39 protein-coding genes (1 of these 39 running past the window's edge) are annotated in these 57,671 nt (G+C 36.2%); 20 read left to right on the plus strand and 19 right to left on the minus strand.

Going from position 1 to position 57,671, the window contains the following annotated elements; translation table 11 throughout:
* The 6 genes from ABN217_RS07620 to ABN217_RS07645 form a co-directional block, all read right to left on the minus strand.
* Window positions 1-489: contractile injection system protein, VgrG/Pvc8 family (locus tag ABN217_RS07620; protein ID WP_349459284.1), on the minus strand; the 489-nt coding region annotated here is incomplete at its 3' end.
* A 637-nt stretch (window positions 490-1,126) separates the two neighbouring features.
* Window positions 1,127-1,519, minus strand: coding sequence for a DoxX family protein (locus tag ABN217_RS07625; RefSeq protein ID WP_072071050.1), 393 nt, complete (start codon window positions 1,517-1,519; stop codon window positions 1,127-1,129).
* A 184-nt stretch (window positions 1,520-1,703) separates the two neighbouring features.
* Window positions 1,704-2,009, minus strand: a complete 306-nt coding sequence (locus ABN217_RS07630; RefSeq protein WP_231619333.1) for a YqjK-like family protein — start codon at window positions 2,007-2,009, stop codon at window positions 1,704-1,706.
* On the minus strand, window positions 1,990-2,400 hold the full coding sequence (locus tag ABN217_RS07635) for a phage holin family protein (RefSeq protein WP_196554774.1): 411 nt from the start codon (window positions 2,398-2,400) through the stop codon (window positions 1,990-1,992). Before ABN217_RS07635 ends, ABN217_RS07630 begins: the two co-directional genes overlap by 20 nt.
* Before the next feature lie 6 nt (window positions 2,401-2,406).
* Window positions 2,407-2,712 carry an ElaB/YgaM/YqjD family protein gene (locus tag ABN217_RS07640; protein WP_072071048.1) on the minus strand — a complete coding sequence of 102 codons (306 nt, stop codon included), beginning with the start codon at window positions 2,710-2,712 and terminating at the stop codon, window positions 2,407-2,409.
* Between the two features lie 244 nt (window positions 2,713-2,956).
* Window positions 2,957-3,613: a DedA family protein gene (locus ABN217_RS07645; protein WP_196554772.1), complete on the minus strand. Its 657-nt coding sequence runs from the start codon at window positions 3,611-3,613 to the stop codon at window positions 2,957-2,959.
* Window positions 3,614-4,348: 735 nt separating this feature from the next.
* Between ABN217_RS07645 and sstT the strand changes: the two genes are divergently transcribed.
* A complete protein-coding gene (gene sstT / locus ABN217_RS07650) occupies window positions 4,349-5,602 on the plus strand; it encodes a serine/threonine transporter SstT (protein WP_072071046.1) in 1,254 nt (417 codons plus the stop codon).
* Between the two features lie 112 nt (window positions 5,603-5,714).
* Here sstT and ABN217_RS07655 read toward each other — a convergent pair whose 3' ends face one another.
* Window positions 5,715-7,733 (minus strand): oxidoreductase, encoded by a 2,019-nt coding sequence (locus ABN217_RS07655; RefSeq protein ID WP_349459285.1) that lies wholly within the window; start codon window positions 7,731-7,733, stop codon window positions 5,715-5,717.
* Between the two features lie 269 nt (window positions 7,734-8,002).
* On the opposite strand from ABN217_RS07655, the gene ABN217_RS07660 reads away from it, so the two are divergent.
* A complete protein-coding gene (locus tag ABN217_RS07660) occupies window positions 8,003-8,419 on the plus strand; it encodes a DoxX family protein (protein ID WP_349459286.1) in 417 nt (138 codons plus the stop codon).
* A 146-nt stretch (window positions 8,420-8,565) separates the two neighbouring features.
* On the opposite strand, the gene ABN217_RS07665 is transcribed toward ABN217_RS07660, so the two are convergent.
* The 5 genes from ABN217_RS07665 to ABN217_RS07685 all read right to left on the minus strand — a co-directional run bounded on the left by ABN217_RS07665 (window position 8,566) and on the right by ABN217_RS07685 (window position 17,559).
* Window positions 8,566-11,364 (minus strand): M16 family metallopeptidase, encoded by a 2,799-nt coding sequence (locus tag ABN217_RS07665; protein ID WP_196554770.1) that lies wholly within the window; start codon window positions 11,362-11,364, stop codon window positions 8,566-8,568.
* Complete coding sequence (locus tag ABN217_RS07670) at window positions 11,354-13,063, minus strand: ABC transporter ATP-binding protein/permease (RefSeq protein ID WP_196554769.1); 1,710 nt, start codon at window positions 13,061-13,063, stop codon at window positions 11,354-11,356. The genes ABN217_RS07665 and ABN217_RS07670 overlap by 11 nt, the downstream gene beginning before the upstream one ends.
* Before the next feature lie 63 nt (window positions 13,064-13,126).
* Window positions 13,127-15,889, minus strand: a complete 2,763-nt coding sequence (locus tag ABN217_RS07675) for a secretin and TonB N-terminal domain-containing protein (RefSeq protein WP_349459287.1) — start codon at window positions 15,887-15,889, stop codon at window positions 13,127-13,129.
* A 103-nt stretch (window positions 15,890-15,992) separates the two neighbouring features.
* Window positions 15,993-17,021, minus strand: a complete 1,029-nt coding sequence (locus ABN217_RS07680; protein WP_349459288.1) for a FecR family protein — start codon at window positions 17,019-17,021, stop codon at window positions 15,993-15,995.
* A complete protein-coding gene (locus tag ABN217_RS07685; RefSeq protein ID WP_072071041.1) occupies window positions 17,011-17,559 on the minus strand; it encodes an RNA polymerase sigma factor in 549 nt (182 codons plus the stop codon). Before ABN217_RS07685 ends, ABN217_RS07680 begins: the two co-directional genes overlap by 11 nt.
* A gap of 171 nt (window positions 17,560-17,730) precedes the next feature.
* Here ABN217_RS07685 and ABN217_RS07690 point away from each other — a divergent pair, with 171 nt between their 5' ends.
* Entirely contained in the window at window positions 17,731-18,528 is a 798-nt protein-coding gene (locus ABN217_RS07690; RefSeq protein ID WP_196554767.1) for an energy transducer TonB, read from the plus strand.
* Between the two features lie 115 nt (window positions 18,529-18,643).
* On the opposite strand, the gene ettA is transcribed toward ABN217_RS07690, so the two are convergent.
* Window positions 18,644-20,311: an energy-dependent translational throttle protein EttA gene (gene ettA, locus ABN217_RS07695; protein WP_072071039.1), complete on the minus strand. Its 1,668-nt coding sequence runs from the start codon at window positions 20,309-20,311 to the stop codon at window positions 18,644-18,646.
* A 342-nt stretch (window positions 20,312-20,653) separates the two neighbouring features.
* On the opposite strand from ettA, the gene sltY reads away from it, so the two are divergent.
* A complete protein-coding gene (sltY, locus tag ABN217_RS07700) occupies window positions 20,654-22,573 on the plus strand; it encodes a murein transglycosylase (RefSeq protein ID WP_349459289.1) in 1,920 nt (639 codons plus the stop codon).
* Window positions 22,574-22,673: 100 nt separating this feature from the next.
* Window positions 22,674-22,985 (plus strand): trp operon repressor, encoded by a 312-nt coding sequence (gene trpR, locus ABN217_RS07705; RefSeq protein ID WP_072063739.1) that lies wholly within the window; start codon window positions 22,674-22,676, stop codon window positions 22,983-22,985.
* A 105-nt stretch (window positions 22,986-23,090) separates the two neighbouring features.
* Here the strand turns inward: trpR and yjjX are convergent, their stop codons facing one another.
* Entirely contained in the window at window positions 23,091-23,627 is a 537-nt protein-coding gene (gene yjjX, locus ABN217_RS07710; protein ID WP_109408072.1) for an inosine/xanthosine triphosphatase, read from the minus strand.
* Between the two features lie 51 nt (window positions 23,628-23,678).
* On the opposite strand from yjjX, the gene gpmB reads away from it, so the two are divergent.
* A complete protein-coding gene (gpmB, locus tag ABN217_RS07715; RefSeq protein WP_196554765.1) occupies window positions 23,679-24,326 on the plus strand; it encodes a 2,3-diphosphoglycerate-dependent phosphoglycerate mutase GpmB in 648 nt (215 codons plus the stop codon).
* A gap of 44 nt (window positions 24,327-24,370) precedes the next feature.
* Here gpmB and robA read toward each other — a convergent pair whose 3' ends face one another.
* Complete coding sequence (gene robA, locus ABN217_RS07720; protein WP_196554764.1) at window positions 24,371-25,279, minus strand: MDR efflux pump AcrAB transcriptional activator RobA; 909 nt, start codon at window positions 25,277-25,279, stop codon at window positions 24,371-24,373.
* A 221-nt stretch (window positions 25,280-25,500) separates the two neighbouring features.
* Between robA and creA the strand changes: the two genes are divergently transcribed.
* The gene (gene creA / locus ABN217_RS07725; RefSeq protein WP_176694743.1) at window positions 25,501-25,959 is read left to right on the plus strand and encodes a protein CreA; all 459 of its coding nucleotides are present in this window, start codon (window positions 25,501-25,503) and stop codon (window positions 25,957-25,959) included.
* 210 nt (window positions 25,960-26,169) lie between these two features.
* On the opposite strand, the gene arcA is transcribed toward creA, so the two are convergent.
* Window positions 26,170-26,886 carry a two-component system response regulator ArcA gene (gene arcA, locus ABN217_RS07730; RefSeq protein WP_006535263.1) on the minus strand — a complete coding sequence of 239 codons (717 nt, stop codon included), beginning with the start codon at window positions 26,884-26,886 and terminating at the stop codon, window positions 26,170-26,172.
* A gap of 810 nt (window positions 26,887-27,696) precedes the next feature.
* Between arcA and thrA the strand changes: the two genes are divergently transcribed.
* The 4 genes from thrA (at window position 27,697) to ABN217_RS07750 (ending at window position 42,331) form a co-directional block, all read left to right on the plus strand.
* Entirely contained in the window at window positions 27,697-30,156 is a 2,460-nt protein-coding gene (gene thrA, locus ABN217_RS07735) for a bifunctional aspartate kinase/homoserine dehydrogenase I (protein ID WP_196554763.1), read from the plus strand.
* Window positions 30,157-30,158: 2 nt separating this feature from the next.
* Window positions 30,159-31,088, plus strand: a complete 930-nt coding sequence (gene thrB / locus ABN217_RS07740) for a homoserine kinase (RefSeq protein ID WP_502929687.1) — start codon at window positions 30,159-30,161, stop codon at window positions 31,086-31,088.
* A gap of 3 nt (window positions 31,089-31,091) precedes the next feature.
* Window positions 31,092-32,384 (plus strand): threonine synthase, encoded by a 1,293-nt coding sequence (thrC, locus tag ABN217_RS07745; protein WP_196554761.1) that lies wholly within the window; start codon window positions 31,092-31,094, stop codon window positions 32,382-32,384.
* A gap of 233 nt (window positions 32,385-32,617) precedes the next feature.
* Window positions 32,618-42,331 (plus strand): Mcf1 protease effector domain-containing protein, encoded by a 9,714-nt coding sequence (locus tag ABN217_RS07750; protein ID WP_349459290.1) that lies wholly within the window; start codon window positions 32,618-32,620, stop codon window positions 42,329-42,331.
* A 67-nt stretch (window positions 42,332-42,398) separates the two neighbouring features.
* Here the strand turns inward: ABN217_RS07750 and yaaA are convergent, their stop codons facing one another.
* Window positions 42,399-43,178, minus strand: coding sequence for a peroxide stress protein YaaA (gene yaaA / locus ABN217_RS07755; protein ID WP_072069473.1), 780 nt, complete (start codon window positions 43,176-43,178; stop codon window positions 42,399-42,401).
* Window positions 43,179-43,482: 304 nt separating this feature from the next.
* Between yaaA and tal the strand changes: the two genes are divergently transcribed.
* From tal to dnaJ, 5 genes are all read left to right on the plus strand, one after another.
* On the plus strand, window positions 43,483-44,436 hold the full coding sequence (tal, locus tag ABN217_RS07760; RefSeq protein WP_072069472.1) for a transaldolase: 954 nt from the start codon (window positions 43,483-43,485) through the stop codon (window positions 44,434-44,436).
* A gap of 183 nt (window positions 44,437-44,619) precedes the next feature.
* On the plus strand, window positions 44,620-45,603 hold the full coding sequence (locus ABN217_RS07765; RefSeq protein ID WP_072069471.1) for an SEL1-like repeat protein: 984 nt from the start codon (window positions 44,620-44,622) through the stop codon (window positions 45,601-45,603).
* Between the two features lie 221 nt (window positions 45,604-45,824).
* A complete protein-coding gene (gene mog, locus ABN217_RS07770; RefSeq protein ID WP_072069470.1) occupies window positions 45,825-46,412 on the plus strand; it encodes a molybdopterin adenylyltransferase in 588 nt (195 codons plus the stop codon).
* A gap of 483 nt (window positions 46,413-46,895) precedes the next feature.
* On the plus strand, window positions 46,896-48,821 hold the full coding sequence (gene dnaK, locus ABN217_RS07775) for a molecular chaperone DnaK (RefSeq protein ID WP_196553498.1): 1,926 nt from the start codon (window positions 46,896-46,898) through the stop codon (window positions 48,819-48,821).
* Window positions 48,822-48,926: 105 nt separating this feature from the next.
* Complete coding sequence (dnaJ, locus tag ABN217_RS07780; protein ID WP_164525931.1) at window positions 48,927-50,066, plus strand: molecular chaperone DnaJ; 1,140 nt, start codon at window positions 48,927-48,929, stop codon at window positions 50,064-50,066.
* Between the two features lie 75 nt (window positions 50,067-50,141).
* On the opposite strand, the gene ABN217_RS07785 is transcribed toward dnaJ, so the two are convergent.
* Window positions 50,142-50,987: a DMT family transporter gene (locus ABN217_RS07785; RefSeq protein ID WP_196553499.1), complete on the minus strand. Its 846-nt coding sequence runs from the start codon at window positions 50,985-50,987 to the stop codon at window positions 50,142-50,144.
* Window positions 50,988-51,435: 448 nt separating this feature from the next.
* On the opposite strand from ABN217_RS07785, the gene nhaA reads away from it, so the two are divergent.
* On the plus strand, window positions 51,436-52,614 hold the full coding sequence (gene nhaA, locus ABN217_RS07790; RefSeq protein ID WP_196553500.1) for a Na+/H+ antiporter NhaA: 1,179 nt from the start codon (window positions 51,436-51,438) through the stop codon (window positions 52,612-52,614).
* Window positions 52,615-52,804: 190 nt separating this feature from the next.
* Window positions 52,805-53,725, plus strand: coding sequence for a transcriptional activator NhaR (nhaR, locus tag ABN217_RS07795; protein WP_196553501.1), 921 nt, complete (start codon window positions 52,805-52,807; stop codon window positions 53,723-53,725).
* Between the two features lie 72 nt (window positions 53,726-53,797).
* Here the strand turns inward: nhaR and rpsT are convergent, their stop codons facing one another.
* Window positions 53,798-54,058, minus strand: coding sequence for a 30S ribosomal protein S20 (gene rpsT / locus ABN217_RS07800; protein ID WP_004248964.1), 261 nt, complete (start codon window positions 54,056-54,058; stop codon window positions 53,798-53,800).
* A gap of 430 nt (window positions 54,059-54,488) precedes the next feature.
* On the opposite strand from rpsT, the gene ribF reads away from it, so the two are divergent.
* Both ribF and ileS read left to right on the plus strand, forming a co-directional pair.
* Complete coding sequence (gene ribF, locus ABN217_RS07805; protein ID WP_115350507.1) at window positions 54,489-55,418, plus strand: bifunctional riboflavin kinase/FAD synthetase; 930 nt, start codon at window positions 54,489-54,491, stop codon at window positions 55,416-55,418.
* A 41-nt stretch (window positions 55,419-55,459) separates the two neighbouring features.
* On the plus strand, window positions 55,460-57,671 hold the 5' portion of the coding sequence (gene ileS, locus ABN217_RS07810; protein WP_349459291.1) for an isoleucine--tRNA ligase. The gene runs 599 nt beyond the window's last position; 2,212 of the gene's 2,811 nt are visible here — the first part of the coding sequence; it begins with the start codon at window positions 55,460-55,462; the stop codon falls past the right edge of the window.

Raw genomic sequence — 57,671 nt, forward strand, 5'->3', positions numbered from 1 at the left:
CTGGAAAATACGGCTATCTTGGTTCAGCGTCATCACCCACATTTCTGGGCGAATAACAAATTGATACCACGTTTTAATGCCGTCTGTGTTGCCTTGTTCAGCACTCGCCAGTAAGCCTTGAACTGTGCGAATTGTTTTACCGTCACGACTGACGGTTAATGATGAAGCCACACCTAATTGATTGGAAAAATCGATGTCGTTTTGCTCGCTCACCGCGTGTATCGACAGAGTGAAAAGCTCTGATAACCCTTCGTTTAAATCGAATTGGGTGACTTGAAAGGTGCTTGCGGGTAAGCCGCCAATTTGGCAAGTAAACACTAACCCCGTGTGCAGTAATCCTTTACCTAACGTTTCGAGTAATTCGCTGTATTTTTTAATGCGAGCTTGTTGTTCTGAGAATGTCATCCCCATTTTAAAGGAGGGTGATGATGTAGGATCATCTAATACCAAACGGGGTTTAGGGGTATTGTTAGCGTCATTCGTTGACATAAAAGCTCCCATTTAACTGTGACAAACACACAATAAAAAAGACAAAAAAATAAGCCTAAAAAAGTATCTATTGAATAATAGGCTCATAACAGAGCCTTTAATTGATTAGAATAGCTTAAGTACTTTTAATAAGAAGTAAAGGAAGAGGCGGGGAGAACAAGCATTATATCCTCGTAGGATAAGTGACTTAGCGTAAAATAATTGTTCACACGTTATTTACTGCTTTCGTTTCTTAAAATAAGTGTATTTATTTACATGATCAACTTTCGCAAATGTCCGAAATCTCGCTAAAGCCAGTCAGTTCTAATGTACATGGATTTTTAATATGTAACAAAGTGTGTATTTTGTTTCAATTTGTAACAATGTTGATTTATAAGGAGAAAACAACCCTATTTTCAAAATAATAAGTAAACTACGATTTTTATTCTCACAGTACAAAAAATCCGCACCTAAAATTTAGTGTATCGCAGAAGATCCCTTTAAATAGAGACAGAAATATCACTCACAGGGTGATTTTTCAGATGGAGGCTATTTGATTAGGGATTTCATCTATTAATAAAAGCTAATAGAGTAATTAAAAAATTTTTATCAACAAAAAAGATCCCCTAGAGGATCTTTTTTATTTCTAAACTTGTTATTACCAGTTTTTATTGAAAATACGATCTAAGCTCCATTTACCCGGGCCTGTCACAACCAGTAATAAATATCCGCCTGCAATTGTCATGTTTTTCATAAACATTAATTGGTTCATGCCTTCAGCAAAATTACTGTGGAACAGTAATGCGGTTAAGAGAGTAAAGACCGCGGTAAAGATTGCAGTGGTGCGAGTTAAGAAACCAAATAAGATTGCTAATCCACCACCTAATTCTAATAAAATAGTCAGTGGTAATAAGAAACCGGGAACGCCCATTGCTTGCATATATTGCTGTGTACCTTCATATGCGCCAATTTTTCCGTAGCCTGCGCTGATAAATAAAATCGGCATTAAAATACGGGCAATTAATAACGCAATGTCTTCAAATTTTTTCATAATATTTATTCCTAATAAAACTCTATTATCTGCAATGTATATCTGTTTATATTTGTATTTTCGTCGGTTATTTTTCTACTTTTAGATTTAATAACCACGGCTACGGTGTGAGATAGATAATAATGGGAAATTGAAAAAGAGAATATTAAGAAGAATTAACATTCTTAGACAAAAAAATTGATGTTCAATCTGAGGTTTTTTTGAAGGACTTCTGTATTGCTCGAATTAAGCCAATTGCACCGATAGCGCGTTGTCCTAACCGTATGATTTTTTTAGGGTGTTTAATACTGTAAAGAGAGATAAAACTAGCACCTACTAAAAAAGCAGGTTTTAAAGAGACTAAAATCCGCCACGCTTTGTCATAAGGCTCTGTCACATCAAGCCAAGTTTGTGTACCTTGGCCCAAATCAGAGCGCTGTTGCTGAATTTTATTCAACAACAGCTTTTTACGTCTTGAGAGAACACTCTGCTTATTTTGTTTGTTCATCATGATATTGCTCCAAAAGACGTTTATCTAATTCCAGTTGTTGGCGAGTATCGCCTAATAAGGTGGAATTTCGTGCTTTCTTTAATGTCATGATGGCGCCAATAAGGGCGCAAAAAAGCAAAATCGCTGTTGTAACCGCTAAAGTATAAATTCGGTATTCTGGGGGTATAACCCAAAATAACAATATAAGCAGGCTCATTAGACCGAATGCGGTAAGTAACAAGGTGACTCCAGCCATTAAAATAAGCTGGATCAAGGTGGTTTTTTCTTCTTCCAGTTCAATAGCTATTAATTGTAGGCGAGTTTCAACCATGCCTATAACGATAGCACCAATTCTACTGAGAGAATTCAGAACCCCAGATGCGGGGCCCTGTGGTCTTTGAGTATCACTCATTATAAATTAGCGTTTTGCAAGTAGAACGCCAAGAACAACACCAACAGCAGCACCGATACCAACACCTGTCCATGGATTTTCACGAACATAGTTATCTGCTTTTCCTGCCATTTCTTTCGTGTTATCGACAATTTCTCGACCTGCATCACTGAGTTTTGCACGAGAACCTTTTATTGCCGATTCTGCTTTTGCACGCAGACTTTGGATTTCTTCTTTGGATTTATCTGCAGAGGAGTTCAGTACTTCTTCTAGAGTATCAGCAAGAGATTTCAATTCACTACGCAGATCTTCATTTGAACGTTGTTGAGACATAATTAACTCCTTTAATAGAGATAGAATGTAGTACTTATAACAATAGACTAATTTTACAGCTTAATGAAATTAAATAACGACTTAAAAGTGAAAAAAAGAGATAAATCTTAATTAAATGGGAGGATTAAAGGAGCTTAGAAGTGTGTATTCTGAAAAAAAGACCTGTTCAATATGATGAAACAGGTCTCTATTATTTTTTGCTGTGTAATTCCTATCGGAATATCTTGATAGTATTTAATTCGTATTAAGCTTTTCTTTTCTTTTTAATAACCACCCAGATGCTACCAATTAAACCGATCACTAATAGGCAAACAGGTAATAGCATAAGAATATTCATTAAATAGTGTTCGTATTGGCGAAATAGCGGACTGTTACCGAGTAAATAGCCTAGCGTTGTTAAAATACCTACCCATAAAAAACCGCTTAGCCAATTGAAAATTTGAAAGCGGGTATTATTCAATCCAGCAAGGCCTGCAATGGTTGGTAACAATGTTCTAACGAACGCTAAAAAACGACCAATAAGTAATGCGGCTAAGCCATGGCGATGAAAAAGCCCATGTGCGCGCTGGTGATAATGTTCTGGTAGATGTGACAGCCAACTACGTACTAGCTTTGTATTACCAAGCCATCGTCCTTGAAGATAGCCCAGCCAGCACCCTAGGCTCGCACCTGCGGTTAAAATAAGTAAGGTCAATGGAAAGTCCATTGTATCTTTAGCAATTAACACACCCACTAAAATTAATAAGCTATCTCCTGGTAAGAAAGCTGCGGGCAATACTCCGTTTTCTAGGAATAGTATGGTGAATAATAAAATGTAGATAATCCATATTAATGAGGGATTAGCTAAGGTTTCGTAATCTTGATGCCATAGCGCCAAGAAGAGCTCTCTTACGATTTCCATATAAAAGGCTTCCTAAAACTGAGTCATTTGAGGGTAAATGTAAATTCAATAAGTGTTGTAATCCATTTACCCGTTTTCCACTTCATAGGGTCTATTTTTCATTGTTTAAAACAGCAACACTCTAACAAAATCAGGAAAAACTAGACAGAAAATTTTTCAACTCTATAACGAGATAACTTACCCATAGATATGGGATCTTGAAAAATAGACATCTAATCTCTTTTCGAATTCAGAGTAGGGGATTTTTTAAAAGAAAACCTTAAGAGCTAGAATGCTAAGAAGAGAAATATCACATTTTGTTTTAATCAAAAAAAGATAAATTTTTAATATTATTTGAAAGAAAATAAAAAAGTTATCTTATTTATATTACACATTTTTCTGTCTATTATTTATACAGTTACGAATAGGTAGCGTGATTAATTGTTAGTTATTATGTTAATAAAAAAACTGATTAATTGATTAAAAGAATAAAAAATAGCAGAGTGAAAATAAAAAATAAGTAATATGACCAAGCATAACTTACTGATAATAATAATTTCTTTCATTTCCGATTGGTATACTAAAAAGAACAAAATCCTATTATGATCACAGTTATGTTATTTTTTTGTTAACAATAACGGTTAATGCTGTATATTTTGCATAATCAGCTTTTCAGCGCGATTCAATTCCTTATACTGGCATTGCAAACACTCAAAAATGCTTTTTTTAAATATTATTTTAAGTAATGGAATAGCTATGGATAAACAACAATCCAGAGTCTTCAGCCTGTTCTTTAAGGGAAGCCTCGTCAAACAAATACTCGTTGGTTTAGTTGCAGGGATCTTACTCGCTTGGTTAGCACCAGAAGTTGCCAAGATGATGAGTTTGTTAGGTACTCTGTTTATTAATGCTCTAAAAGCTGTTGCGCCAGTCTTGGTATGGGTGCTGGTAATGGCTTCGATTGCTAATCACCGTCAAGGGCAAAAATCAAATATTCGCCCCGTGTTAGTTTTATATCTGCTAGCAACGTTCTTTGCTGCATTAACTGCTGTTGTTGCAAGCTTTATGTTCCCATCAGTTTTAACGCTAGTTGTTAATGAATCACAACTGTCACCACCTGAAAATATCGCTGAAGTGCTTAAAGGGGTATTAATTAATGTGGTCGCAAACCCTGTTGATGCGCTTATCAACGGCAACTACATGGGGATCTTAGCATGGTCTATTGGGTTAGGTTTAGCATTACGCCATGCAAGTGATACCACTAAAGCTTTAACACAAGATTTAGCGGATGCAGTGACAAACTTGGTACGTGTTGTTATTCGTTTAGCCCCTATCGGTATTTTTGGTTTAGTGTCGTCAACTATCGCAACAACTGGCTTTGAAGTTTTAGCGGGTTATTTACAGGTCCTGATTGTGCTGATTGGCTGTATGCTGTTTGTTGCTTTAGTCGTGAATCCACTGATTGTATTTTGGAAAATCCGCAGTAACCCATACCCATTAGTATGGGCATGTTTGCGTGAAAGTGGTGTAACCGCCTTCTTTACACGTAGTTCAGCAGCAAACATCCCTGTGAATATGGCAATGTGTCGTCGTATGAATTTAGATGAAGACACTTATTCTGTCTCAATTCCATTAGGTGCGACCATCAATATGGGTGGTGCGGCAATTACTATCACTATTTTGACATTAGCGGCAGTCAATACATTAGGTATGCCAGTTGATGTGCCAACTGCACTATTATTAAGCCTTGTTGCTGCAGTTTGTGCATGTGGTGCATCTGGTGTTGCTGGGGGATCTTTACTGTTAATTCCACTAGCTTGTAGCATGTTTGGTATTAGCAATGATATTGCTATGCAAGTGGTTGCCGTGGGTGTGATGATTGGTGTATTACAAGATTCAGCTGAAACTGCACTGAATTCATCAACAGATGTTCTCTTTACTGCAACAGTCTGTATCGCAGAAGATAATCGTATTTCAGATAATCCATTAACTGAAAAAAATAATGGGTAAAAAGGGTAAGTAGTAAGACAGGAAGAGCTGTAAAAATAATAATCAATAATAAAAAAATAGAACCCCACATTTTTATGTGGGGTTTCTTTTTTACTCAAGCACTGAAAAAGGATTAAATATTGAGAGCTAATTCTGTTCCTTGCCTAATAGCGCGTTTTGCATCTAATGCGCTAGCATCTTTAGCGCCACCGATAAGATGGACTTTTGTATGGACATTTTCTAAAGAAGTAAGCAAAGGATGATAAGCGCGTTGCCCTGTACATAATATAATATTATCTGCCATAAGAAGTTGCTGTTTTCCATCTTGTTCAATAACAAGACCTTCTGGTGTAATTTGTTGATAATGGCAATGCGTTAAGAATTTAACGCCTTTTTTCTCTAGCGTTAAACGATGTATCCAACCCGTTGTTTTACCTAAATTCAATCCTATCTTTCCGGCTTTACGTTGAGTCATAACAATCTGTTTATTATCACCTTTTAAGTGATTTTCTGGTTTTATTCCGCCACGATATGAAAGCGTCGGATCAATGCCCCATTCTTTGTTAAAAGCACAGGGGCTTAGGCTACTGCATTGCCCTTTTTGCGTAAGATAGAGACCGGTATCAAAGCCAATACCTCCGCTACCAATAATCACGACTCTTTTACCCACGGGTTGATGGTGCTTTAAAACATCCAAATAAGTTTTAACAATTGTATTATCTCGGCCTTCTATATCAGGAAGGTGTGGTATTACACCACTGGCTAAAATAATTTCATCAAAGTGTTTAAGATGATGAGGAGTAGCTTCAGTATTATTTTTAACAATCACACCAGTGAGTTGTAACTGTCGTTTAAAGTAACGCAAGGTTTCCTTAAACTCTTCTTTTCCGGGAATTTGGCTAGCAATATTCAACTGCCCACCAATAACATCTTCTTTTTCAAAGAGTGTTACATGGTGACCACGTTTAGCCGCTGTTATAGCAAAAGATAATCCCGCGGGCCCGGCGCCGACAACAGCCAGTTTTTTAGGTTGTTGGGTTGGAATAACCAGAAGTTCGGTTTCTCGACAAGCAAAAGGATTGACTAAACAAGATGCTGTTTGCCCTGAAAATATTTCATCAAGGCACGCTTGATTGCAAGCAATGCAGGTATTGATTTCATCTTCACGCCCTAATTGTGCTTTTAGAACGAACTCAGGATCAGCAAGAAAAGGGCGTGCCATTGAAATCATGTCGGCACAGCCTTCTGCTAAAATAGCTTCTGCGGTTTGTGGTGTGTTAATACGGTTTGATGTAATAAGAGGAATATTCACTTGGCCCATTAATTCGCGTGTTACATTCGCAAATTGGCCTCTTGGTACCATCGTGGCTATCGTTGGAATTCGAGCTTCATGCCAGCCAATCCCTGTATTGATCATTGTAGCGCCAGCTTTCTCAACAGCTTTGGCAAGATAAACAACCTCTGATGCATCCGAACCATTTTTAATTAAATCCAGCATAGAAAGACGGTAAATAATAATAAACTGCTCACCAACGGCTTTTTTTATGCCTTCAAGAATACGTAAAGCGAAGCGACAACGATTTTCAATATTGCCACCCCATTGATCGTTACGCTGATTCGTATGGTTAACTAAAAACTGATTAATTAAATAACCTTCCGATCCCATTATCTCAACACCATCATAGCCCGCTTTTTGAGCTAATTGAGCGCAGTGAATGTAGTCATCAATAGTTTGTTCAATTTGTTCATGACTCATTTCTTTTGGCATAAAAGGGGTTATTGGTGATTGAATAGCAGAAGGCGCCACCAAATTAGGTTGGTAACTATAACGACCAGTATGCAATATCTGTAATGCAATTTTTCCACCTTGCTGATGAACGGCATCAGTAACCAATTGATGTGGTGCAAGCTGGGATTCAGACATTAATGTTGCGGCGTGTGGTAATAATACACCTTGCTTATTAGGTGATATCCCTCCTGTAACAATAAGTGCAACGCCTGCGGCGGCTCTTTGTGCATAAAATTGTGCAAGTTTTGGCGCATCTTTAGGGTCTTCTTCAAGACCAGTATGCATAGAGCCCATTAACATTCGGTTTTTCAGTACAGTAAACCCTAAATCAAGGGGAGAAAATAGATGAGAATAATGTGCCATCAGATACCCTTTTTAGACTGGTCAGATGAGATATCTATAGCATAACGAGAAGTGAGTGATTAAGAGTTCATTATGTTAACAAGTTGTGATCTTAATCATGGAAAAGGTGAATAGCACGTTATAAAGCAATAATAATCTAAGTGATTACTTAATGAGAACAAATAGTGATAATAAAAATCACACTCATTCATAATATTTCATCATATAATGTAGTGTACCTATTAATACGTATTAAAAACACACATCACTATTTTGAATTTGGAGACGTTATGATTAATAAATTTAATCAACTTGTTGACTGTTCTGACTTGGGTAAATTGATACTACGTGTTTCTCTTGGAGTTTTAATGTTATTACATGGACTTCATAAAATGGAGCCGGGTGGATTAGCTGGTATTCAGGGTATGTTAGCTAATTTTAATCTACCCGCCTTTATTGCATATGGCACAGTAATAGGGGAGGTTGTCGCACCTATCTTACTGATTATTGGTCTATTTACTCGCGCCTCAGCACTTGTTTTGGCCGGTACAATGTTTGTTGCTGTCTTGATGGTTCACTCAGGTGATCTATTTGCATTAAATCCCAAAACAGGGGGATGGGAACCAGAAAGTGCGGGCTTCTATTTATTTGCGGCAATTGCTGTGATGTTTTTAGGTAGCGGTCGTTTTGCCATTAAAAAAGATTAGCAAATTTAATAGTCAATAAATTTGAACTTAATTGCTATGACTTGATTAGAATTGATGAACAAACGCCCAGATTTCTAAATGTATTTACATTAGAACTGGGCGTTTTCTTTTAGGCAATATTATAACTTATTGATTTTAAATGTGGATTATTTTTTATCCGCAGGTGTTAGCTTAAAGACCTTCTCATTTTCACCTAACCATTGGTGAGCTACTTGATTTATATCGTTAACATTTAATGTTTTTATAATGGCAGGATCAGTGAGTAAACGCTGATACTGTTGGTCATCAGTTGCAACTTGAGCAAGGGCTTCTGTCCAATAACTTGCACTGTCATTTATCTGTGAATTTTCAGTTAGCCAGATATTTTTAGCCTCTTGTAGCTCTTTCTCTGTAATGCCTGACTGTTTAACATCATTCACGACTTTACGAGCAAGGGCTATTAATTCATCTGCACGCTCAGGTGATGCCGTAAAGTTTAAACGGCCGGTATAGTAGCTTGTAGGCACTTTCGTTAACATTTCAGAGAATCCAAGTGAATAAATTCCCCCCGCTCTTTCACGTAGATTGAGTCTTAAACGTTGGCTGATCACGGTATCCAGTAAATTTAACGCAAGTACTTGTTGTTGTGACCATTGAGCTGGTGCTGCATATTGAATACTTACCATACTCTTATCACTGCTTGCGATAGGGTATGTTTTGCTAAATGAAGTTAGCTTTGGATTAATAGCAGGATCTGCCCAGAATAGACGCTGTTCCGAGCGTGTCGGGAGACTTGCAACCCAGCGTTCAATCAGAGGTTTTACCTGATTAATATTGACAGGGCCACTGATAACTAATGTCATATCAGCAGGTTGCCCTAAGATCATTTGGTTTGTTTGCTGTAATTGTTGAGCTGTAAATTGCTTCCAAGTACCTTGAGGTGAAACTACAAGGCGCTCGCCATTTTGATAACTTTCTTTATTGATACTATCTAAGAACGTACGTTCAACAGGGGTTTTTGAAATACCTAATGCCATGGCTTGCTTTTGTTGCTCTAACTTCTCACCATTAAATTGTGGAGAAGTTATTTTTAGATGCATTAAGGTTAGCAAGGTTTCTAATTCATCAATTGGCGCTTCGCCACGGAAACCATGGAATAACAGTTCGCTGTAAGGGCGCAAACTAATTTGATGTTGCTTGGTAAATAGCGCTAATTCACGTGCGTTGTAATGGCTGTATCCACTCACTTCAGGTAATTTCAATGCCCATTGCACCATACCTAAGCTTTGGTTTGTTTCAAGTGATGAGCCACCCGGAATACGCAGTGAAACTTGAATATTATCTTTGAGATAACTGTCATTTTTCACAATCACTTTTACGTTATTGCTCAGAGTCCACTGTTGCGTTTTTTCAATAGGGAGTGATTGCGTTGAAACAATTGAACCTGTGAGTTCAGGTTTAATATCTAATACAACAGCTTGCGTTTTTAGGGTAAATGCTCCTGGATTTGACTGTCTAATTTCTTGCCAACGTTGTGCTGCTTTAGTTGCATTAAATAAATTAGCATCACTATCCGGGCCAATCACAGCAACTCGTGGTGATGCCTGTTTTAGATATTGAGCAAAATAAGCTGACAATGTTTCAGGGGTCACTTTATTGATTAATTGATAGCTTAAATTTAGGGCCTGTTTTTTAGTTTGAATTGGCATTTCCAATTCAATGGCTGTTGTGATTTGGTTGGCTAAATAATCGTGCTCATAACGCTCTTCACCCGCAGCTTGTTGGCTTAGGCGTTTTAGCATTGCATTACGGGCATTATCTAACTCTTCTTGAGTCACTGGAACAGAGGCGAGGCGTTGAACTTCTGTAAATAAGATATCTAATGTACCTTGGTAATCATTACCTTTAGGGTGGGCAATCATCAATTGTTGTGAACGACGAGAGTCTAACATTGCACCTTGAGCATTAGCGCTAATGGAAGCCGTTAAGCCATTATCAACGATAGTGGAGAAACGTTGATTTAAAATTGATAGCCATAATGAATCCATTAAATCTTCATATTGACCTTGTCGACTATTTAAAGGTGCTGGTAAAGTCCGCTGTAAGGTAAATTGTAAAATACGTGAACCTTGCTCTTTGTCGAAAATCGTTTTAACCAGTAGATCTTTATGATCGATAAAATTGTGCCAAGAAGGATCATCAATTCCTTTGTTTTCGCTATTTTTAGCGTTAAACAGTTGCTTAATATCCGCAATAGCATCGCCCTGATTAAAGTTACCAACCAGTACTAATGCCATTCTTTCTGGTTGATACCAAGTATCGTAATAGCGTTTTGCATCTTTCACATCGCCATGTTTAACAATTTTTAAATCGCCAATAGGATCACGCTCCAGATAACGGCTTCCGTAATAACGTAATTCTTCTAACTGGCGGTTAATACGAAAACCGATACCTTGGCGCAAACGCCACTCTTCAACAATAACAGGGCGCTCTTTATCAAACTCAATAGGGTCAAATGTCATTTCAAATGCCCAGTCTGATAAGATTTTTAACCCTGTTTTAATTTGGATCGGGTTTGCATTCGGCAATGACAGTTTATACGTTGTCGCATTTAAACTTGTCGCGGCATTAACGTGACTACCTAATTTCATGCCTAGGCTTTCAAGCTGTTTAAAGCCCGTTGTACCCGGAAAATGGGTTGTACCTTTAAATGCCATATGTTCAGTAAAGTGTGAAAAACCAAGTTGTTTTTCATCTTCTTGAACCGAGCCACTTTTTACTAAAAGACGCATTTCAACACCCGTTTGTGGGCGTTGCAGTAAGTAGACGTCTAAACCATTATCTAGGGTAAAATGGCGAACATCAGGGCGCAGTAATAGCGCGCTTTTGTCATTTTGATTTGGGGTACTTGCCGCACACCCTAAAAGGGAAAGACTGACGGAAACAATCAGTAATTTACGATACATATTCGGTAACTCCAGCAGGTTGAGAGGAGGACACGGTAGGGGCTTTGAGTGAAATCACATTATCTGCAATCACATGTGTAAAGCGCTGGTGGCTCACTAAGGCAATACCTGCAGTTGGCAGATGTTGTTTTAGCAACTGCAACATGTTCAATGCATTTTGTTCATCAAGTGCAGAGGTGGTTTCATCTAATAAAATAAGATCAGGTTTATTGAGTAATAAACGGGCAAAAATAAGACGTTGTTGCTCACCACCTGATAGGCGTGTTGTCCAATCCGTTTCAAGTGAAAGTTGATTTTTTATTTTATCTAAGCCCACCAAATGAAGTACGTCTTCATACTCTTTAGCGGAGAATTGATTAGGCTGACAAGGATAAGCGAGCAAACTGTTTAAACGTGAAAAAGGCAGATACATACGCTGTGGGAGCCAACACACATTTGGTGAACGTTGAATTTCCCCTTTGAAATAAGGCCAGTGCCCACTTAATGCTCTAAGCAGTGTTGATTTGCCTAAACCAGAGCAACCTTCAATAACGGTTAATTCACCCGCTTTTACAGAGAAGTTAATATCTTGGATTAACAGGCTGTCATCTTGCATAAACAGAGAAAGATTGGCTTTTAATTTAATCTGTTTATCATTTAAATCAGTGACTTCTGGCTCATGGTCGTGCTCTAACAGTACCACGAAATTATAAAGACGTGTCACCGTTGCTTGCCATGCCGCAATTTCTTTATACGAGAAAATAAACCAGCTTAATGCCCCTGCAACACTAGAGAATGCTTGTCTCAACTGCATTAATCCCCCCAGCATTAACTCACCAGCAAGAAATTTAGGTAAGGCAAAGATAATCGGTGCCATCGCAGTAGCTTGTTGATAGCCGACAGTGAAGAATGCAAGATTTCTTTCGTAGCGAATAAGGTTATTCCAGTTATGAATAACCCCTAAAAAGCGACTCATTAATTCATTGCGATCACTCATTTCACCACGCTGACCTGCAATCGCATCGCCATGTTGTTTACGGGTGATAAGCGCAGTACGGTAATCAGCTTCTTTGCGTTGCTTATCCATATTAATCTTACGCAATGGTGAACCAATAAACTGCGTAATGGTGATCCCGATAATGGTATAGATAATACAAGCCCAGAACATATAGCCGGGAATTGTCCACTCGCTGCCCCCTAATGTGAAAGAGATAGCGCCAGACAGTGACCAAAGAATGGTGGCAAAAGAAATAAGGGTGAGTAACGAGTGTAAAAATGTCACGGTTAAACGCATTGTTGATTCGATTAGTAAACGAATATCTTCTGCAATACGTTGATCCGGGTTATCAGGCTCTTGAGAAGTCAGCCTTAACATGTAGTGTTTACTGTTTTTTGATAACCAGCGATCGAGCACTTGTTCAGTCATGCCTTCGCGCCAGCGAATAACCATTTTTTGACGTAAGAAATCGCCCATTACCACAACAGTAATTAATCCTGCAATAATAATGACAAATTGTTGAAGAAGCTTGTAGAGTGCTTGCCCATCAAGTTGTTGTAATGCGTTATAGAAACCGCCATTCCATTCATTCATTTTGACGTTAAACCAGACGGATGACAGGGTTAAGGTCAAAGAGACAATCAATAGAAACCAGCAGTAAAGGGCGGCACGCCGCCCCCAAAAAGGTGAAACTAAATAGAAAAATTGTTTTATTGTTTTCATTGCTTATTGGTCATATTTTTATTGTGTATCGACTTGGTTGCTCACATTAACTTCGTCAATTTATTAATAGTCGTAGCTGACTTGTAACCAGAACTGACGACCTGGTTCATAAGATTTGTAATCGTTATTTTTATAAGTGAAGTGATCGGCAACGTTTTTAGTGTTAAGGACGTTATTCACTTCCACAGAGACACCTACACCATAAGCAAACTCAGGCTGCCAACTTAACTTTGTATCCCATGTAAAGCGGCTACTGTAATTTTGTTTTTTATAGGCATAAATATAACCAGCTTCAGGCGTTTGAATTGGGTTACCGTTATTGGTTTTTTCTGCTTGAGAGCGCCAGCTATTCCATTGCAATTGGTTAAACCAAGTCACATTCCATTCATCCCAAACGCTCGTGAGATCTGCTGTGATTTTTAATGGCGAGTTAAAGTTGCCAGAAGGTAAGTCCTTGGCATCGATGATTTTTCCATCATATAGCACTTTGTTCCGGTTAACGTTTTGAGTGTTTGGACTAAAGTCGGCATAACCTGAATCTTTCGGGGTATTGGTTTTGCTTTGTTGCCAACTTATTGAAGCATTGAAAACATGATCAGCTTGCGCCAATTCCCAAGGCTGACTATTTTTCACTGATAAAGTCACTGTATCGTGTGAACTACGGCCATTATTATTAAATGCACGAATATTCATTTTTTCGTAATCAGTGCTATCAGGATATTTTGTATCACTACGCACTTCATCACGACCGTTACGATGAACGTATTGTAAACGCCAAGTGGTTGAGGCAATTTCTTGTTGTAAACCTAGAGTGAATTCATCGTTATAAGGTGTTTTTAACGAATCTAGACCGTCAAAATCGGTACGGTTATTCCAGCTGGCATCAGATGATTCACAATCAAAGTAACAGTGTTGCAAACCTGCATTTTGTGCTCCATATAATGCGTAAGTTAACATGGAGCGACCGTAGTAACGGTTTACACCACCAATTAAGAGGGTATTGCCTGTACCCCAAATATCATAAGTACCACTTAAACGAGGTGAAATATTGTTTCTTTGAACAAAATCATCTCTATCTAAACGAATACCAGGACGCAGTGTTAAGCGTTTATATTGAATATTGTCATCAAGATAGATTGCATAATTTGTATAGGTTGCACTATGGCTTCCTGATTGGAAGCGCGTTGTATTTGAGCGTCCGCCACTCCACTCGTTTGTATCGGGATCCGTTATTCCCGTATAGAAGTAACTATAAAAATCTTTATCTCTGATATAAGAGCCTTTGGTTCTAGCAACTTCAAAGCCTGTTGTAGGTTGGTGTATAGTTGAACCTAAGTCATAAGAGTTAAAACGCATTATCGCTTTAGTACTTACGGTTTCTTGATTGCTCTTTAGGTCACCCTGACCACCACTGTTATAACTTGTTGGTGTTGACCAACCGGTAATCGCATCATCTAAACGAATAAAGTAATTTTGATCATTCGTTCGTTTATCTTCTAACTTTTGATAACCTGTTGTTAATTCTAAGGTACCAAGATCTAATCGATGTTTATAAAGCGCAGTAAAACTTAAACCATTATGCTCATTGTCATAGCCTGAATTATAGACTGAACCTGAGAATAGATAGCTTTTATAACGCGCGATATTACTTGATAAATCAAGAGATTGAGTATCTGAAATATCCCAAGAGTATTTAATAAAATAGTTATCTGAAGTTCGAGTTTGATCGCGATAACCTGCGTTTTGTTCAACTTGTTCTAATTCATAGTCAGGTGTATGGATAAAGCCACCTGCGCTACTCATCATCATAGGAATGGTTGATTCACGGCGAGATGCAGAGAATATTAAACCTGTATGTTCAGTTAACCCTGTTTCAAACCAACCACCAAAGTTTTGTTTATCATATTTTTTCTGGAAACGAGCGGGATTACTAAAATCATTGTTTGCTGTATCAAAATTTAGTTTTGGATCAGTGAAAATATTGTTCCAGCTTGAGCGCGTTGTGCGGTAATAGGCATTGGCATGTGTTTCACCAGACCAGCGACGGCTTTGTACATCAACGGTTCCGCCTGTAAATCCGCCAAATTCTACAGGAATGTTGTTATCGTAAACCGTGACACTATCAATTAAGCGACTATCAAGATACATCCCTTGCTCATCACTAGTAACACGAGTATTGGTTTCACCATTACCAGAATTAGCCGGATCAAAGTCATTGTTAAAACTGACACCATCAAGTTTATAAGAGTTTTGATAACTACTAGAACCATGAATAGAAATACGTGAAGGTTTAATTTCACCCTGATTCATTGATGTGCTGTCATTATTAGAGAATTGAACCGCGGGGTTACTTTTTAGTAAGTCAGTGATGTTACCATCACCCGTATTACGCTGTTTGATCTCTTCTGCGGTGATGTATTGCGGAGCGGAAACAACATCGGTAGCAGGATGATAAGCACTACCTACACCCGTGACTTTAACTTCAGGAATAACAATCGCATTAGTCGTTGCGAGAGGGCGAATAACAAATCCACTTCCTTGTGGAATAATCTCTAACCCACTACCAATTAAGACTTTTTGTAATGCAGTTTGGGTTTCAAATTGACCTGAAAGTGCTGGAGCACGTAGGTTTTTGACCGAATTAGCATCAAATAAAATTTGGACTTGCCCTTGTTTTGCAATGGCACTTAATGAATCAGCTAAAGATTGTTCTGGTAAAGCCACTGAAATTGCAGATGCATAAGCGCAAGGTGCGGCAATAGTGGTACTTATTAGCAATGCTAGCAGAGACCTCTTGAGGATCCCTTTTTTGTTATTCATTCTCATTTCACCAATCCCATTCACTAACTTAATAATTGTTGTTATTAGGGAAGAGGGTGAAATGAGAATTATCCTCACCTGTAAAAAAGAATATTTTTCATATTTCTTTTTACTTATTGATAATTAACGCATTATTTTTATCAGTGAAAACCACATTAACCGGCAATATAAGTGGAATTGCGGTAATAAAGCCTTTTGCATCGCTAATATTGGCAACGCCAGAGACTTTCATTTTGGCAATATCAGGGGAGGAAAATTGAATATTGATATCTAGGTAAGGTTTCAGTTTCGTTATCACTTCATTCAATGGTTGTTCAAAGAAATGCAGTTGACCAAAACGCCAACTTCCTACGGAATCAATATTAACCGAAGAGATAACAAAACTATCACTGGCTAATTTGCTGGTGGCCTGAGAGCCTGCGTACAAATAGGCTGGAGAGGATTTAGGTGTTGCTTTAACCTCAACGATACCTTCATGAACAGCAACGTTAATTTGGTTGTCATCATATCGGCTGACTTCAAATTCAGTACCGACAACTTTAATTAATCGTGTATCTGCATGCACATAAAATGGGCGGTAATGGTTTGGTTTTACTTTGAAATAAGCTTGGCCTTTATCTAACCATAATCGCCTTTCTTCTTGTACATAAGCGACTCTGACTTGCGTGTTTCTGTTTAAATAGACTTTAGAGCCATCAGCTAAGGTCATCTCTTTTGGTAAGTCACTGGTTGCAAGCGTCATATTATCCATTAGTAACGCAGGTAAATGACTATAAGGGAGATATAAAACAGTGAGTAGGCAAAAAGTTGCGGTAGTGTGGATAGCGGGACGCCAAAGAGAACGTTTTTTCTTTTTAATGGTGGTTATTGTTGGTCGTGATAATGCATCACATTGACGCCAAATACCCGCAATATCTTGATATGCTTGCCGATTTACATCATTTTTTATCCATTCTTTAAATTCTTGGCGTTGTTTGGAGGTCATTCTTTGGCTGTGTTGTCGGGTGAACCAAAGAGCGGCTTGCTCATCAATAGTATCATTGAGTAATTCATCATCAGTTTCTAAAAAAAGAGGATCTGCGCCCTCATCTGTGTGAGGTTTAGTTTCCGGTATGTTTTTTTCCGGCTTACTCATCATTCGTGCATTTCTCCTGTCCTGCATCGACGTATCTTTTGCAATGTAATAGAGCAGCCGCAATATGTTTTTCCACCATACTAATTGAGATCTCCATTTGTTCTGCAATTTCGCTTTGTGATAAACCATCAAAACGATAAAGAACAAACGCTTCTCGGCGGCGTGGGGGCAAAGTTGCAATTGCTTCACTAAGTAGATCTAAACGTTGTTGATGCTCAAGGACGTATCCCGGATCAAGCTCAGTAGTATAATTTTGAGCTGCATCATCTAATTCATAATCATCCTGATAGATATTTTTCTGCTTTTGATTTTTTCTCCAATGGTCAATCAAAACGTGGTTCGCTATTTTAAACAAAAAAGCACGCTGTTCTTGTACAGGTGTTTGTTCTTTTCTGTTTAACCATAGTGTAAACACATCTTGAGACAAATCATCTGCATCATGGTAATTACCCGTACGTTTGTGGAAAAAACGCACAAGTTGTCCATAGGTTGATTGATAGGCACAACTAATTTTTTGTGCCAATGATTTATCGCTAGCCATAATCTCTGGTGTCTAAAAAAGAGTGAAATAATAAGCTCTTACTGCTTCTCATACGAACAAGTTATGATAATTATCAAGCTAATTTTTTATTGTATTATTAATAATAAGCAATATCATTTGTGTTTATATTATGCCTATAATTCATCAGAAAGAAAATCAGAGGCAAGAATTATGAGTAGTATGTCGGCGACTTTTTCACGCCGTGGGTCATTTTCTATTGGTGGATTAACTGCCAGTATTTTATTTCATACAACGCTAGTCGTTGTCGCCATTGGCTGGATAACCTCTAAAGATGAACGCCATGGTGTTTTACCACCCGCAATGACAATGGATCTTGGTATCTATCAATTAGCTAAGGCAGAAACAAAAGATGTCCCTGTTGGGCCTGAAAAAGTGATGTCTGTTCCTGAACCCGCAGAAACAGAACCAGAGCCTGTGAAAGAAGTATTGGATTTACCTAAAATGCCAGTAGTAGCACAAGGTACTTATGAACGTATCCCAGAAAAACCGAAAGTAAAACCTGTGGTGAAGCCAAAACCCGTTGCGGTGAAAGTGCCTGATGATCTTCCTGTCTCAGAAGCCCCATCAGATGTAACAAGCGCACCTATTTCTGGTTCTAATACAAGCAGTAGTGCTCAATTTAATAGTTTCTCTTCTTCTTCGGCAAGTGGACAAATGGGATGGGAAAGTTTAATACATAACCATATTGAGATGTATAAACGTTACCCAAGAACCGCAATACGTTTTAAAGCGACAGGCGTGACACAAGTTTCTATTGTGTTAAATGCAAAAGGTGAGTTATTAGATGCGAAAGTGGAAACATCATCAGGTAATCGAATTCTTGATAGAGAGGCGTTAAATACCATTAAGCGAGCTTCACCATTTCCTGCACCGGAGAGTAATCGTTTAGTTAATGGGAATATTTCATTTACGGCACCTTTAAGTTTTGATTACAGGCAAGAGAGTTAATTAATACGGTTCTACAATTATTTATTAAATTTCAAACTCATATAGTTATATAACTATAAAAAAGCAGAGAATAATCTCTGCTTTTTTTGCTATAAAATAGAGTAAATAAATTCGATTATTTGCTCATTCGTTTGTACTTCATGCGACGAGGCTCAAGAGCATCTTTGCCTAATGTCCGTTTTTTGTATTCTTCATATTCAGTAAAGTTACCTTCGAAGAATTCCACTTTACCTTCATCTTGGTAATCGATGATATGTGTGGCAATACGGTCAAGGAACCAACGGTCATGGGAAATAACCATGGCACAACCTGGGAACTCTAACAGGGCATTTTCTAATGCACGTAAAGTTTCAACGTCGAGGTCGTTGGTGGGTTCATCGAGCAGTAACATATTGCCGCCAACTTGTAGCAATTTAGCGAGGTGTAAACGACCACGTTCACCACCAGAAAGTTCGCCAACACGTTTACCTTGGTCAACGCCTTTAAAGTTAAAGCGACCAACATAGGCACGGCTTGGAATTTCGAAGTTGCCAATACGCATAATATCTTGGCCACCTGAGACTTCTTCCCAAACCGTTTTACTGTCATCCATGCTGTCGCGGAACTGATCAACAGATGCTAACTTAACAGTATCACCTAGTACTAAAGTACCTGAGTCTGGTTGTTCTTGACCGGAGATCATACGAAATAGCGTTGATTTACCCGCACCGTTAGGGCCGATAATACCCACAATAGCCCCTTTAGGAATAGAGAAGCTTAAATCATCAATCAGAACGCGATCACCATAAGATTTTGTTAGATTATTAATTTCTAACACTTTATCCCCTAAACGCGGTCCAGGTGGAATAAAGAGTTCACTGGTTTCATTACGTTTTTGATAATCAACGCTATTAAGTTCTTCAAAGCGAGCCAGACGAGCCTTACCTTTTGCTTGACGGCCTTTAGGATTTTGGCGTATCCACTCAAGTTCTTTTTGGATTGATTTATGGCGGGCTGCTTCAGTTGCTGCTTCTTGTTCAAGACGCGCGTCTTTTTGCTCTAACCATGAAGAGTAGTTACCTTCCCATGGAATACCTTCACCACGGTCAAGTTCTAAGATCCATCCCGCTACGTTATCAAGGAAGTAACGGTCATGCGTGATTGCAACAACAGTTCCTTCATAATCGTGTAAGAAACGTTCTAACCAAGCCACAGATTCTGCGTCTAAGTGGTTAGTTGGTTCATCTAATAACAGCATATCTGGTTTTTCTAACAGAAGACGACAGATAGCAACACGGCGGCGTTCACCCCCTGAAAGTTTCTCAATTTTAGCGTCCCACTCAGGTAAGCGCAGTGCTTCTGCTGCACGCTCTAATTGATTTTCAAGGTTATGACCATCATGAGATTGAATAATCGCTTCTAATTGGCCTTGTTCTTTAGCTAATTTATCAAAATCAGCATCAGGATCGGCATAAGCTGCGTAAACTTCATCAAGGCGGTTTAATGCGTTTTTTAGTTCGCTAACGGCTTCTTCAACGGCTTCACGTACGGTATGTTCAGGATTTAATTTTGGTTCTTGTGGTAAATAACCAATTTTAAGACCTGGTTGTGGACGTGCTTCACCTTCAATATCGGTATCGATACCCGCCATAATGCGAAGTAATGTTGATTTACCGGCACCATTTAGACCAAGCACACCAATTTTCGCGCCCGGAAAGAAGCTGAGTGAAATGTTTTTAAGGATATGTCGTTTGGGTGGGACAATTTTCCCGACACGCAACATACTATAAACGTATTGAGCCACTATAATTACCCTTTGATTATAAAAGAGATTTTCTCTGAGGTGCCGTTTTTCGCAATAAAAACAAATTTTTTGTAATTAAGCCGCATTTTTAGGGCACCTAAATGAACAATAGCAAAGTCAATGTCAGTAATTTGCCAAAGACCCGAAAATGATGAAAGTCGCCAGTATACCCGATTTATAAAAGAAAACCTTAGTCAAAAGCGAGGTTTTTATCTACCTTTCGTGCTTCCTCTGAAAGTAATGAAAATTTCTCTTAAAGAGGGGAACTTACATTGTTAATGATTATCATATTAGCTAATGTATTCAGTATTTGGTGGTTCTATTTGAGGTGGGAGGCATTACGTGGTTAAGCAAAAGTGGTCATTAGCAGTCGCAATAGGGGCTTTGTGTTTTTCAGCATGGGCACAAGCGGATTCATTAAGTGAACAACGTGTTCGCTATCAAGAGATTAAAGCGGCATGGGATCTTAAAAAAATAGATGAAGTTGAAAAATTACTCCCAACATTAGAAAACTATCCACTTTATCCCTATCTGGAATATCGCCAAATCACCGATAATCTTGATGTTATTGCGCCTGCCGCAGTGAGTGAGTTTGTTGCGAAATATCCGACATTACCGCCAGCAAAAGCACTTCCTTCGTTATTTGTAAATGAATTGGCTAAGCGTCAAGAATGGCAAAATTTACTGACTTTTAGCCCTAATCCACCTAACCCCAAAGCAGCTAGATGTAACTATTATTATGCCAAGTGGGCAACCGGTGATATTCAAACGGCATGGATGGGAGCTAAAGAAGCATGGCTAAATGGCACATCAATGCCATCAAGTTGTGATCCCCTTTTTGATGAATGGCAAAAAGCTAATCAATTAACACCAGAGTTAGTATTAGAACGAATTAACTTAGCAATTAAAAATGGAAATACAGGACTTGCGGCTTACTTAGCAAGACGCCTTCCAGAAAACTATCAAACGATTAGTGATGCTTTAGTTGAATTACAAGACTATCCAAACTTAGTTGGGCGCTATGCAACTGCGCTTTCACCAACCGATTTTACTCGTTCTATCATACAATCGGCATTTTCACGTTGGGCAAGAAAAGATGCAGATGCGGCTAGAGCGCAACTGGATAATATCGCACATGCCCAAAAAATGACGGCGAGTGAACGCCAATTAATGCGTGATACTGTAGCGTGGCAATATATGCCTTATGCCACAACAGAGCAGGTAAAATGGCGTGATAACGTTATTCAAGATACCGCATCAGATACACTGCGTGAACGTCGTGTACGCTTAGCATTAAGCCAAAACCAACCAGCGGAATTGGCGTTGTGGTTAGAAAGACTCTCTCCTGAAAGTAAAAATAAGGAAGAGTGGCGTTATTGGCGTGCAATGGTATTGCAATCTCAAGGTAAAAATAGCGAAGCACAAGCTATTTTAGAAGCGCTGACGCAAAATCGTGGTTTTTATCCAATGGTTGCCGCAACCAAATTAGGTAAGCCTTATGTGATGGTGATAGATAAAGCACCGAGTGTTTCATCAAGCATCCCTAATCAGCCAGAAGTACAACGTGTTCGCGAATTAATGTATTGGCAAATGGACAACTTAGCGCGCTCAGAGTGGGCAAACTATGTTGCTTCGCAACCCGCACAAATGCAGTCTGAATTAGCACGCTATGCATTTGAACAAAAATGGGCTGATTTAGCAGTGCAAGCCACTATTACAGGAAAAATGTGGGATCACTTAGAAGAACGTTTTCCTCTTGCCTGGAAAAACGAGTTTGAACAATACACGCAAGATAAATCGATAGATCGTAATTATGCAATGGCCATCGCTCGCCAAGAAAGCGCGTGGAACCCACAAGCACGCTCTTCAGCTGGTGCAACCGGTTTAATGCAGGTAATGCCAAAAACGGCTGAATTTACGGTAAAACAAGCAGGTATTACGGGTTATGTCAGTAGTGCGCAATTAACTAATCCGGTAAAAAACATTGAGATTGGTACTGCTTATCTTGATTCTGTTTATCAACGATTTAACCAAAACCGTATTTTGGCAAGTGCTGCATATAATGCAGGGCCTGCGCGTGTTGATCGTTGGTTATCTGATGCAAATGGTCAATTAGATGCTATTGCGTTTGTAGAAAGTATTCCTTTTGCAGAAACGCGTGGTTATGTCAAAAATGTACTCTCTTTTGCTGTTTTTTATAGCTATTTTGCGGGTGAACAACAACCGGTGTTAACTGAGAATGAATGGAATAGTCGTTATTAAGGGATAAAAAGGCGATTTATCGTGGGAGCCTCTTTGTACATTAGCAAAGTATGATATAGTTTGTACTAGTTAATGAGTGTGGCAAAAAGAGGCTTTCACGATGCAAGATCCTGCATTATCACCTGAAGAGAATGAACACTGGCTAAGATTCGTTGAGTTATTACAACATGCATTTGAGCAAGATGTGCATTTTCCTATTTTACAGCTTTTAATGACACCTGATGAACGCAGTGCTTTGGCGACACGAGTACGCATTGTGCAAGAGCTAATGCGGGGAGATTTAAGTCAGCGTGAGCTAAAAGAAGAGCTAGGTGTTGGTATTGCGACTATTACTAGAGGCTCTAATAGCTTAAAAACAGCACCACATGAAGTGAAGTTATGGCTAGAAAAAGAGCTAATGACAAAAAAATAGTTGTATTATAATAATGTGGGCTAGAAAGATAAAAAGCCATTTAATTATTTGATTAAATGGCTTTTTGCTTTCTTTTTACCTAAAAAACACATATCAGATTAATTATTAATCTTCTTTTTGATTGAGTTCTTTATAGATATCATGAGTCACTGGTACTAATGCCAGAACTAATGCTTGCTGGTAAACAGAAGTACGACTGAGTAGGCCATCGGTAAAATAACCAATTGCACCACCACGTTGTTTAATATTGTCAATTTTGGTTAAAAAAGCCATTTCATCACCAAGCTCTCTGCCTTCACGGATCCCTTTTAAGATCTGCTCTGGTAGCATAAGACTTGCAGAACGTGATTCTCCACGAATTTTTCCATGTTCGACAACAATCCAAGCGAAAGTCATATCATCTTCAATACCGGCTTCAACACCTACCCAAAAATCTGCTTCGGGGCGAACTTGACGAGCCGCCATTACACGCTGACGTGCGCCAGTTCTCGTTTCTGTATTTCCGATAGGTTGTTGTGGAACACGGCTATCGACATTAATATCTTCAATATCAAAGGTATCTTTACCGAACACTTGCTCAAAAGCGAGTTTTATCGCGTTGATTTTTGCTGGATTCGTAGTGGCTGCAATGACATGATACATAATGAATTAATCATCCTTTGAAAAATTAGAGCAGTATAACGGAAAAAATGTATGTTACAGGTCTATCTTGTTCGCCACGGTGAAACTGAATGGAACGTGGCGAGACGTATTCAAGGGCAATCTGATAGCCCACTAACAGCAAATGGTGTGCGTCAAGCACAGCAAGTTGCTGAAAAAGTAAAATCAGCGGGTATTACCCACATTATCTCAAGCGATCTTGGCCGTACTCGTCAAACGGCAGAAATCATTGCACAAGCTTGTGGTTGTGAAGTGATAACTGACTCACGTTTACGTGAACTCAATATGGGCGTTCTTGAACAGCGAGAGATCGCAACATTAAAGACACAAGAAGAGGCTTGGCGCAAGAGTTTGATTGATGGTACACCTGATGGGCGAATTCCCCAAGGAGAATCAATGGCAGAATTAGCGAGTCGAATGCAGGCTGCGTTAAATCAATGCCTTGATTTACCCGAAAATAGTCGCCCACTCTTAGTGAGCCATGGTATTGCATTAGGATGTTTGCTGAGTACCGTCTTGGGATTACCTGCATATGCAGAACGCCGTTTAAGACTGCGTAATTGTTCAATTTCTCGTGTCGATTATCAAAATAGCCCTTGGCTTGCCAATGGTTGGGTGATTGAAACGGCTGGAGATGTGAGTCATCTTACTGATATAGCACTAGATGAAGTTCAACGCTAAAAAATAAAAGCTCTCTTTGACGTGACTATCAAGAGAGCTTTTTCTTATGCGGTTACATCTTCACGTTTAATGGGGATGTAATATTCAAAGCGTTGTATATGATCTTGTGGCTCTGTCACCATCTCATTGCTGTAACGCACATTTTTAAGGTAGTATTTTTCGACGTCATAACCTTTACGGCGAGTTAATCCCATTTTAGGTAAACAAACACCATAAATTAGGAATAAAAACTCCTGCATTGCCCCTCGTTTTGCCTCGCCTTCGAAATCAAAGCGAATGTAATCGCCTCCGGCTAATGAGACTTCATGGGCTGCATCATCCTCAATAAATGTTGCATAGTCAGGTTCAACGGCAGTGGTATAAAGCACACGTTGCTCATCTTCATGTTCATCACTATGTTGTGCATGATGAAGACCATAAACTTGGTGAGGAACCGCATTTATTTTGCTCATATAGTAACGCCAGAATGTTTGGCGCATATCGGAACAAGCTTCAGCCCATTGCTCAAGTGTATGGCTACATGTTTGCTCAATACCAATAAGTTTTTTCTCAGGTAATTGTACAAATTCCCATTTTGGTAAATTTTGAGGATCTAAGGTAATAGGTGGGCAAATTCCCACCGCGCACCATTCATCAGTACGACGATAAAGTGCCGGAGTCCTATCAAATTGTTTTTTAAAAGCACGGGTAAACGTCTGTTGAGAATCAAAACGATATTGCAAAGCAATGTCTAAAATGGGGCGGCTCGTTAAACGTAATGCAACAGCCGCGCGCGATAGACGCCTTGAACGAATATAAGAACCAATCGCTTGTCCTGTAACTTCTTTAAACATGCGTTGTAGATGCCACTTGGAGTAACCTGCTTTGGTTGCGACATTATCGAGGGATAATGGCTTATCAAGGTTACTATCAAGCCAAGCGAGCAAATCACGTATGATGTTGGTTTGATCCATACATCTCCCTTAGTCATATTCGTTTATTTATTGCGGTAGATGTTAAATAGCTTGAACATCTATAACAAGTTATATTGTTAGACAGTCGTAAAATATAGTCTTTTTCAACGACTGATGTACACAAATTCTTCTATCAGTTAGCAAAAGATTGTTTTATTCTAGACCTAATTATTCTTTCATCTTTTCAATGGAACAAAGTAAATATGTTAAATTTCAAAAAGATGCTAGCTGTGTCTATCTTACTCCCTTTTTCTTTCATGGCAAAAGCGGAAGAAATTGGTTATGTCGATACTGTATTTAAGTTTTTTGGTGCTAATCATAAAATTGTGATTGAGGCATTTGATGATCCTGAAGTTAAAAATGTGACCTGTTATTTAAGTCGTGCAAAAACAGGTGGGATCTCAGGAAGTCTAGGTCTTGCTGAAGATACGGCGGATGCGGCAATTTCTTGCCAGCAAGTGGGGCCTATTGAGTTAAGTGAAAAGGTGATTAAAGGAAAAAATCGAGGTGATGTAGTTTTCCAAAAAAGAACATCTTTAGTCTTTAAAAAACTTCAAGTTGTCCGTTTTTACGATAAAGAACGTCATGCACTGATTTACTTAACTTATTCCGATAAGGTCATTGATGGCTCGCCAAAAAATGCGATCAGTGCCGTGCCTATTATGCCGTGGAAAGAGTGATTTTTATTAATTAGATAACTTAATGATTAATAAAATTAATATGAATGAGGTTTAAAATTTTTTTTAAAAAATAGCTATATTTTTTTTCAAAATAGTTGTTGAGATCAATTTTCACCTTTTGTTATTTTATTAATACGATACTACATAAAGAAAACCCCCGAATTTCATTCAGGGGTTTTTTTCTTAGTAAGTGTTTGAGATGAAATCAAATCACTCGTCTAAATCACCACAGAAACGATAACCTTCGCCATGGATTGTAGCAATGATTTCAGGTGTATCTGGTGTAGATTCGAAATGCTTACGAATACGACGAATAGTAACGTCAACAGTACGATCATGAGGTTTCAATTCGCGGCCTGTCATTTTCTTCAGTAATTCTGCACGAGTTTGAATTTTTCCTGGATTCTCGCAGAAATGTAGCATCGCACGAAATTCACTGCGTGGTAATTTGTATTGTTCACCAGCAGGGCTGATCAGTGAGCGACTGTTAATATCGAGCTCCCAACCATTGAATTTATAGCTCTCGACTAAACGGCGTTCTTCTGTGCCATTAACTAAATTCATGGTACGTGACAATAAGTTACGAGCACGAATCGTTAATTCACGAGGGTTAAATGGTTTAGTAATATAATCATCAGCGCCAATTTCAAGGCCTAAGATTTTATCTACTTCATTATCACGACCTGTTAGGAACATTAATGCAACACTTGCCTGTTCACGTAATTCACGAGCCAGTAACAGCCCATTTTTACCAGGAAGGTTAATGTCCATAATAACCAGATTAATATCATGATCAGATAGAACATTGTGCATTTCGTTGCCATCAGTGGCTTCGTGTACGATATACCCTTCAGCTTCGAATATGCTTTTCAGGGTATTACGAGTAACTACTTCGTCTTCAACAATCAGAATGTGCGGGGTTTGCATATTTGCTACCTAAAATTACCAAAAATAGAAAAAGGAAATCTGTGTTTAACTTCTGTGTGTGCACTTGTGTGGTTATTCATTTTTGTTATTAGCACGCAAAAACTAGACCCAGATTGAAATTCGATAAATAACCATCACGTTATTACAAAAAAATTACGATTTTAATCGACAATGAACGCTAAAATCAGAATGCAAAACGCCCATAGTCTATTAACAGCAATATAACACCAGTTGTATTAAATACCATCTAAAAAGCTAACTTTTGTTGACACATATCAAAATCAAGATAACAGCTTAACCCTGATTTCAATAGTTAACTATATAATTTGATTTATGTAATGTAAAAGAAAAATATATGTTAAATATAGTGGGGATTATTTTTTTTACCAGTTTTGTTACACAAATTAAAGGAGCCTAAAATACCTTATTCCTTATAAAAGTACAAATACCCAAATAACCCCAAAATAGTAGCTTTATTTTCTTTGTTTATCCCTTTGTGGTAGGAATATCTATACCACACTAGAGGTAGTGTTCGAAAAAATTTCATTTAAGTAAGATTTATTTTTTGTGTAAAAAAAAGAAAAAATTTGACATCTCTCTCGCTTTGCTTTAACCAGTATATAGTCAAACTAAATTTGAGACAGACAGGATAGTTATGCGTATTTACAGCCCAGCTAAAATGACAATTATTACCACCACCACCGGAATTTTATATTGCGGGACGGGCTGTCGCATATAAAAAACGAAAATCGAAAAAGCCCGCATTGAGAAATGCGGGTTTTTTTTTGGGTGAAAAATCAGGAGAGTTGTATGCGAGTGTTAAAATTTGGGGGAACTTCAGTTGCTAATGCAGAGCGTGTGCTGAATGTTGCTGATATCGCTGAGAAAAAAAGAGAACAAGGACAAGTCGCTCTTGTATTATCAGCACCAGCCAAAATAACGAATTATTTGGTTGCAATGATTGAAAAAACGGCAGAAGGTGAAGATCCTCTCACTCAAGTACGAGAAGCCGAGCAAATTTTTGCTAATTTATTACAAGGATTAAGAGAAAAACAGTCAGGCTTTGACTATGAGCGCCTAAAAGATAAGGTTGAACGTGAATTTGCCGAGATCAAACATATTCTTCATGGTATTTCTTTATTAGGTCAATGCCCTGATAGCATCAATGCAGCGATGATTTGCCGTGGTGAAAAGCTCTCTATCGCCATTATGGAGTCTGTTTTACAAGCTCGTGGTTATAATGTCACCGTTATTGATCCTGTAAAAAACTTACTCGCACAAGGTCACTACCTAGAATCTACCGTTGATATTCCTGAATCTACTCGTCGCATCTTGGAACTTAATATCGCAAAAGACGATATAATTTTAATGGCTGGTTTTACCGCAGGTAATGAAAAAGGTGAACTGGTTGTATTAGGCCGTAATGGTTCAGACTACTCAGCCGCAGTATTAGCAGCTTGTTTACGTGCTGAATGCTGTGAAATTTGGACTGATGTTGACGGTGTTTATACTTGTGATCCACGCTTAGTACCTGATGCTCGTTTATTAAAGGGCATGTCATATCAAGAGGCAATGGAGCTGTCTTACTTCGGTGCTAAAGTACTTCATCCTCGCACTATTGCTCCAATCGCCCAATTCCAAATTCCTTGTTTGATTAAAAATACAGGTAATCCTGATGCACCGGGTACACTGATTGGCGATGGCCAAAAAGATGAGAGTACTCCTGTTAAAGGGATCACCAATCTTAATAACATGGCGATGATCAACGTATCAGGCCCTGGTATGAAAGGTATGGTAGGGATGGCTGCTCGCGTATTCTCTGTGATGTCGAGAGCAGGTATTTCTGTTGTTCTTATTACACAGTCTTCTTCTGAATACAGCATCAGCTTTTGTGTGCCACAAAAAGAATTAATAAGAGCGCAAAAAGCATTATCAGATGAATTTTATTTAGAATTAAAAGATGGTGTGCTTGATCCATTAGATATCATGGAAAACGTAGCGATTATCTCAGTCGTAGGTGATGGCATGCGTACTCTGAAAGGGATTTCAGCACGATTCTTCTCTGCGTTAACACGAGGAAATATTAATATTGTTGCCATTGCTCAAGGATCGTCTGAACGCTCTATTTCTGCAGTTATTGCCAATGATTCAGCAACTAATGCGGTACGGTTATGTCACCAAATGCTATTTAACACAAATCAAATCGTTGAAGTTTTTGTGATTGGTGCGGGTGGTGTAGGTAATGCATTAATTGAACAAATTCATCGTCAACAGGCATGGTTGAAAAATAAACATATCGATCTTCGTGTATGTGGTATTGCCAATTCACGCGCCATGTTAACGAATATGCAAGGTATTGATTTAGATAATTGGCAACAAGCCTTAAAAGAAGCCAAAGCTCCTTTTAGTTTTAGTCAACTTATTCGCTTAGAAAAAGAGTACCACTTCTTAAATCCAGTGATTGTTGATTGCACATCAAACGAGGAAATTGCGCAACAATACGCAAATTTCTTACAAAATGGTTTTAATGTGGTTACACCAAACAAAAAAGCGAATACGCTGTCGATGGATTATTACTATCAAATCCGACAAGCTGCTGAAGCTTCGCGTCGTAAATTTTTGTATGACACTAACGTGGGTGCAGGTTTACCAGTCATTGAAAACCTACAGAACTTGCTTAATGCAGGTGATGAATTGGTTCAATTTAATGGTATTCTTTCAGGCTCACTCTCTTATATTTTTGGTCAATTAGACGAGGGTAAGAGCTTGTCAGAAGCAACGTTTTCAGCGAAAGAAAAAGGTTTCACAGAACCTGATCCTCGTGATGATCTTTCGGGTATGGATGTTGCGCGTAAATTGCTGATTTTAGCCCGCGAAGCGGGTTATAAATTAGAGTTAAGTGATATCGATGTAGAGCCAGTGTTACCGACTTCATTTGACAGCACAGGTGATGTTGCAAGTTTCTTAAATCGTTTACCTCAAGTTGATGTTGAATTTGACGCTAAAGTCGAAGAAGCACAAAAAGCAGGCAAAGTATTACGCTATGTTGGTGTTATTAATGAAGGTCAATGCCAAGTTAAAATGATGGCTGTTGATGCTAATGATCCTCTGTTTAAAGTAAAAAATGGTGAAAATGCTTTAGCCTTTTACACTCGCTACTATCAGCCAATTCCATTAGTGTTACGTGGATATGGTGCGGGTAATGATGTTACTGCCGCTGGAGTGTTTGCAGATGTATTACGTACCTTATCATGGAAATTGGGAGTTTAAGCGTGGTTAAAGTTTACGCACCGGCATCAATAGGTAACGTGAGTGTCGGGTTTGATGTTCTTGGCGCTGCGGTTTCACCTATTGATGGGCAATTGCTTGGCGATTGTGTCACCGTTAATGCTGCTTCATCATTTACACTGGAAAGTAAAGGGCACTTTGTCAGCAAATTACCCACTGATCCTAAACAAAATATAGTGTATCAATGCTGGCAGTTATTCTGTGAGAAACTAGGCAAAGAACTTCCTGTGGCAATGGTTTTAGAAAAAAATATGCCAATTGGTTCTGGTTTAGGATCAAGTGCTTGCTCTGTTGTTGCTGCATTAGTTGCACTTAATGAGTTCGCTAAAAAGCCTTTCAATGAAAGACAATTATTATTAATGATGGGTGAGTTGGAAGGGCGTATTTCAGGAAGTGTGCACTATGATAATGTTGCACCTTGCTATTTAGGTGGTCTACAACTCATTCTTGAACAAAATGACATCATTTGCCAATCTGTACCGACATTTGAAGATTGGTACTGGGTAATGGCTTATCCTGGAATTAAAGTCTCTACCGCACAAGCCAGAGCCATATTGCCAAAAGAATATGCTAAGGCAGATATCATTAATCACGGACGCTATTTATCTGGTTTTATTCATGCTTGTCATACTCAACAACCTGAATTAGCAGCAAATTTAATGAAAGATGTGATAGCTGAACCTTACCGCACTCAGTTGCTTCCAGGATTTGAAAAAGCCAGAGAAGCTTCACAAAAGAAAGGGGCATTGGCTTGTGGCATTTCAGGCTCAGGCCCTACTCTTTTTACCATTACCGATTCATTAGAAATTGCACAAGATATGGCCGAATGGTTAAAACAACACTATGTACAAAACAGTGAAGGTTTTGTACATATCTGCCGTTTAGATACGCGTGGCGCAAGACAGATAGGGTAAGTCATGAAATTATACAATTTGAAAGATAATCAAGAGCAAGTTAGCTTTGCTCAAGCGGTAAAGCAAGGTTTAGGTAAGCACCAAGGTCTCTTTTTTCCACAGGACTTACCGTCGTTTACTAAAGCTGAAATTGATGAATTATTAGCGCTTGATTTTGCAACACGCAGTAGCCGTATTTTAACGGCATTTATAGGTGATGAAATTCCTGCTGATGTATTAGCAAAACGAATTAACACTGCATTTGCATTTCCTGCACCAGTGACTCAGGTTGAAGACGACATTAGTTGTTTAGAGCTTTTCCACGGTCCAACATTAGCATTTAAAGACTTTGGTGGCCGCTTTATGGCACAGATGTTGTCAGAAGTTGCAGGCAATCAACCTGTAACTATTTTAACTGCAACATCTGGTGACACTGGTGCTGCCGTTGCTCACGCATTCTACAAATTAGAAAATGTACAAGTTGTTATTCTTTATCCTGAAGGCAAAATTAGCCCATTACAGGAAAAATTGTTCTGTACATTAGGTGAAAATATTCACACTGTTGCAATTAAAGATGACTTCGATGCATGTCAATCATTAGTAAAACAAGCTTTTGATGATGAGTTCTTAAAGAAAACTATGTATTTGAACTCAGCAAACTCCATCAATATCAGCCGACTATTGGCTCAAATTTGTTATTACTTTGAAGCCGTTGCCCAAATTCCTGCTGAAAAACATGAACAACTCGTGATCTCTGTGCCAAGTGGTAACTTTGGTGATTTAACTGCGGGCCTATTAGCGAAATCTTTAGGGTTACCTGTTAAACGCTTTATTGCAGCAACAAATGTAAATGATACAGTTCCTCGCTATTTAGATAATGGTAAATGGGAACCTCACCGTACTGTTGCAACACTTTCTAATGCAATGGATGTTAGCCAGCCTAATAACTGGCCACGTATTGAAGAATTGTACCGTCGCAAAGAGTGGGATCTCTCTGATCTGGCTCATGGTGCTGTTAGTGATGAAACAACGGAAGAGACAGTACGTGAGCTTGCAAAAAAAGGTTATATTTCAGAGCCACATGCAGCTGTTGCTTATCGTTTATTACGTGATGAGCTTCAAGAGGGTGAATACGGCTTATTCTTAGGTACTGCGCACCCAGCGAAGTTTAAAGAAAGTGTAGAGCGCATTTTAGGGGGGGAGCTACCATTACCTCAAGAATTAGCAGAGCGAGCAGATAAAGAATTACTATCACATTTTTTACCCGCTGATTTTACTAAATTACGTGAGTTTTTATTAGAACGCGCACCGAAATAAAATAATTTACTAGGATCTCAATAAAAAACGTCAGTGAAATACTGGCGTTTTTTTTAAATAAGCAATTATAGTTATTTCTTTCTATTAATTTTTCAAATATAAAACTTACACAAATCAACAAACAGAAAATATCTAATAATAATATTTATAAAAGTTAATATTTTAATAATTAGAGTATTATCTATTTATAATATTAATGTTGTTATTTTAATAAAGAATAGAAGAAATGAAATATGAAAAATAATAAAACTATTGTAATAAATAACATAATTAATGAAATTTCAAATGATATTGAAAGGTTTATAAGAGAAATTATTGGAAATAGAGATATTAATAATGATGTAATCAAAAATGCGCTGTTATTAAGTTATATAAATAAGTTAATAGATAAAGGAGAATATTTTTCCAATAATTATTTATTAGAAATTAAAAATACTATTGATTTATATGATTTGAATGTTAAAAATAATAGAATTGAGAATTATGTCATAAAAAAAATAGAAGAAAATATTAATTTAAATATAAATACTCTTATTTTTAATTATAAAAAACAAAAGGAAATGAAACCTTCATTAGTAAAGAAATATAAAATAGAAACATATTTTCAAAATAAAAATGATGGTGTTCATAGTATCGTTACTAATAATGGGTATTATTATTGTTATATAAATGAAGGTGAGGGTGTTTATATATCGATTTATTCTATTGATAATATTGTTAAATTTTTTAATACCAAAAGTGACTTGGTTAGTGATGTCATTATAAATTTAAAAGATATAGATAAGTTAGAGACTTTAAAGGTAAATTCATATCAAAAATATGAATTTATTAATAATAATTATTATAGAAGTGATTGGATTGTAAATAAAGACTTTATGCTTAATGAATGGGTAGAAAGCATAAAAAAACAAGGTGAAGGAGAATTGGATGATAATTATACGTTAAGAATGATAGAATCTAACAAAAGTAAATCTGTTTTCATTGTTAAAAATAAAGAGAAAAAAATAGAAACAATATTACATATTTATAGTGACTCTATAGAGTTAAGTATAAATATAGCAATGCAATATTATAAAGAGGCGGATGATGGAATTGAAACCATTTTTAGTCAAAAAGGAAATAAATGGATAAAAACGAAGATTTCAAAAAATAATAGATACATTGAATTTAATCAAGATAGTGATTTCATTATACCAATGAGCAATATAATGGAACATATTAGTATACTGGGAACGGCTGAATCGACCTATGAATTCTCGCATGATGAAGCGATAGGAGGGCTCTGTTATGGGTTAAGTATGAACTATTTATTAGAAATAAGAAATAATGGTGTAGAATATGGAACTAACTATATCATATGGTTAAAAAAATGTGCAGAGTTACTTTATTTCAATACTAAAAATAAAAAAATAAAAGCATTGGAAAATATTTTGATTAATAATGAAGTTGAATACAATTTAATGAGACTAATGGAGGAAACAAAAAAAATATTTTATTCTCAATCTTCTCAGTTTTCACATTATGATGATTATTGGAGGGTTAAAAAATATAAAGAATATCTTGATTTATATATTTATGATCCAAGAGAGATGTTTAATAATAAAGAGATTAATTTTAGTCAATATATTTATAGTATGGGGTTAACATTAAAAGAACGAAGGGAATCAACTATAGATGATTTTTTAAATATCATCATGGATAATATAATTAATAAAAAAAACTATTATTCACATATACAAACTGATGTTCATAACATTGCCTTTTCATTAAAGGTGTATACAGAGAAAGAATATTTTCTTTCATTGTTTGATGCAAACTTGGGAGTATTTGAATTCTATCATTTTGATGATTTTAAAGATAAGTTTAAATGGTTGTTGTCTAATTATAAACCCATAATTAGGAAAGGAAAAAAATATATTGGGATTGTTGAGTGTGAAGAAAATAGTAACCCATTTTACCAAACTAAATGGAGTGAAAGTTTAGCAGAAAAAAATAAAAATTTAGTTGAGAACTTAAAAAAAATAGGTTTTTCTTTAGAATTTAAAGATAATATTAAAGGGAAAGTAATTGAATTAATTGATGGGAATACATTAATTATTGAAATATTAGAAAATAATAGGATCATAGAAGTAAGTATTGAAAGTGATTCTATTAATGAAACTATTTTATATATTCAAAAAAATATTGATAAAATCACCCATGATAAATCAATAAATAAAATGATTTTAGGCAAAGATAGTGATGGCGAAGTTATTATCACACCAACATTAATTAATTTCCCTAGTGTAAGAGAAAATAATAATAAAGGATATATAGATTTTCAAGATAATTATTTTGAGAATTTAATTAACATAAATAAAGATTTAGCAAGGGGGCAGTCAAAAATAAGATTGTCAGCTATTTTATCTAATCTTAAAATATTACATGGAAATGTTTATTTTAATAAGCTTGTTGCTAGTATTGAATTGTTGAAATTTATTCCTGATTATATTGAAAAATATGAAAATAGCCCAGTTAATGAAATATTAAATAAAATATACAAAAAATTAGAAAGTAAGGTTTTTAATTATTTTGTAAATATTAATAAAGATAACTTTTTATCTATAGCATCAAAAAATAGCTCAGTAGCAGCTAGAATTTATCAAATCATTGTGTCAGAGAATAATGGAAGTTATTTTGGTATCAGTGATTTTATTTATAATAATATAAAGAGTAATTTTTTATTAAATAATGGAATTAGTGTCGATGAAATAAATTATAAAAACTACTATTTCATGTTAGAAAATGAAAATATAAAAAATATTATTGATGGGATCAATATTAAATATATAAAGGACAGTTTTTTTATCATTTCAAATGATAAAGTTTATACTAATATTACCTATAATCAATTAAATAATAACAGGGAAGATCCTGCAATTAATTATCTATTAGAAGTAGTAGAAAATCAGTTGGATAAAAAAATAATTTATAAAGATAAAACTTATAATGAAATCTATATTAGCACATATTCCACTCAAACTTATAAAGATTTTTTATTACAAAAAGAGATCTCTGAATTAGAAAGTATCTATAAGGAAGATAATGATGCGGAATATTTCCCAAATAGATTTTATATTGAAGAAGAAGATCCAGAGAAGTTAATAAATAAATCAATTGAACTATATATTTCTGAACTAGATACTCATAATGTATTATTTGAATATAATGATAAAATAATTAAATATTTATTAGATAATAAGAATATTATTTTAAATAATGATATATCTCATGTTTTTATTGATATTTTTCCCACAGATCTAAATCAAGAAATTAGATTTTTTAATATCACAGGCGTGAAGAATGAATTAATAAATAATTTATTTAAAAAATATCCACAATTAGAAGAATTTATCTCTTTTTGTAAGGATAAAAAAATAAAATTCACAATGATTAGTTATGAGGAGAGTGAGGGGGTTTTTGGTAAAATTGTAAAGAAGAAAAAAGAAATTGAATATGTATACGATACTCTCTATGAAAATACCATTCCAAGCGAAAAAATTATTTATATAGGTAAAAAAGAAAATATTTATAATTCTATTTATAGTGAGCAATTTATTGAAGGCATTGCTCAAAAAATAAATGTGCCAGTATACAAAATTAGCAATGATAAAATAATGTTATCTACTGAGGGAACACTTATTTATAGTGATCCTGTTGATGCTAAAAATATAATAAATAAAATAATAAATGACTTTATATTAAATGAAGTGGTGACGGAAAAATCTATATCATCGATCGAAAAAAATAAAAAATATCATCGTGTTTATCATGCAAATAAAATATATAAAAAAATAAATTCTATTTATCCTGATTATAGAAAGGATAACGATTTTCTATTTGGATATAGAAATAAAATTGTTAACTTTATTAATGATTTCTCAAGTCATATGACTGAAAATGATATTTTAAATTATATAGAAAAAAATAAATATAATTTAAAAATGGAGGAGCTAGGAGCACTGCTTAGAGAAATAGATAACAGAGTATTAAGTCTTGAAGAATTAGGTAAACAAAGAAAGCGATTTGTTCAGTTATTTAATAAAGTTCAGAAGAAAGGAATGGTTGATAGTAAAGCATTATCTCTCTCTTTTCCTCAAAAGATTGTTTTATCAAAATTAAAAGAGGGAGGTGAAGGGTTTTGTGAATCATTAAGTATGTTATTTGCAGGAGTGAAATATTTTGAGCATCAAGGAAATCAGCAAAGTGGCCAATTATTTTTAAAAAAGCTGGCTTGGTTAATTGATTTTTTTGATGCTGATATAAATAAACAGAAAATAATAAATAATGAATTAGAATTAAATGAGTCAACGAAAAATTTACTTTCTATACTTCAAGAGCTTAGTCGTGGTAATTTATCGTTATCTTCAATCACCGAGGGTATTAAGCAAGAAACTCATGAGCTAACATTAAGCTCTATTTTTCATCGTCTTTTTAATAATAAGAATGCATCTTCTAATTATTTACAACTTTATACGAAAGATCATGCTTTATTTGTATGGGGCAATAAAAATAATTCTAATTATGGATTGTACGATCCTAATTTTGGCTTAGCTGAATTTTCAGAAGAAAATAAGTTTAAACATTATTTAACAGAATTTTTTTACGGTGATGATATTAATGCTAAAAAAATATATAAATTAGAAAAAATAAAATCAGACGATTTTTTGTTTGATAAAATATTAAGTATTAACGCAGAGGCATTAATTAATTTTAAATTTAAAAATGGTAAATCTATGAAGGAATTTATTACAGAACCTCTAGATTTACATAAATTAGATATTATGACTAACTCTAATAAGGATTTTGAAAGACACATAACAAATGAAATGTTAATTGATGAAACTAGAATAATTCAGTTAGCGATACCGAGTGAAATTATTGATGGAATTATTTATCATAAATTTTCGATAGATTATTCAGTATATAAATATTATGATGAACTTTCTAAATTATTTCATTCTGAATCTCATGAAGATATAAAAAATAAATTAATTGAAATAATTAATGATCCATTAGTAAGTAAGAGATTCAATCGATTTGTTATTAATGATGTTGATCAAAATAATTTCATGAATATATTTGATAATAAGGTTCATGACTTATTTAATAAAGATAAAATTGTATCTATAAAAATATTAATTAGTTCTATTAATGATGATCCCAGAGTAATAAAAAAGCTATCAGAAAATTCTAAACAATTATTATCTGATTTCTTTTCATTATCTGAGAATGAATTAACTGGTGAATTGCTACGAATAGTATCAACACAAGAAAAGTATTTATATACTATTAATCAACTAGATATGATGTTGTTTTATTCACTAAGCACTAACTTCAATGATGCAAATAAGAAAATTAATGAAACTACAGCTCTTAAAAAAATCACTACACAATTCATTACTGATTTAAATAAACAAGAAAAAAATAGTTATCATACATTTCAAAAGAAACTTTTAAATTTACCTCAATATTTTTCTTTTTCAGGTAATGAAAACTTCTCTTCTTTAATTTTATTTAATTACTTATCAAGTGAAATAAGAGATAAAGTCGAGCACATTGATCACTTGTCTATGATCGAGGAGTTATATTATAAAAAATCGATAGATAACATTAATAGTCATGAAGAGCACTACTTATCTCTTTTTGAAACATTGCTTTCAACACTTTCAGAGAGTAAAGATCTAAAAGAAAATATTAAACACTTAAATTATGGCATATTAGATGAAATAATCATTGGATTAAAACCAGGGAATTATCTCTTAGATATAGATCATGAAAAGATAAATTTAACTATTAATATTTCTCCTGAAGGGAAAATAATATTTGATGTTTTTATTAATAAGGTTGGTAGTATAAAAATAATAGGTCATGATAAAAATAAAATAACTTCTGATTTACTAAATTTAATAAATAACATTAGTTATAAAAATAGAATTGAGGGTAATAAAACAGTAGGTTCTATTTATCATATTAGCGAATTTGATACTAAATCAATATCATTATTTAATAAATTCGCACTTATGGGGAAAGAGATAAAACTTGATTTTGATAATAAAAATACAATTAAAATTGATGATATTGAAATTAATAAAAAAATATTATCTTCATTAGGATGTTATGTTAATGATGTACCTATATTAAAAACAGATCTAAAAGCATTTTCATTGAAAAATGAAAAGCTAACCTTTTATGCAGATAAACTTAATGATTTTTTCTTATCTGCATCAGGTAGTGATGATGATAATGCCATCATTTCTTTATTAAAAAAGCAATTAAATCAAAAAGAAAAAACTATTACTTCAATACTTTCACCAGATATAAATCGAATGGATTATTTAGCTGCAAAAGAGCGTTTAGCAAAAATTATTGAATTAAATGAAGTAGACGTAAATAAAAACTATTGGGATAAATTACGTTATCCAACCTTAAAAATACCACGTTATATGAAAATTATATCTGGTATTGGTTATGGAAATATTACTTTTGGTATATGGCAATCTATAAATTCAACTTTAAATATGATGGAATTATTAAAGGATAACAATTTAAGCGAAGATCAGCGAAAAGAGATCCGCGCTAATCTTGCCATAATATGGACAGAAATGACCTATAACGGGTTATCTGAAATCATTGAAATTGCGGTAGCAAAAGGCATGTTAAAACACCGTACAAATGCTTTGGAATATGCTGGAAAGATGAGTACTCGTGTGGGAATGGCATTAAACCTACTTTCTGTGGGATTTGATATTTATAACATGTACGATAATTTCAGTCGAATATCATCAGAATCGAATGCGAGAAAACGTGATGATTACATTGTTAACGGTACGTTCGCTATTGTATCGGCATTAGCTACTATTGGTGTTTCTATTGCTATTTTGGCGGGAAGCACTGTTGCTGGTCCTATAGGGATTGTTGTGGGGGCCGCCATTGCATTAATAACGACTATTTATAATGCGGTACGTGTTGTTGAAGAAGCAAAAAATAAAGTTTCTTTTACTGTATGGGAGGAAATAGAAAGTGGTTTCCTTGCCGCGTTTACTGGCAAGATTGCCGCCAAAAAACAAAATGAAATTACCTTATTAGAGACTAAAGAATCGATTAAAATATCAACGGAAAAAGCCAGTCTGGATTATTATCAACAATTAATAAAATATAATCCTAATAGTAAATATTTTTATACGAATGAAGACTATCTTTATAAAGAAAAAAATTATTATAAAGTCGTGTATGAATTATTTAATGATCCAACAGGATTATTGATCCCTCCAATAGCAACTTTTATTTCAGAAAATCAAGCTAAATTGATGTCTAAAGAAGATGCAGAGAACTTTGCAAAGTTATTCCCTTATTTTGTTTCAAAGGAAACAAAGTATAAATATTATGAACCTCAAGAAGCAATAAAGACAGATGAAACACTGATATTTGATCTTGATTTTTATATCCATCAACTAAAAAAATATACTATAGATATAGTCCCTCAAAAAGGAGATGCTCGTCATTTAGAAATGATTGATGATGAATTTCTCAATAAAATTACTATGACGGAAAATAAGATCTTGCCATTGAAAAAAATTTTAAATAAAGAGTTACACTGTGTTAATAATCAGCAAATTTATTATGATTATTATCAAATCAAAGAAAATGAAGATTTCTATTTTAATACTAAAAATGGCAATGACATTATAGCAGCTCCGAAAAACGCAAAAAATACCTTTGATATTTATAATGGCACTAAACGGTTAAGCGGAGGAATTAAAGATGATATTTTTAATCTTTACACGACAAAATCTCCGCAATTTGCGAGCCGTTTTTATGGGAGAGAAGGTAATGATACACTTTGCATTGCTGAAAAATCAAAAATACATTCAGGTTATGAAGTAAATTTGTTGGCAAATTTCGTAAAATTTACTCATGTACTTAATCCCTCTAATAGCCTTAATTTTGGCTCTAAAATTTATCTCTATCATGATAAAAAGACACAAACACGGGCTCCAAAAGTGATTGTTGATACAATGCCGAATATAAAATTGCAATCTCATGAAGTTATTGCTTATTTAGACAGTATTGAAAATGTAATTGGCAGTGATAAAGGGAACGATTTATTGGTTGGTAATAACCAAGATAATTATCTTGATGGAGTATCGGGTAATGACACGATTTATGGTCATCAAGGTAATGATGTCATTCGGTTAGTCGAAGGGATTGCTGAAGGAGGAGATGGCGATGACACTTATATTGTCGCATTGGCACCAGAACATTACAGTGATAGAAAACAGATTAATATTACTCTTTTTGAAAATATAAAAAATAAAAGCAATAGTGTTGTAAAGTTAGAGCACTACTTTAATGATATAAAAAAAATAACTCGTGATAAAGAAGATCTTATTATTGAAATTAATAATAAAATAATTCTTTCAGATAAAGAAAATAAAATTATCCCAACATTTATTAGATTAAAAAATGTATATAAAAATATTACAAGTACTGAAGTTAATCATCATTATAACTTGATTACGGATGATGGTTTTATGTTAACAATAAATGATAATTTGATGCCAAATAATAATGTGTTATTTAATTTTAGCTATTTGGAAAATTATTCAAAACGTAAGGAGAAAATGACACATTTTTATTTGGATGAAGTCAAAAAACAGCTTATAGCAACTTTTTCTCATTATAATGAAACATATAGCTTATTACCTGAGTTAAAATATAGCGGTGTTGCTTTGGGTGAGGCTATTTCCTTTACTTTAGAAGGTAGTGCTGATGATAATGCTTATTTTTCAGTGACTTCAAATTCAAAAATAAAACTGAGTAATGGACAAGATGCTTATCAATTAAAAACATTTATTGCGAACATTGATGGTGAGCATATTGATATACTTATTAACTCCTCTAATTTTGACGAAAGTAAAGAAAGCAGTGCTAATATTATTCTTTCCGATGTCAGTGGTTATGAGCTTAAGTTAGATAACGGTATTCTTGCTCATCGCTACAATCCTAATGGACATCTATATTTAGATATAAATGAAATATTATTAAAAAATAATTTATTCAAAAATTTAACATTTCGTATTGTTGATAAAGATAGTAAGGTTTTTTCTTTACCTAATAAATATAAAGAAAATGGATTACTTGTTCCTATAGTACCTGATGTTTTTGAAATATCATCGGGTGATGATAATTTAGTTATTCAAAATAATATTATATTTAATGAATTTCTTAGGAATGGATCGGGCGTATACCATCATAATGCTGATCCCTCTTTATTATCTCAGACATTTAAACAGCAAGATATTCCTAATATTGAATTATTACCAATTATCGATGTATTTGAAGGGAATGATATTGTCATTAATCATAATGAAGCAAGTTCAGTGATCTCGGGGGGAGCCGGTGATGATATATTGATTGTAGAAAAAGGGCATCATATTCTTCTAGCCGAAGAGGGAAATGATAAACTTTATGGTGGTGAGGGTAATGACTTACTTATTTCAGATAAAGGTCATGATTATCTGAGCGGTAGTGTAGGTAATGATATTTACGTGGTAGCACAACGTGAAGGAAATGTGGTTATCATGGATAACCAAGGCCATAATAGGGTATTTATTACTGGGGTTGATAAAAATAAACCGTTAATCTCATTACGAGAAGGACATGATGAAATATTACGTTCTCAGGATAATCAATTTACGTTAACTATTAAAGATCAATACTTCAAAAGTTCACCCTCATGTCAAGTTGAGCAGAAAGCAAAAGAAGTAGACAGTGTCAATTTATCGGCAATTATTTATGAAATGGCACAATTTAATCAGACACAACTTTCCTCGATGGTCGGGGGGCAGCTTCCTAGTACACCTGATTGGTCATTATTACCCGTCATAATTAATCATTTAAATTGATCGTTATGTATTGATTTTGCATTAGAGAACAGTAATAAAGCCCACATTTTAATGTGGGCTTTGCTCATTAAAGAGATTGCTCTGCGCGTTTAAACACTAAGGTGTTACCTTCAGATTCTGCTGAGTTAAACTGATAACCCTCTAAATCAAATTCTTTAAGTTGTGTTTTGTCAGTGAGTTTTTCTTGAATAATAAAACGGCTCATTAATCCGCGCGCTTTTTTAGCGTAAAAGCTAATGACTTTGTATTTCCCATTCTTCTCATCTAGAAAAACAGGCTTAATAATTTCAGCATTGAGTTTTTGCGGGTTAACTGATTTAAAATATTCATCAGAGGCTAAATTAACTAAAACGTTATCACCTTGTGCTTCAATCGCTTTGTTTAACGCTTCTGTAATGGTGTTTTCCCAAAATTGGTATAAATCACTCCCTTTTTTATTTTTTAGTTTTATTCCCATTTCAAGACGATAAGGTTGCATTAAATCCAGAGGGCGCAATACACCATATAAGCCAGAAAGCATGCGTAAATGTTGTTGAGCAAATTGAAAATCATCTTCAGAAAAGAGTTCAGCTTGCATGCCTGTATAAACATCACCTTTAAATGCTAAAATAGCTTGGCGTGCATTTTCTGGTGTGAAATTAGGTTGCCACTCACCAAAACGTGCTGCATTTAATCCTGCTAATTTATCGCTTATTTTCATTAAACTAGCGATATCACTTGAAGATAATTTTCGGCACTCTTCGATAAGTTGCTGGGAATATTTTAGCAATTCAGGTTGGGTGAACTGCGTTGTTGCTAAAGGCGATTCGAAATCCAGTGTTTTAGCTGGTGAAATAGTAATTAGCATAATTCCCTCGGTACGTTATTTTAATATTGACTGAATATAACAAATTCTTTCGATGATAGACTAAATTATAGCAATAGGAAAAAACAATGATTTTGCTAATTTGTCGTAAAAATCGACAAATTAAACGATTCAGCTTGTGATCTTCTTCTGTTTTTTTCCGCTTTTGCTTTGCGAAAACGTTTGGCATTCAAATAATTGCTTTGTATGAATCTAAGCGTCTTGTAGTGTGAGCAGTCCATGTTATTATCAATAGATATCCGCAGGTGACTGCAAACAGATTTACCTAGTAGATGAGATAAACAAAATGACCAACAAATTGACTTCTTTGCGTAAACTGACAACGGTTGTTGCTGACACTGGTGACATTGCAGCAATGAAACTGTATCAGCCACAAGACGCAACTACCAACCCATCTTTAATTTTAAATGCAGCTCAAATTCCTGAATATCGTAAATTAATTGATGAAGCGATTGAATGGGCACGCGCACAAAGCGATTCTCGTGAACAACAAATCGTTGATGCTTGTGACAAGCTGGCAGTAAATATCGGTTTAGAAATTTTAAAACTGATCCCTGGTCGTATTTCAACAGAAGTGGATGCACGTCTTTCTTATGATACAGAAGCTTGTATTGTTAAAGCGCGTCATTTAATGAAGCTTTATAACGATGCAGGTATTAGCAACGATCGTATTCTTATCAAATTAGCATCTACTTGGCAGGGTATTCGTGCCGCAGAGCAATTAGAAAAAGAAGGTATCAACTGTAACCTGACTTTACTGTTCTCTTTCGCTCAAGCGCGCGCATGTGCTGAAGCAGGTGTTTACCTGATTTCTCCATTTGTTGGTCGTATCATGGATTGGTATAAAGCTAATACAGATAAAAAAGAATTTGCACCTGCTGAAGATCCAGGTGTTATTTCTGTGACTGAAATCTATAACTATTACAAACAACACGGTTACAACACCGTAGTTATGGGCGCAAGCTTCCGTAATATGGGTGAGATTTTAGAATTAGCAGGTTGTGATCGCCTGACTATCGCACCAGCACTGTTAAAAGAATTATCAGAAGCTGAAGGTGAAGTTGAACATAAGTTATCTTATAAAGGTGAAGTGAAAGCACGTCCAGAAGCTATCACTGAAGCACAATTCTATTGGGAGCATAATGCAGATCCAATGGCAGTAGATAAATTATCTGACGGTATTCGTAAATTTGCTGTCGATCAGGAAAAATTAGAGAAAATGATTGCGGATTTATTATAATTCGTCGTTAAATTCTTATAAAAATCTTAAATACCCATCTTTTATAGGTGGGTATTTTCATTTTTTTCTTCTCAAAATAACATTTAAGAAAATTTTAAGATTAAATTGATTGGAATATATTATTTATCCAGTAATAATTATAAAAATATATTATTAAAATACTCTATTTATTATTGGTGAATTATGAAAAAGATTGTCTTGGCAACGGTACTTGCATCGTTATTTTTTGGTGGCGCTGCAATGGCAGAGAGCAAAACCGCTTTCTCTTTACCTGCAATTGAAAAAAGTGCTGAAGGTGGAAACTCAGCGTCTCAATATCAATTGGGCGTAAAATATGAGAATGGCGAAGGTGTTGAACAAGATGCACAAAAAGCGCTGGAATGGTATACCAAAGCTGCAGAGCAAGGTCATGCTGAAGCGCAATTAAACTTAGCACTTATGTATGACATGAGCGATGATATTGATCGCGATGCAGAAAAAGCAGTTTATTGGTATAACAAAGCTGCGGTTCAAGGCGTTTCTTTAGCACAATACAACCTTGCTGTTTCTTATGACGATGGTGATGGTGTAGAGCAAGATCATGAGAAAGCCGTGTATTGGTATACTAAAGCTGGCGAGCAAGGTGATAGTGATGCGCAATACAATCTTGGTATCTCTTATGATGAAGGTATCGGTGTAGCACAAGATCATGAAAAAGCGGTTGTCTGGTATACGAAAGCAGCAGAACAAGGCCACTCTGATGCGCAATATAATCTTGCTGTCTCTTATGATGACGGTGAGGGTGTAGAGCGTAACGGTGCTAAAGCTGTTTTCTGGTATACGAAGGCTGCAAACCAAGGTAATCGTGACGCACAAAATAACTTAGGTGTGATGTACGATGAAGGTGATGGTGTGGCTAAAGATGCACGTAAAGCCGTTGAATGGTACAGAAAATCAGCTATTCAAGGTAATGGTCTTGCACAAAATAATCTTGCGTTAAACTATTACTACGGCAAAGGCGTTAAACGTGATCTGAAACAAGCTTATGCATGGTTTACTGTTGCTGTTGAAAATGGCGATGGTGATGAAGCAATGCTAAAACGTACTGCTCGTGCATTAAATGCGGCACAATTAGCAGAAGCTAAAAGTTTAGCGGCGTCTTATATAGCTAAATATATTGATGAATGATATTGATTAATATTATTTAGGATTAAAGAGAGGGAGCTTATGCTCCCTTTTTCTATTTTAGTTAACGATAAATAAAATAGAGAGTTATCAATTTTTATTATCCGTCCTCAATAATCAAATATTAAACATCATTAATATAATGAGATTATTTTTAATTCTCTTGTGTTCTCATGGTAATATCTGCGCGCAAGTTAGATGGTCATTGATTAATTGAGGTTGATATGAACGAATTACGCATAGGGTTAGTTTCTGTTTCTGATCGCGCATCAAGTGGGGTTTATGAAGATAAAGGCTTACCCGCTTTAGAGGCTTGGCTAAAAACTGCGTTAACAACGCCTTTTCATATCGAATCTCGTTTGATCCCAGATGAACAATTGATGATTGAGCAAACGCTTTGTGAACTTGTTGATGAATCAGGTTGCCATTTAGTACTAACAACGGGAGGAACGGGGCCTGCACGCCGTGATGTTACTCCTGATGCGACGTTGGCCATTGCAGATAGAGAAATGCCTGGTTTTGGTGAACAAATGCGTCAAATTAGTTTGAAATTTGTACCTACTGCAATTTTATCCCGACAAGTGGGTGTTATTCGTAACCAAGCATTAATTTTAAACTTACCCGGACAACCTAAAGCGATTGCAGAAACGTTAGAAGGGTTAAAAGACAGCGAAGGCAAAGTGATTGTTAGTGGTATTTTTGCGAGTGTACCTTATTGTATCCAATTGCTAGATGGCCCTTACGTTGAAACAAACGAAGATATTGTGACAGCATTTAGACCGAAATCAGCCCGCCGTTCTACTTCTGCATAAATAATCTAAGAGGTTATTTGAACTGTTTGTATGCATGCTTGGAATTCGTACTGTATTCAAGTAGTACAAAAATAACCTCATTCTATTCAATCTCTTTTTTCTTTTTTGTTTATTAAAAATATTAATTTTCAATTGGTTATGATTGTGTTTTGAGTTAAATCTTAAAATTTGTGTGTTAATTCACCATGATATTATTTGTGTATTATATAACTGTTTGATAAATAATAAATTTTAATTTATTTAGACTTGGCTGATCCAATTTTTTCGCATTTTTTGCATTTTTTTTTATGATTCCCCTTGATGAATGTATTTATGACCCCATCTTCTTTTCAACTGCAATTACCACTATTGAGTTGCGTTGATTTTATATCCGCTTTGAAATGATGTTGTTAAGTCTATTAATTTTTGACTTGAAAAATGAATATTCATCCTCATATAGATTGGTAGTCAAATTGATAAAGAATTCTCTTTGGAGGCGTTTAAATGGGTAAAATTATTGGTATTGACCTGGGTACAACTAACTCTTGTGTTGCTGTAATGGATGGCAAAACTGCTCGGGTTATTGAAAACAGTGAGGGCGATCGTACTACTCCTTCAATCGTTGCATATGCACAAGATGGTGAAATCTTAGTTGGTCAGCCAGCAAAACGTCAGGCTGTGACTAACCCACAAAATACTTTATTTGCCATCAAACGTTTAATTGGCCGTCGTTTCGAAGATGAAGAAGTTCAACGTGACGTCGCTATCATGCCTTACAAAATTATTAAGGCTGATAATGGTGATGCTTGGATTGAAGCTCGTAACGATAAAATGGCTCCGCCACAAGTATCTGCTGAAGTCCTGAAAAAAATGAAGAAAACAGCAGAAGACTATTTAGGTGAAGCCGTTACTGAAGCAGTGATTACTGTTCCTGCTTACTTTAATGATGCGCAACGTCAAGCAACTAAAGATGCGGGTCGTATCGCAGGTCTTGAAGTTAAACGTATTATTAACGAACCAACAGCAGCTGCTCTGGCTTACGGTTTAGATCGTGAAGTTGGTAACCGTACTATCGCAGTTTATGACTTAGGTGGTGGTACATTCGATATTTCTATCATCGAAATCGATGAAGTAGATGGCGAAAAAACCTATGAAGTTCTGTCAACCAATGGTGATACTCACTTAGGTGGTGAAGACTTCGATAGCCGTTTAATTAACTACTTAGTTGATGAGTTTAAAAAAGAACAAGGCATTGATCTACGTAACGATCCATTAGCAATGCAACGTCTGAAAGAAGCTGCTGAAAAAGCGAAAATTGAATTATCTTCAGCACAACAAACAGATGTTAACTTGCCATACGTTACTGCCGATGCAACAGGCCCTAAACATTTAAATATCAAAGTAACTCGTGCAAAACTAGAATCTTTAGTTGAAGATTTAGTTAAGCGTTCAATGGAACCAGTACGTGTTGCATTAGAAGATGCAGGCCTGAAAGTAAGTGAAGTTAACGACGTTATTCTGGTTGGTGGTCAAACTCGTATGCCAATGGTTCAGAAAACTGTTGCTGACTTCTTTGGTAAAGAACCACGTAAAGACGTTAACCCAGATGAAGCGGTTGCAATGGGTGCGGCTGTTCAAGGCGGTGTATTAGCGGGTGATGTTAAAGACGTTCTGTTACTTGACGTAACTCCACTGTCTTTAGGTATCGAAACAATGGGTGGTGTAATGACATCCCTGATTGCAAAAAATACCACAATTCCTACTAAACATAGCCAAGTGTTCTCTACCGCAGAAGATAACCAATCTGCAGTAACTATTCACGTATTACAAGGTGAACGTAAACGTGCTAGTGATAATAAATCACTGGGTCAATTTAACTTAGATGGTATTCAGGCTGCGCCACGCGGTATGCCACAAATCGAAGTTACTTTTGATATCGATGCTGATGGTATTTTGCATGTATCAGCTAAAGATAAAAACAGTGGTCGTGAGCAAAACATCACAATTAAAGCCTCTTCTGGTTTAAATGAAGAAGAAATCCAAAAAATGGTACGTGATGCAGAAGCCAACGCAGAATCAGACCGTAAATTTGAAGAATTAGTGCAAACTCGTAACCAAGCTGACCAATTAGTTCACGGTACTCGTAAACAAATTGAAGAAGCAGGTGATAAATTACCAGCGAACGATAAAGAAGCTATCGAAAAAGCGGTAAGTGAGTTAGAAATTGCTTCTAAAGGTGAAGATAAAGACGCTATCGAAGCAAAAATTAAAGCATTAGTTGAAGCTTCTGAGAAACTGTTAGAAATCGCACAACAACAAGCACAAGCTGGTGCTGCAGGTAATGCTGCTGGCGCAGATGCAAGTGCGAAGAAAGATGATGATGTTGTCGATGCAGAATTTGAAGAAGTTGACGGTAAAGACAAGAAATAATGCCCTTAACGGGCCACGGTAACTCACTTGTGAATAGTTACTGATACCGAACACGGGCGTCGAGGAAACTCTACGCCCGTGTGCTTATGTCAAGGGTAATCTAGAATGGCAAAAAGAGATTTTTACGAAGTTCTCGGTTTAAGCAAAAACGCCGATGAAAAAGAAATTAAACGTGCATATAAGCGTTTAGCAATGAAATATCACCCAGACCGTAATCAGGGTGATAAAGAGTCAGAATCAAAATTTAAAGAAATCAAAGAAGCCTACGAAATTTTAAGTGATGCACAAAAACGTGCAGCTTACGATCAATATGGTCATGCTGCTTTTGAGCAAGGCGGATTTGGTGGCCAAGGTGGTGGTGGTTTCGGTGGTGGCGCTGACTTTGGTGATATTTTCGGTGATGTTTTTGGTGATATTTTTGGTGGTGGTCGCCGTCAACAACGAGCATCACGGGGATCTGACTTACAATACAACATGGATTTAACGCTTGAAGAAGCGGTTCGTGGTGTAACCAAAGAAATTCGTATACCGACATTAGAAACTTGTGATAAATGCCACGGTAGTGGTGCTAAAGAAGGTACCTCGGCTGAAACATGCTCTACCTGTCATGGTGCGGGTCAGGTTCATTTACGTCAAGGTTTCTTCACTGTACAACAAGCATGTCCAACGTGTCATGGTCGCGGTAAAGTGATTAAAGAGCCTTGTTCTAAATGTCATGGTGATGGTCGTGTTGAGCGTTATAAAACACTGTCTGTTAAAATCCCAGCTGGCGTTGATACGGGGGATCGGATCCGTTTAAGCGGTGAAGGTGAAGCGGGCGAGAATGGTGCACCAGCAGGCGATTTATATGTACAGGTTCATGTTCGCCAACATCATATATTTGAGCGTGATGGTAATAACCTTTATTGCGAAGTTCCGATTAACTTTGCGATTGCTGCCTTGGGGGGCGAAATTGAAGTTCCTACACTAGATGGCCGTGTAAAACTTAAAATCCCAGCAGAAACACAAACGGGCAAAATGTTCCGTATGAAAGGTAAAGGTGTCAAGTCTGTACGTAGTAGCACTGTCGGTGATTTGATGTGCCGTGTTGTTGTTGAAACACCTGTTAAGCTCAATGAAAAACAAAAAGAGTTAATGGAACAACTTGGTGAATCATTTGGTGGTAAAAGTGGTGAGAAAAATACACCGCGCTCTAAAAGTTTCCTAGATGGTGTGAAAAAATTCTTTGATGATTTAACGAAATAATCTTCATTACTCCTTTCAAAAAGGCCTGATGACAGTATTTATCATCAGGCCTTTTTATTTGAATGTGGCTCAAGATTATCCCATCTTGATGGCGACAATACCGGCTAAAATGACTAAACACGCTAATAATTGTTTGCGGTTAAATTGTTCTTTTAGCAAATAAACAGATAAGACCATGGCAAATAGTACGCTGGTTTCTCTTAATGCCGCTACAAGCACAATAGAAGCATGACTCATTGCCCATATCACTATGCCATAACTGATTAATTGCATGACACCACCTAAAAATGCGGGCTTCCAATAATTTTTTATTTTAGTTTTTAAGTGTTGGCGATAACGAAGCCATGCCAGCAAATACATTGCGATACCATTTAAAAAGAAGAGCCATAAAATATAAGCAAAAGGTGTTTCTCCCACTCGGGAGCCATTACCATCAGATAGGGTATAACTTGCGGTAAATAATGCGGTAAGGAGCGCAAAAAAGAGTGCATCTTTACGTAAATTAAGCGTCGCTATTTTTCGGCTACGTGAAATAAGGATAATACCTAAAATAATCAATAAAATGCCGATTAAGCCAGTAACAGGAAGTGTCTCATGAAAAAGAAAAAAACCAAGAACAGCGGTCATTAATGGCGCACTACCACGAGAAATCGGATAGACCTGATTAAAGTCTGCCAAGGTATAACACCGGCTTAAAGAAAGGGTGTACCCAATATGAAATAGGACGGAAAGAATAAGCCATTTCCATGCTCCTATATCGGGAAGTCCAACCCAAAACAGAGCTGGGATTGTCACAATACCTGAAAAAAAGGTAAGTAACGAGATCCCAAGAAATCGATCACTACCTACTTTGACTAATGCATTCCAACATGCATGGAAGACAGCGGCAAATAGCACAGCAATAAAAACGGTAATCGACATATTGATAGAGGCCTTTGTACTAAAGCGAAAATTATTTTTATAAAACCATAACACAATGGGTAAATAGTGAAATATATAACATTTTTTTCCTCATAATCTAAGGGTGTTATAAACGGAAAAGATAAACATAGTATTATTTTTTGATAATTAAAAATTAATATGTTTGATCTATTTTATCGATTGGTGTCGTTTATTGAATTAGATGCTTATTTTTACTAATAATTTAAAAAAATATATGTTTATTAATATGTTATAAATTATTTTTTAAATTATTGTTTTGTTTTTTTATTAAGAATTAATGTTTATTAATTTCGACTATCTATCTTGTTTTACTTAATATTTCTCAATTAACTCGAAAAATACGAATTGTTATCCATAAATAAACTGTTTTTTACGAATCCATGGTTAGCATATTATTAACAAGATTAGTAATTTTGAGGTTAATATTATGACGGCAATTATTAGACAATTTTTGAGATTAGAGGCATCAGGCGGTATTCTTCTGATTATTGCTGCTATTATCGCATTGATTATGGCGAATACACCTCTAAGTGCTTTGTATAATGAGTTTTTATCTATTCCTATTATGCTCAAGTTTGGTGCATTCGAACTTGATAAGCCATTACTGCTTTGGGTAAATGATGCCTTAATGGCTATTTTCTTTTTGGTGGTTGGATTAGAAGTTAAGCGTGAATTAAAAGAAGGCTCTTTAGCTCAACGTGATAGAGCCATTTTCCCTGCAATTGCTGCTGTAGGAGGAATGTTAGCTCCTGCATTAGTTTATCTTATGTTCAATCATACCGATCCTATTGGGCAACAAGGTTGGGCAATTCCAGCGGCAACAGATATTGCATTTGCATTGGGGGTGATGGCGTTATTAGGTAAGCGTGTCCCTGTTGAATTAAAGGTTTTCTTATTGGCTTTGGCGATCATCGATGACTTGGGCGTTATTGTGATTATTGCACTCTTTTATTCAAAGAGTATTGCACTGATGCCGTTGGCTTTGGCTGGGGTGATTGTTATTGCTTTGGGCATAATGAACTGGCGTAAAGTTGGCAATACCGCCGCTTATTTAGTTCTTGGGTTTGTTTTGTGGGTGTGTATTTTAAAATCGGGTATTCATGCCACTATTGCGGGTGTCATAGTTGGATTCATTATCCCATTAAGAAATAAAGAAGGTGATTCGCCTTCTGAAGAATTAGAGCATGTGTTACATCCTTGGGTTGCCTATTTAATTTTGCCACTCTTTGCATTTAGTAATGCGGGGGTTTCCTTAAATGGTGTGACATTAGATGGCATGTTATCCGCATTACCGTTAGGTATCGCATTAGGACTATTTTTGGGTAAGCCGATTGGAATTTTCCTCTTTAGTTGGGTTTCGGTAAAACTAGGCATTGCAAAATTACCAGATGCGATTAATCTTAAGCAAATATTTGCAGTATCTGTGCTCTGTGGTATCGGTTTTACTATGTCTATCTTTATCGCAGGATTAGCATTTGATGGTGCAAGTGAAGCTTATAATACCTACTCTAAGCTGGGTATTTTAGTAGGTTCAACGGTAGCTGCAGTTGTGGGATATTTGTTGCTTCGTTCTGTTTTACCGAAGTCAAAAACGAAGTCAATATAAGGAAATTTATTACGGATTTGAGTTTCTAAACACAATAAATACCGAGCTATATATTTAAATCTACGGTGCAATACAGTGTATTGTGCCGTAGATGTTTTTATGAGGATTGGATGCAAGGAAAGCCAATCGCAAACTAATGCGTTATTACATAGTCTGTGTTTAAGGCACAGAAGTTGAAAGGAAGATAACTATGCGGGTGTCACATCTCAATTTTAACCATCTTTATTATTTTTGGCATGTGTGTAAAGAAGGCTCTGTTGTAGGTGCAGCAGAAGCTCTGTATCTGACACCTCAGACAATTACAGGGCAAATTAAAGCATTAGAAGAGAGATTGGGTGGTAAGTTGTTTAAACGCCAAGGAAGGGGGTTAGTTCCTTCAGAATTGGGACAACTTATTTTTCGCTATGCCGATAAAATGTTTATGTTAAGCCAAGAGATGCTGGATATCGTCAACTATAGTCGTGAATCGAACTTGTTGTTTGATGTCGGTGTTGCGGATGCATTATCTAAACAATTAGTCAGTCGCGTATTAGAAACGGCCGTGATTGATCATGAGCAAATCCATTTGCGCTGTTTTGAATCAACGCATGAATTATTATTAGAACAATTAAGCCAGCATAAGCTGGATATGATTTTATCGGATTGCCCAGTAGATTCTTCACAACAAGAAGGCTTGTTTTCTGTAAAACTCGGTGAATGTAATATGAGTTTCTTTTGTAGCCATCCACTTCCTGAAAAACCGTTTCCTGAATGTTTAGAAGAGCGAAAATTACTGATCCCTGGTCGTCGATATATGTTAGGTCGCCATTTGTTAACGTGGATACGTAATAAGAATCTGCAAGTGGAAATTTTGGGAGAGTTTGATGATGCGGCATTAATGAAAGCATTCGGATTAAATTATAATGCCATTTTTGTAGCACCTTCACTGTATACCGATGAAACTTTTGCTCATAGTAATATCGAAGAAATTGGAATGCTTGATACAGTAAAAGAAGAGTATTACGCGATTTTTGCAGAGAGAATGATCCAGCATCCAGCGGTTCAGCGCGTTTGTAATACTGATTTTTCAGATCTTTTTAATGGGAATAAGAAGAGTATTGTAAATCCATAAGTGAGTATGGTTAAAAAGTAGAAAACAAAAAACCGGCATAAGCCGGTTTTTTATAACACAAGAAAGCAAATATTACATTGCTTTGATTTGTGCTTGCAGATTAGCTTTATGACGTGCTGCTTTATTCTTATGAATTAAGCCTTTAGTTGCCTGACGGTCAACAATCGGTTGCATGTCATTAAATGCTTTTTGTGCTGCTTCTTTATCACCTGAAGCAACTGCTGCGTATACTTTTTTGATGTAAGTACGCATCATAGAACGACGGCTTGCGTTGTGTTGACGACGCTTTTCAGACTGAACCGCACGCTTCTTAGCTGATTTGATATTAGCCAAGTTCCAACTCCCAAATATATTCTAGCGAGGACAAATACAAAGGTGAAGGAATATGCCTTTTCAACCTAAGTTTGTCAATGGATTTATACAAAATTAGCGTCGTTGTACGCGACACTTGTTTCGTTGTGATGGCGCAAGATTTTATCAGTTAAGGCGGGTAGAATACAGTCTTTTGAGTGAAAAAATCATCAAAATCGTGTATATGAGTAATAAATAATAGATTCTAAGAGGATCTACGATTGATTTTATGCGATTTTATAACCAAGAAGCGAGTGATAGTCCATTTTTGTTTGATGTGAGCAATCAAATTTAAGAACAACAGTGAATCGACTTGTCGAGATATTACTCATCAATAAACATTGATATATTGGGTTACTCTCAAGCCTTTGACAAGGTATAATCCAATAATTTCCACGGTATTGAGCCAGTTATGGAGCTAATTCGCGGTATACAGAATATTAGAGCGCTACATCATGGTTGCGTTTTAACAATTGGGAATTTTGATGGTGTCCATCGAGGCCATCAGGCATTATTGAAACACTTGAAGCAAGAAGCCTCACAGAGAGGATTACCCACGGTTGTGATGACATTTGAGCCTCAACCACTTGAGTTTTTTTTACCAGAAAAAGCACCAGCACGTCTGACTCGTTTACGAGATAAGATAAAGTATTTGGCTGAATGCGGTATTGACTACCTTTTGTGTGTCAAATTTGATAAACAATTTGCGGCACAAACACCCGAAGAGTTTGTTTCATCTCTACTGGTCGATAAATTAGGGGTGAAATTTCTTGCTATTGGTGATGACTTTCGCTTTGGCAAAAATCGTGAAGGTGATTTCCATTTTTTACAACAAGCAGGTGTTCGGTATGGATTTGACGTCGCAAATACAGAAAGTTATTGCGATAAAGGGTTACGTATCAGTAGCACCGCAGTAAGAGAAGCGTTACTCAATGATGATTTAGTTCTTGCTGAATCACTCCTTGGACATCCTTATAGTGTTTGTGGACGAGTTGTTCATGGTAATGAATTGGGTAGAACTATTGGTTTTCCGACAGCCAATATTCCAATGAAGCGCTTAGTTGCACCAGTGAAAGGTGTTTATGCCGTTGATGTCTATTTATCAGATAATCAATTACCTTTGCCAGGTGTGGCAAATATCGGAAGTCGTCCAACTGTAAAAGGAAAAGGCGTACAATTAGAAGTTCATTTAATCGACGTTAATATGGATTTATATGGACGTTGTATTGATGTTGTGTTACGAAAGAAATTGCGTAATGAACAGCGATTTGCATCATTGGATGCATTGAAGCAGCAAATCGCAGATGATGTGGCTACTGCTAGGGATTTTTTATCACAGTAGTCGGAGTCATAAACTAGCGGAAAATTGGAACTGAGAATCGAATGAGTGACTATAAAAATACCCTGAACTTACCAGAAACAGGGTTCCCTATGCGCGGGGATTTAGCAAAGCGCGAGCCAGAGATGTTATCACGTTGGTACAAAGAAGGTTTGTATCAAGCTATTCGTCAGGCGAAAAGTGGTAAAAAAACATTTATTTTGCATGATGGCCCTCCATACGCCAACGGCAATATTCATATTGGTCACTCAGTAAACAAAATTCTCAAAGATATTATTATTAAATCCAAAGGGCTGTCAGGCTTTGATTCTCCGTACATTCCAGGATGGGATTGTCATGGATTACCTATTGAACTAAAAGTTGAACAAATCGTAGGTAAGCCAGGAGAGAAGATATCTGCAGCACAATTCCGCGAGGAATGTCGTAAATACGCTTACGAACAAATTGAAGCACAGAAAAAAGATTTTATTCGTTTGGGTGTTTTGGGTGATTGGGATAAACCTTATCTCACAATGGACTATAAAACCGAAGCAAATACTATTCGTGCTTTGGCGCGTATCATTGCAAATGGTCACCTATTAAAAGGCGCTAAACCTGTTCACTGGTGTACCGCGTGTGGCTCATCATTGGCTGAAGCAGAAGTCGAATACTACGATAAAACATCCCCTTCTATCGATGTACGTTTCACCGCCGTAGATTCAAAAGCTGTTGCTGCTAAATTTGGCTCAGCAACAGATAAACCAATTTCTTTGGTTATCTGGACAACAACGCCTTGGACATTACCTGCTAACCGCGCTATCGCCTTAAATGCAGAATTTAATTATGCCTTAGTCTCATTTAATGATGAGTGTGTGATTTTAGCTGCTGATCTTGTTGAATATGTGATGAAACGTATTGGCGTAACTGACTGGGCTGTTTTAGGTGAATGTAAAGGTACAGATCTAGAATTGTTGCGCTTTAATCATCCATTTATGGGCTTTGATGTTCCTGCTATTTTAGGTGATCACGTTACTTTAGAAGCAGGTACAGGGGCTGTTCATACTGCACCAGGCCATGGTCCGGATGACTTTGTGGTTGGTCAAAAATATGGTTTAGAAGTTGCAAACCCAGTTGGGCCAAATGGTTGTTATTTACCTGGCACTTACCCAATATTAGACGGTGTTTTTGTTTTTAAAGCGAATGATGTCATCGTTGAATTGCTAAAAGAAAAAGGCGCTCTGTTACATCACGAAGCGATGCAGCACAGTTATCCTTGCTGTTGGAGACATAAAACTCCAGTTATTTTCCGTGCAACACCTCAATGGTTTATTGGCATGGATAAAAATGGGTTGCGTCAACAATCATTAAAAGAGATCAAGGGTGTTAAATGGATACCTGATTGGGGTCAAGCACGAATTGAGTCAATGGTTGAAAACCGTCCTGACTGGTGTATTTCTCGTCAACGTACTTGGGGTACTCCAATGTCTCTGTTTGTTCATAAAGAGACACAAGAGCCACATCCACGTACTTTAGAGTTGATGGAAGAAGTTGCAAAACGTGTTGAAGTTAGCGGTATCCAAGCATGGTGGGATTTAGATATTCGTGACGTGTTGGGTGATGAAGCTGACGATTACATGAAAACACCAGATACGCTGGACGTATGGTTTGACTCAGGATCAACACACTCAACCGTTGTTGATGCTCGCCAAGAATACCATGGTAATTCAGCCGATATGTATTTAGAAGGCTCTGACCAACATCGTGGTTGGTTTATGTCTTCGTTGATGATCTCAACGGCAATCAAAGGTAAAGCACCTTACCGCCAAGTATTAACACATGGTTTTACCGTAGATGGACAAGGCCGTAAAATGTCTAAATCTATCGGTAACACAGTAAGTCCTCAAGATGTGATGGATAAATTAGGTGCTGATATTTTACGTTTATGGGTTGCCTCAACAGATTATACAGGTGAAATCGCCGTATCTGATGAGATCTTAAAACGTTCTGCGGATACTTATCGTCGTATTCGTAATACTGCACGCTTCTTCTTAGCAAACTTGAATGGTTTTGATCCTGCAAAACATCAAGTTAAACCAGAAGAGATGGTCACGTTAGATCGCTGGGCTGTGGGGCGTGCGCAAGCTGCCCAAGCAGAAATTTTAAAACATTATGAAAACTATGATTTCCATAATGTTATTCAACGCTTAATGCAATTCTGCTCAGTGGAAATGGGTTCTTTCTATCTAGATATCATTAAAGACAGACAATACACAGCGA

This window comes from Proteus sp. fly-1067 (assembly GCF_040139345.1).
Taxonomy (GTDB): domain Bacteria; phylum Pseudomonadota; class Gammaproteobacteria; order Enterobacterales; family Enterobacteriaceae; genus Proteus; species Proteus vulgaris_B.

Excerpts from the sequence above, each read along its gene's own strand:
- ABN217_RS07625 (WP_072071050.1), bottom strand. The coding sequence starts at position 1,519 with ATGAAAAAATTTGAAGACATTGCGTTATTAATTGCCCGTATTTTAATG.
- ABN217_RS07630 (WP_231619333.1), bottom strand. The coding sequence starts at position 2,009 with ATGATGAACAAACAAAATAAGCAGAGTGTTCTCTCAAGACGTAAAAAG.
- ABN217_RS07635 (WP_196554774.1), bottom strand. The coding sequence starts at position 2,400 with ATGAGTGATACTCAAAGACCACAGGGCCCCGCATCTGGGGTTCTGAAT.
- ABN217_RS07640 (WP_072071048.1), bottom strand. The coding sequence starts at position 2,712 with ATGTCTCAACAACGTTCAAATGAAGATCTGCGTAGTGAATTGAAATCT.
- ABN217_RS07645 (WP_196554772.1), bottom strand. The coding sequence starts at position 3,613 with ATGGAAATCGTAAGAGAGCTCTTCTTGGCGCTATGGCATCAAGATTAC.
- sstT (WP_072071046.1), top strand. The coding sequence starts at position 4,349 with ATGGATAAACAACAATCCAGAGTCTTCAGCCTGTTCTTTAAGGGAAGC.
- ABN217_RS07655 (WP_349459285.1), bottom strand. The coding sequence starts at position 7,733 with ATGGCACATTATTCTCATCTATTTTCTCCCCTTGATTTAGGGTTTACT.
- ABN217_RS07660 (WP_349459286.1), top strand. The coding sequence starts at position 8,003 with ATGATTAATAAATTTAATCAACTTGTTGACTGTTCTGACTTGGGTAAA.
- ABN217_RS07665 (WP_196554770.1), bottom strand. The coding sequence starts at position 11,364 with ATGTATCGTAAATTACTGATTGTTTCCGTCAGTCTTTCCCTTTTAGGG.
- ABN217_RS07670 (WP_196554769.1), bottom strand. The coding sequence starts at position 13,063 with ATGAAAACAATAAAACAATTTTTCTATTTAGTTTCACCTTTTTGGGGG.
- ABN217_RS07675 (WP_349459287.1), bottom strand. The coding sequence starts at position 15,889 with ATGAGAATGAATAACAAAAAAGGGATCCTCAAGAGGTCTCTGCTAGCA.
- ABN217_RS07680 (WP_349459288.1), bottom strand. The coding sequence starts at position 17,021 with ATGATGAGTAAGCCGGAAAAAAACATACCGGAAACTAAACCTCACACA.
- ABN217_RS07685 (WP_072071041.1), bottom strand. The coding sequence starts at position 17,559 with ATGGCTAGCGATAAATCATTGGCACAAAAAATTAGTTGTGCCTATCAA.
- ABN217_RS07690 (WP_196554767.1), top strand. The coding sequence starts at position 17,731 with ATGAGTAGTATGTCGGCGACTTTTTCACGCCGTGGGTCATTTTCTATT.
- trpR (WP_072063739.1), top strand. The coding sequence starts at position 22,674 with ATGCAAGATCCTGCATTATCACCTGAAGAGAATGAACACTGGCTAAGA.
- yjjX (WP_109408072.1), bottom strand. The coding sequence starts at position 23,627 with ATGTATCATGTCATTGCAGCCACTACGAATCCAGCAAAAATCAACGCG.
- gpmB (WP_196554765.1), top strand. The coding sequence starts at position 23,679 with ATGTTACAGGTCTATCTTGTTCGCCACGGTGAAACTGAATGGAACGTG.
- robA (WP_196554764.1), bottom strand. The coding sequence starts at position 25,279 with ATGGATCAAACCAACATCATACGTGATTTGCTCGCTTGGCTTGATAGT.
- creA (WP_176694743.1), top strand. The coding sequence starts at position 25,501 with ATGCTAGCTGTGTCTATCTTACTCCCTTTTTCTTTCATGGCAAAAGCG.
- arcA (WP_006535263.1), bottom strand. The coding sequence starts at position 26,886 with ATGCAAACCCCGCACATTCTGATTGTTGAAGACGAAGTAGTTACTCGT.
- thrA (WP_196554763.1), top strand. The coding sequence starts at position 27,697 with ATGCGAGTGTTAAAATTTGGGGGAACTTCAGTTGCTAATGCAGAGCGT.
- thrC (WP_196554761.1), top strand. The coding sequence starts at position 31,092 with ATGAAATTATACAATTTGAAAGATAATCAAGAGCAAGTTAGCTTTGCT.
- ABN217_RS07750 (WP_349459290.1), top strand. The coding sequence starts at position 32,618 with ATGAAAAATAATAAAACTATTGTAATAAATAACATAATTAATGAAATT.
- yaaA (WP_072069473.1), bottom strand. The coding sequence starts at position 43,178 with ATGCTAATTACTATTTCACCAGCTAAAACACTGGATTTCGAATCGCCT.
- tal (WP_072069472.1), top strand. The coding sequence starts at position 43,483 with ATGACCAACAAATTGACTTCTTTGCGTAAACTGACAACGGTTGTTGCT.
- ABN217_RS07765 (WP_072069471.1), top strand. The coding sequence starts at position 44,620 with ATGAAAAAGATTGTCTTGGCAACGGTACTTGCATCGTTATTTTTTGGT.
- mog (WP_072069470.1), top strand. The coding sequence starts at position 45,825 with ATGAACGAATTACGCATAGGGTTAGTTTCTGTTTCTGATCGCGCATCA.
- dnaK (WP_196553498.1), top strand. The coding sequence starts at position 46,896 with ATGGGTAAAATTATTGGTATTGACCTGGGTACAACTAACTCTTGTGTT.
- dnaJ (WP_164525931.1), top strand. The coding sequence starts at position 48,927 with ATGGCAAAAAGAGATTTTTACGAAGTTCTCGGTTTAAGCAAAAACGCC.
- ABN217_RS07785 (WP_196553499.1), bottom strand. The coding sequence starts at position 50,987 with ATGTCGATTACCGTTTTTATTGCTGTGCTATTTGCCGCTGTCTTCCAT.
- nhaA (WP_196553500.1), top strand. The coding sequence starts at position 51,436 with ATGACGGCAATTATTAGACAATTTTTGAGATTAGAGGCATCAGGCGGT.
- nhaR (WP_196553501.1), top strand. The coding sequence starts at position 52,805 with ATGCGGGTGTCACATCTCAATTTTAACCATCTTTATTATTTTTGGCAT.
- ribF (WP_115350507.1), top strand. The coding sequence starts at position 54,489 with ATGGAGCTAATTCGCGGTATACAGAATATTAGAGCGCTACATCATGGT.